This window comes from Pseudomonas sp. NFPP28 (assembly GCF_900115535.1).
Taxonomy (GTDB): Bacteria; Pseudomonadota; Gammaproteobacteria; order Pseudomonadales; family Pseudomonadaceae; genus Aquipseudomonas; species Aquipseudomonas extremorientalis.
In genome coordinates this window covers 1-56,901 of sequence record NZ_FOWT01000005.1, presented here as the reverse complement: position 1 = coordinate 56,901, position 56,901 = coordinate 1, and the positions used below count along the sequence as shown (strand labels likewise).

50 protein-coding genes and 2 pseudogenes are annotated in these 56,901 nt (G+C 61.6%); 35 read left to right on the top strand and 17 right to left on the bottom strand.

Annotation, left to right across the window (positions count from 1 at the left end; translation table 11 throughout):
- Positions 1-4: 4 nt before the first annotated feature.
- Entirely contained in the window at positions 5-403 is a 399-nt protein-coding gene (locus tag BM110_RS14285) for a helix-turn-helix domain-containing protein (RefSeq protein ID WP_093513638.1), read from the bottom strand.
- Positions 404-607: 204 nt separating this feature from the next.
- On the opposite strand from BM110_RS14285, the gene BM110_RS14280 reads away from it, so the two are divergent.
- Both BM110_RS14280 and BM110_RS14270 read left to right on the top strand, forming a co-directional pair.
- On the top strand, positions 608-1,516 hold the full coding sequence (locus BM110_RS14280) for a LysR family transcriptional regulator (RefSeq protein WP_071490112.1): 909 nt from the start codon (positions 608-610) through the stop codon (positions 1,514-1,516).
- Between the two features lie 696 nt (positions 1,517-2,212).
- Positions 2,213-2,650, top strand: coding sequence for a carboxymuconolactone decarboxylase family protein (locus tag BM110_RS14270; protein ID WP_093513634.1), 438 nt, complete (start codon positions 2,213-2,215; stop codon positions 2,648-2,650).
- Positions 2,651-2,654: 4 nt separating this feature from the next.
- On the opposite strand, the gene BM110_RS14265 is transcribed toward BM110_RS14270, so the two are convergent.
- A complete protein-coding gene (locus tag BM110_RS14265; RefSeq protein WP_092245630.1) occupies positions 2,655-3,425 on the bottom strand; it encodes an AraC family transcriptional regulator in 771 nt (256 codons plus the stop codon).
- Between the two features lie 99 nt (positions 3,426-3,524).
- On the opposite strand from BM110_RS14265, the gene BM110_RS14260 reads away from it, so the two are divergent.
- Complete coding sequence (locus BM110_RS14260) at positions 3,525-4,655, top strand: MFS transporter (RefSeq protein ID WP_092245627.1); 1,131 nt, start codon at positions 3,525-3,527, stop codon at positions 4,653-4,655.
- On the opposite strand, the gene BM110_RS14255 is transcribed toward BM110_RS14260, so the two are convergent.
- A complete protein-coding gene (locus BM110_RS14255) occupies positions 4,645-6,807 on the bottom strand; it encodes a TonB-dependent siderophore receptor (protein WP_093126898.1) in 2,163 nt (720 codons plus the stop codon). The genes BM110_RS14260 and BM110_RS14255 overlap by 11 nt on opposite strands.
- Before the next feature lie 184 nt (positions 6,808-6,991).
- On the opposite strand from BM110_RS14255, the gene BM110_RS14250 reads away from it, so the two are divergent.
- Complete coding sequence (locus tag BM110_RS14250; RefSeq protein WP_058425756.1) at positions 6,992-7,771, top strand: acetoin reductase; 780 nt, start codon at positions 6,992-6,994, stop codon at positions 7,769-7,771.
- A 68-nt stretch (positions 7,772-7,839) separates the two neighbouring features.
- Here BM110_RS14250 and BM110_RS14245 read toward each other — a convergent pair whose 3' ends face one another.
- The gene (locus tag BM110_RS14245) at positions 7,840-9,702 is read right to left on the bottom strand and encodes a sigma-54-dependent Fis family transcriptional regulator (RefSeq protein ID WP_093126907.1); all 1,863 of its coding nucleotides are present in this window, start codon (positions 9,700-9,702) and stop codon (positions 7,840-7,842) included.
- A gap of 298 nt (positions 9,703-10,000) precedes the next feature.
- Here BM110_RS14245 and BM110_RS14240 point away from each other — a divergent pair, with 298 nt between their 5' ends.
- The 3 genes from BM110_RS14240 to BM110_RS14230 are packed head-to-tail and all read left to right on the top strand — an operon-like array spanning position 10,001 to position 13,124.
- A complete protein-coding gene (locus BM110_RS14240; protein ID WP_078048017.1) occupies positions 10,001-10,981 on the top strand; it encodes a thiamine pyrophosphate-dependent dehydrogenase E1 component subunit alpha in 981 nt (326 codons plus the stop codon).
- A gap of 23 nt (positions 10,982-11,004) precedes the next feature.
- A complete protein-coding gene (locus BM110_RS14235; protein ID WP_071490080.1) occupies positions 11,005-12,024 on the top strand; it encodes an alpha-ketoacid dehydrogenase subunit beta in 1,020 nt (339 codons plus the stop codon).
- Positions 12,021-13,124 (top strand): acetoin dehydrogenase dihydrolipoyllysine-residue acetyltransferase subunit, encoded by a 1,104-nt coding sequence (locus tag BM110_RS14230; RefSeq protein ID WP_093513632.1) that lies wholly within the window; start codon positions 12,021-12,023, stop codon positions 13,122-13,124. The genes BM110_RS14235 and BM110_RS14230 overlap by 4 nt, the downstream gene beginning before the upstream one ends.
- Positions 13,125-13,240: 116 nt before the next feature.
- Here the strand turns inward: BM110_RS14230 and BM110_RS14225 are convergent, their stop codons facing one another.
- On the bottom strand, positions 13,241-14,128 hold the full coding sequence (locus BM110_RS14225) for a helix-turn-helix domain-containing protein (RefSeq protein ID WP_093513631.1): 888 nt from the start codon (positions 14,126-14,128) through the stop codon (positions 13,241-13,243).
- Positions 14,129-14,267: 139 nt separating this feature from the next.
- On the opposite strand from BM110_RS14225, the gene BM110_RS14220 reads away from it, so the two are divergent.
- From BM110_RS14220 to BM110_RS14210, 3 genes are read left to right on the top strand one after another with little or no spacing between them, the layout of a single operon-like run.
- Positions 14,268-15,626, top strand: a complete 1,359-nt coding sequence (locus BM110_RS14220) for a glutamine synthetase family protein (RefSeq protein ID WP_093513629.1) — start codon at positions 14,268-14,270, stop codon at positions 15,624-15,626.
- Between the two features lie 23 nt (positions 15,627-15,649).
- Complete coding sequence (locus tag BM110_RS14215; protein ID WP_092245605.1) at positions 15,650-16,738, top strand: polyamine ABC transporter substrate-binding protein; 1,089 nt, start codon at positions 15,650-15,652, stop codon at positions 16,736-16,738.
- The gene (locus tag BM110_RS14210; RefSeq protein WP_093513628.1) at positions 16,735-18,036 is read left to right on the top strand and encodes an NAD(P)/FAD-dependent oxidoreductase; all 1,302 of its coding nucleotides are present in this window, start codon (positions 16,735-16,737) and stop codon (positions 18,034-18,036) included. Before BM110_RS14215 ends, BM110_RS14210 begins: the two co-directional genes overlap by 4 nt.
- A 322-nt stretch (positions 18,037-18,358) precedes the next feature.
- Here BM110_RS14210 and BM110_RS14205 read toward each other — a convergent pair whose 3' ends face one another.
- The gene (locus BM110_RS14205) at positions 18,359-19,627 is read right to left on the bottom strand and encodes a hypothetical protein (protein ID WP_093513627.1); all 1,269 of its coding nucleotides are present in this window, start codon (positions 19,625-19,627) and stop codon (positions 18,359-18,361) included.
- A 125-nt stretch (positions 19,628-19,752) separates the two neighbouring features.
- A pseudogene (locus tag BM110_RS14200) lies at positions 19,753-20,592 on the bottom strand (LysR family transcriptional regulator); the annotation flags it as partial.
- On the opposite strand from BM110_RS14200, the pseudogene BM110_RS14195 reads away from it, so the two are divergent.
- The 3 genes and pseudogenes from BM110_RS14195 to BM110_RS14185 form a co-directional block, all read left to right on the top strand.
- Positions 20,589-21,326: pseudogene (locus BM110_RS14195) on the top strand (aldo/keto reductase); the annotation flags it as partial. The pseudogenes BM110_RS14200 and BM110_RS14195 overlap by 4 nt on opposite strands.
- A gap of 17 nt (positions 21,327-21,343) precedes the next feature.
- On the top strand, positions 21,344-22,141 hold the full coding sequence (locus tag BM110_RS14190; RefSeq protein ID WP_093126935.1) for an SDR family NAD(P)-dependent oxidoreductase: 798 nt from the start codon (positions 21,344-21,346) through the stop codon (positions 22,139-22,141).
- 29 nt (positions 22,142-22,170) lie between these two features.
- The gene (locus BM110_RS14185; RefSeq protein WP_092245592.1) at positions 22,171-22,587 is read left to right on the top strand and encodes an SRPBCC family protein; all 417 of its coding nucleotides are present in this window, start codon (positions 22,171-22,173) and stop codon (positions 22,585-22,587) included.
- Positions 22,588-22,641: 54 nt separating this feature from the next.
- Here BM110_RS14185 and BM110_RS14180 read toward each other — a convergent pair whose 3' ends face one another.
- The gene (locus tag BM110_RS14180) at positions 22,642-24,036 is read right to left on the bottom strand and encodes a sensor histidine kinase (RefSeq protein ID WP_071490070.1); all 1,395 of its coding nucleotides are present in this window, start codon (positions 24,034-24,036) and stop codon (positions 22,642-22,644) included.
- Entirely contained in the window at positions 24,014-24,697 is a 684-nt protein-coding gene (locus tag BM110_RS14175) for a response regulator transcription factor (RefSeq protein ID WP_071490069.1), read from the bottom strand. The genes BM110_RS14180 and BM110_RS14175 overlap by 23 nt, the downstream gene beginning before the upstream one ends.
- Before the next feature lie 323 nt (positions 24,698-25,020).
- Here BM110_RS14175 and BM110_RS14170 point away from each other — a divergent pair, with 323 nt between their 5' ends.
- From BM110_RS14170 to BM110_RS14150, 5 genes are all read left to right on the top strand, one after another.
- A complete protein-coding gene (locus tag BM110_RS14170; protein ID WP_071490068.1) occupies positions 25,021-25,926 on the top strand; it encodes a hypothetical protein in 906 nt (301 codons plus the stop codon).
- 251 nt (positions 25,927-26,177) lie between these two features.
- Complete coding sequence (locus BM110_RS14165; RefSeq protein WP_093126946.1) at positions 26,178-26,516, top strand: hypothetical protein; 339 nt, start codon at positions 26,178-26,180, stop codon at positions 26,514-26,516.
- A 96-nt stretch (positions 26,517-26,612) separates the two neighbouring features.
- Entirely contained in the window at positions 26,613-27,851 is a 1,239-nt protein-coding gene (locus BM110_RS14160; protein ID WP_093513626.1) for a TolC family protein, read from the top strand.
- Positions 27,844-29,073, top strand: a complete 1,230-nt coding sequence (locus BM110_RS14155) for an efflux RND transporter periplasmic adaptor subunit (protein ID WP_256575411.1) — start codon at positions 27,844-27,846, stop codon at positions 29,071-29,073. The genes BM110_RS14160 and BM110_RS14155 overlap by 8 nt, the downstream gene beginning before the upstream one ends.
- Positions 29,070-32,168, top strand: a complete 3,099-nt coding sequence (locus BM110_RS14150) for an efflux RND transporter permease subunit (RefSeq protein WP_093513625.1) — start codon at positions 29,070-29,072, stop codon at positions 32,166-32,168. Before BM110_RS14155 ends, BM110_RS14150 begins: the two co-directional genes overlap by 4 nt.
- Positions 32,169-32,283: 115 nt before the next feature.
- On the opposite strand, the gene BM110_RS14145 is transcribed toward BM110_RS14150, so the two are convergent.
- Positions 32,284-33,192 carry a MurR/RpiR family transcriptional regulator gene (locus BM110_RS14145; RefSeq protein WP_058425739.1) on the bottom strand — a complete coding sequence of 303 codons (909 nt, stop codon included), beginning with the start codon at positions 33,190-33,192 and terminating at the stop codon, positions 32,284-32,286.
- Between the two features lie 283 nt (positions 33,193-33,475).
- Between BM110_RS14145 and iolC the strand changes: the two genes are divergently transcribed.
- From iolC to BM110_RS14080, 14 genes are all read left to right on the top strand, one after another.
- Positions 33,476-35,413, top strand: coding sequence for a bifunctional 5-dehydro-2-deoxygluconokinase/5-dehydro-2-deoxyphosphogluconate aldolase (iolC, locus tag BM110_RS14140; RefSeq protein WP_093513624.1), 1,938 nt, complete (start codon positions 33,476-33,478; stop codon positions 35,411-35,413).
- 170 nt (positions 35,414-35,583) lie between these two features.
- Positions 35,584-36,477 (top strand): myo-inosose-2 dehydratase, encoded by an 894-nt coding sequence (gene iolE / locus BM110_RS14135; RefSeq protein WP_092245577.1) that lies wholly within the window; start codon positions 35,584-35,586, stop codon positions 36,475-36,477.
- On the top strand, positions 36,474-37,262 hold the full coding sequence (gene iolB, locus BM110_RS14130; RefSeq protein WP_092245574.1) for a 5-deoxy-glucuronate isomerase: 789 nt from the start codon (positions 36,474-36,476) through the stop codon (positions 37,260-37,262). The genes iolE and iolB overlap by 4 nt, the downstream gene beginning before the upstream one ends.
- Before the next feature lie 29 nt (positions 37,263-37,291).
- A complete protein-coding gene (locus BM110_RS14125) occupies positions 37,292-38,107 on the top strand; it encodes a TIM barrel protein (protein ID WP_093513623.1) in 816 nt (271 codons plus the stop codon).
- Positions 38,108-38,117: 10 nt separating this feature from the next.
- Positions 38,118-40,049: a 3D-(3,5/4)-trihydroxycyclohexane-1,2-dione acylhydrolase (decyclizing) gene (gene iolD, locus BM110_RS14120; RefSeq protein WP_092245568.1), complete on the top strand. Its 1,932-nt coding sequence runs from the start codon at positions 38,118-38,120 to the stop codon at positions 40,047-40,049.
- Between the two features lie 19 nt (positions 40,050-40,068).
- Positions 40,069-41,079, top strand: a complete 1,011-nt coding sequence (locus tag BM110_RS14115; protein WP_092245565.1) for a bifunctional inositol 2-dehydrogenase/D-chiro-inositol 1-dehydrogenase — start codon at positions 40,069-40,071, stop codon at positions 41,077-41,079.
- Positions 41,080-41,170: 91 nt separating this feature from the next.
- Positions 41,171-42,199: a Gfo/Idh/MocA family protein gene (locus BM110_RS14110; protein WP_093513622.1), complete on the top strand. Its 1,029-nt coding sequence runs from the start codon at positions 41,171-41,173 to the stop codon at positions 42,197-42,199.
- Between the two features lie 151 nt (positions 42,200-42,350).
- Entirely contained in the window at positions 42,351-42,527 is a 177-nt protein-coding gene (locus BM110_RS29590; RefSeq protein ID WP_163033238.1) for a hypothetical protein, read from the top strand.
- Positions 42,528-42,575: 48 nt separating this feature from the next.
- The gene (locus BM110_RS14105) at positions 42,576-43,505 is read left to right on the top strand and encodes a sugar ABC transporter substrate-binding protein (protein WP_071490055.1); all 930 of its coding nucleotides are present in this window, start codon (positions 42,576-42,578) and stop codon (positions 43,503-43,505) included.
- A 65-nt stretch (positions 43,506-43,570) separates the two neighbouring features.
- Positions 43,571-45,124, top strand: a complete 1,554-nt coding sequence (locus tag BM110_RS14100) for a sugar ABC transporter ATP-binding protein (RefSeq protein ID WP_092245559.1) — start codon at positions 43,571-43,573, stop codon at positions 45,122-45,124.
- Between the two features lie 26 nt (positions 45,125-45,150).
- Positions 45,151-46,173 (top strand): ABC transporter permease, encoded by a 1,023-nt coding sequence (locus BM110_RS14095; protein ID WP_016975559.1) that lies wholly within the window; start codon positions 45,151-45,153, stop codon positions 46,171-46,173.
- 331 nt (positions 46,174-46,504) lie between these two features.
- Positions 46,505-46,909 (top strand): TraR/DksA family transcriptional regulator, encoded by a 405-nt coding sequence (locus tag BM110_RS14090; RefSeq protein ID WP_003191666.1) that lies wholly within the window; start codon positions 46,505-46,507, stop codon positions 46,907-46,909.
- A 95-nt stretch (positions 46,910-47,004) separates the two neighbouring features.
- A complete protein-coding gene (locus BM110_RS14085; RefSeq protein WP_371914794.1) occupies positions 47,005-48,681 on the top strand; it encodes a methyl-accepting chemotaxis protein in 1,677 nt (558 codons plus the stop codon).
- Positions 48,682-48,801: 120 nt separating this feature from the next.
- Positions 48,802-49,005 (top strand): hypothetical protein, encoded by a 204-nt coding sequence (locus BM110_RS14080; protein WP_071490052.1) that lies wholly within the window; start codon positions 48,802-48,804, stop codon positions 49,003-49,005.
- 7 nt (positions 49,006-49,012) lie between these two features.
- Here the strand turns inward: BM110_RS14080 and BM110_RS14075 are convergent, their stop codons facing one another.
- From BM110_RS14075 to BM110_RS29845, 3 genes are all read right to left on the bottom strand, one after another.
- Complete coding sequence (locus tag BM110_RS14075; protein WP_092245554.1) at positions 49,013-49,249, bottom strand: DUF2789 domain-containing protein; 237 nt, start codon at positions 49,247-49,249, stop codon at positions 49,013-49,015.
- A gap of 67 nt (positions 49,250-49,316) precedes the next feature.
- Complete coding sequence (locus BM110_RS14070) at positions 49,317-49,547, bottom strand: hypothetical protein (RefSeq protein ID WP_093513620.1); 231 nt, start codon at positions 49,545-49,547, stop codon at positions 49,317-49,319.
- A gap of 110 nt (positions 49,548-49,657) precedes the next feature.
- A complete protein-coding gene (locus BM110_RS29845) occupies positions 49,658-50,083 on the bottom strand; it encodes a hypothetical protein (RefSeq protein ID WP_256575410.1) in 426 nt (141 codons plus the stop codon).
- A gap of 265 nt (positions 50,084-50,348) precedes the next feature.
- Here BM110_RS29845 and BM110_RS14060 point away from each other — a divergent pair, with 265 nt between their 5' ends.
- Positions 50,349-50,798 (top strand): hypothetical protein, encoded by a 450-nt coding sequence (locus BM110_RS14060; RefSeq protein WP_050554011.1) that lies wholly within the window; start codon positions 50,349-50,351, stop codon positions 50,796-50,798.
- Between the two features lie 134 nt (positions 50,799-50,932).
- Positions 50,933-51,949 (top strand): ABC transporter substrate-binding protein, encoded by a 1,017-nt coding sequence (locus BM110_RS14055; RefSeq protein WP_093513619.1) that lies wholly within the window; start codon positions 50,933-50,935, stop codon positions 51,947-51,949.
- Between the two features lie 137 nt (positions 51,950-52,086).
- On the opposite strand, the gene BM110_RS14050 is transcribed toward BM110_RS14055, so the two are convergent.
- Both BM110_RS14050 and BM110_RS14045 read right to left on the bottom strand, forming a co-directional pair.
- Positions 52,087-54,213: a TonB-dependent receptor gene (locus BM110_RS14050; protein ID WP_093513618.1), complete on the bottom strand. Its 2,127-nt coding sequence runs from the start codon at positions 54,211-54,213 to the stop codon at positions 52,087-52,089.
- Between the two features lie 95 nt (positions 54,214-54,308).
- On the bottom strand, positions 54,309-54,698 hold the full coding sequence (locus BM110_RS14045) for a DUF2946 domain-containing protein (RefSeq protein WP_058425722.1): 390 nt from the start codon (positions 54,696-54,698) through the stop codon (positions 54,309-54,311).
- Between the two features lie 93 nt (positions 54,699-54,791).
- Here BM110_RS14045 and BM110_RS14040 point away from each other — a divergent pair, with 93 nt between their 5' ends.
- Complete coding sequence (locus tag BM110_RS14040; RefSeq protein ID WP_058425721.1) at positions 54,792-55,229, top strand: DUF3995 domain-containing protein; 438 nt, start codon at positions 54,792-54,794, stop codon at positions 55,227-55,229.
- Positions 55,230-55,389: 160 nt separating this feature from the next.
- Here the strand turns inward: BM110_RS14040 and BM110_RS14035 are convergent, their stop codons facing one another.
- Complete coding sequence (locus BM110_RS14035) at positions 55,390-55,773, bottom strand: hypothetical protein (RefSeq protein ID WP_093127005.1); 384 nt, start codon at positions 55,771-55,773, stop codon at positions 55,390-55,392.
- 1 nt (position 55,774) lies between these two features.
- A partial coding sequence (locus BM110_RS14030) for an RHS repeat domain-containing protein (protein ID WP_139220334.1) occupies positions 55,775-56,901 on the bottom strand: 1,127 nt, incomplete at its 5' end.

The following is a 56,901-nucleotide window of genomic DNA, read 5'->3' as shown; positions in this document are numbered from 1 at the left end:
ACCACTAGGCCGCGATCACTTGCGGTTTAGGGCGAGAGTGGTGATTTCGCCAGGTCATCGGGTTGACGCCTTCGCTACGGGTGAACATATGACAAAAGTGCGCCTGGTCGCAGAAGCCGCATTCCAGGCTGATTTGCGTCAGGCTCAAGGATGACTGGGCGATCAGTTCCTTGGCCCGCTGGATGCGCTGTTGGCGGATCCATTCCTGCGGCGACAGCCCGGTGGTGCACTTGAAGGCACGGGAAAAATGGCTGCGCGACAGGGCGCAGGCCTGGGCGATGTCGGCAATGGCCAGGCTTTCGCCGAGGTTGGCCAGGATCAGTTGCTTGGCGATGCGCTCGCGTCGGGGGCACAGGCCCCCGGTGGCGGACAAGCGAGGGGAGTATTGATCGAGTCGGGCCATGACAGATATCCGCAGTCGATGGGAGCGTTCCCGGTGGATGGATGCAGTGTAGACGTGGCCAATCTTGTTGCCGGACCGTCCGGCTGACGAGTTAATCGTTGTTAATTTCGCCAGGTGCACACCAGGAAAAGACAGCACAGGCGTGCAATGTGGCCGGCGCCTGGCGTGGTTATCTGTGAGCTTGCCAACCGTGTGGATATCACCATGAATCGCAACGACCTGCGCCGCGTCGACATGAACCTGCTGGTGATTTTCGAGGCGTTGATGTTCGAGAAGAACCTGACCCGGGTCGCCGAAAAACTCTTCATGGGCCAACCGGCGGTGAGTGCGGCACTGGGACGCTTGCGCGATCTGTTCGACGACCCGTTGCTGCTGCGCAACGGGCGGGGCATGGAACCCACGCCACGCGCCGTGGCGATACTCAAGGAGTTGCAACCGGCCATGGACACCATTTCCGGCGCGGTCAGCCGTGCCAAGGATTTCGACCCTTCCACCAGTTGTGCAGTGTTTCGCATTGGCCTCTCGGACGACGCTGAATTTGGCCTGTTCCCACCGTTGCTCAGCCAACTGCGCGAAGAGGCACCGGGGATCATCGTGGTGGTGCGTCGGGCCAATTACCTGTTGATGTCGTCGCTGCTGGCCAGCGGCGAGATTTCGGTGGGGGTGAGCTACACCACGGAATTGCCGGCGAATGCCAAGCGCAAGAAACTGCGGGATATTCCGTGCAAGGTCTTGCGTGGGGATGACGGTGTTGAACCGTTGACCCTCGACGACTACTGCGAACGGCCCCATGCGATGGTGTCGTTTTCGGGGGATTTGAGCGGCAACATCGACCTGGACCTGGCGCGCATTGGTCGTACGCGCCGCGTGGTGCTGGCGGTGCCGCAGTTCAGCGGGTTGCGGGCGTTGCTTGCCGGTACGCAGATTATTGCGACGGTGCCGGATTATGCAGCGTGTGCGTTGACGGAGGGCACGTCGCTACGGGCGCAGGACCCGCCGTTTGCGATCGATGCGGCGGAGTTGTCGATGGTGTGGAGTGGGGTGCATGACAATGATCCGGCGGAGCGGTGGTTGAGGGGCAGGATTGGGGAGCATATGGCTCGGGTGGTTTGACTGAGTACATATCCGATGCTTCGGTAACGGCTACTTATGGTTCCGCTCTTACAGCGGCTCACTTTTGAAGAGCGCAAAAGTAAGCAAAACGCTCTTGCCCCAAGGTGTGCCCTCTCTCCGGCTTGAATCCGTGGGCCACGGATTCAAGCCTGCGTTCGGCCAGCGTGTTTGACGGGGCGATCCCAGATCAAAAGCAAGAGCGCGGCGGCCTTAGAGCCGACCGGATTGTATGGCCGGTACTCGGTCAAAGTGTGGGAGGGGGCTTGCCCCCGATGGCAGTGTGTCAGTCACTGATGAGTTGGCTGACACACCGCCATCGGGGGCAAGCCCCCTCCCACAGTTTGATCTTCATGTATCAGTTGAAGGGTGGTTTGCTCTGGCTCTGGCTCTGGCTTTTGATCTGCTTTTGATTTTGATCTTAGGCCCCCCAAATCACTGTCGGATTACGGGCACACCGAGCCTAGGCGAGGTGCCGAGTGTTGGGGCAAGAGCCTTTTGCTTACTTTGGGCTGGGCCGGCATTCCGGCTTTTCCAAAGTGAGCCGCTCTAAGGGCGGAGCCATAAGCGGCCGTTACCTAAATAACGGATATGTACTCACAAAAATTGGTCACCCATTCTTACCCAGAATTGGCTATTTCTCCCCCAAGGCCCGATGACTAACCTAGCCATCAATCCCCACTGCCCTGGAGCATCACCATGCAATCCCGTACCGATTTCTACACCGCTTCCCCAGACGCCATGAAAGCCATGCTCGCCCTGGAAGCCGCCGTGGGCAAACTCTCCATCGAGCTGCCACTGCTGGAACTGATACGCCTGCGCGTCTCGCAGATCAACGGCTGCGCCTTCTGCCTCGACATGCACACCGCCGACGCCCGCAAAGGCGGCGAGACCGAACGTCGCCTGTACACCGTGTCAGCCTGGCGCGAAACGCCGTTCTTCACCCCGCGTGAACGCGCTGCATTGGCTTGGGCTGAAAGCCTTACCCTGATCAGCCACACCCACGCGCCCGACGAAGACTTCAACGCACTGGCCGCCGAATTCAGCGCCCAGGAGCAGGTCGACCTGAGCGTGGCAATCACCACCATCAACAGCTGGAACCGCCTGGCCGTTGGCTTTCGCAAGATGCCCAAATGAGGTCTCAACCTGATTTGAAATAACCGCGCGGCGTGGTGCCGGTCATGCCCTTGAAGAAGGCGATCAACACGCTGTCGCTGGCAAACCCCAGCTCAAAGGCGCAGTAGCCGAGGCTGCGCCCAGTGGCGAGCAACTCGATGACACGCATCAAGCGCCACTGCTGGCGCCATTGCTGATACCCCAGGCCGGTTTCTCGCAGGAAGATCCGGCCGATGGTCTTGGTGCTGGCGCCGATCTGCTTTTCCAGGTCTTGCAGCGTCGGCGGCAATCGCTCCAGATTGGCCAGCAAAGGCGCCAGACGTTTGTCCCTTGGCAAGGGCAGGAGCAGCGGTTGCTCGGCCGCCTCCTGAATTTCTTCCAGGCACAACGCCAGCAAATGCGCGTAGCGGCCTGTCTGCCAATGGGTCTCGAAAGGGGCCATGGCCATCGGTTCCAACACCGCCCGCAACAACCCGCTCACTTCGATCACTCGCACCTGTGCCGGCAACCGGGCCGCAATGGCCGGGCTTACATACAGCGAACGGTAATCGACGGTCTTGCTCATCACCGCACGGTGATGCACGCCGCAAGGGATCCACGCCGCACGGGTCGGCGGCAGCAGGCACAGTTGATTGTCCAGGGTAATGCGGGTGCAGCCCTGCTGGGTAAACAGCAGTTGACCGCGCTGGTGCTGGTGCAGGCCGGAGTCGTGGTCGCCGAGCAGGGCGGCGATGCCAATGACGGGCGCCGGGTACTGGTCCGGGTCGAATGATGCGTCGGCAGCGAGCCAGGCCATGGGTTGTCCGATTTGATGGGTAATTTGTCGAAGTCTGGATAATACCCCAAGCCAGTCTGCTTAGAATCCTCACGCTCTTTTCTCGTGAAGGATCTGTTCATGTCATCTAAATACTTGCTGGTACTGGCCGTGGCACTGCTGATGTTCCCGCAGTTGGCTCAAACCCTCTATAGCCCGGCCCTGGGTGATATTGGCCAAGCCTTCGCGGTCGGGCCTGAACGGGCCGGGCAGGCCCTGTCGGTGTACTTCCTGGCGTTTGCATTCGGCGTGGTGATATGGGGCCGCTTGTGTGATCGCTGGGGCCGGCGCCCGGTGATATTGGCCGGGCTGGGGTTGTATGTCGCCGCCATGCTGCTGGCCTTGACTGTGAGTACGTTCAACGGCTTGTTGTTGGCCCAGGCCATCGCCGCCTTTGGCGCGGCAGTCGGTTCGGTGGCGACGCAGACGCTGTTGCGCGACCGATTCCAGGGCGCACAGTTGGCCCAGGTGTTTTCCATAATGGGCATTGCCTTGGCTGCCAGCCCGGCAATTGGCCTGTTCACTGGTGCGACGTTGGTGCAGTACTTCGGCTATCGCGGCGTGCTCACAGGCCTGTTGCTGATGGCAGGGCTAGTGTGGACCACCTGCCTGTGGGCATTACCCGAGACGCGTCCCGCCTCCTTGGCGAACTCGCCGTTGGGCGAGACCGTGGGCCTGATGCTCAGGGACGCCGGAGTGTGGCGTTCCGTCGGCCTGGTGGCGGCGTTCAATATTGCGCTGTTCAGCTACTACAGCGTGGGGCCGTTTATCTTCGCGCGGCTGGGATTGTCCGCTGCCGAATTCGGCTACAGCGGTGTGTTGCTGGCGCTTGGATCAGGACTCGGGGCGTGGCTGAACAACGGCTTACTCAAGCGTGGGCTCAATAGCGATCAGTTGGTGTTGGCCGCCGCCGTGCTGGCACTGCTGGGCGGCCTGTCAGTCCTGATGCTGCAACACAGTTGGCTATTCGTATGGTCGATGCTGCTGGTGGTGCTGGCATTCGGCATGGCGATTCCCAACGTGCTGGGGGCGGCGCTGGTGGCTTATCAAGACCGCCTGGGCACCGCCGCCGCGATATTTGGCTTGCTCTATTACCTGGTGATTGGCGCCGGGCTTACCCTGGTCGCCTGGGCACAGGACCTTGGCTGGAGCCTGTTGACCTGCGGCCTGACGGCATTGTGGCTAGCGGCGGCGCGGGTCTTCAGAAGTTGACCGAAGCACTCAGGCGCGCCGTCAATGGCGCGCCCTGGAACAGGTAGTCATCGCCCATGTACTCGCCCGCGTCGCGCCAGTAGCGCTTGTCGAACAGGTTGTCGACGCTCAGGCGGAACACCGTGTCATAGCCGCTCACCTGGGTGGTGTAGCGGCTGCCCACATTCACCACCGCGTAATCCCCCACTTGCACATTGCCGCTGCGGTTGGCGTACTTCTTGGCGCTGTATTGCACACCGCCCAGCACCGCCAGGCCGTTCACCCAGGGCAACGCATAATCGGCATACACACTGGCGCGCAGCTTGGGCACGTTGATCGCCTGGTGGCCTTCGTAGTCCGCTGTGCCGCTGCCGGTCACTCGCGCACGAATCGCCGCCACGCTGGTTGCGATCTGCAGGCGTTCGGTGGCCCAGCCGTTGGCTGACAATTCCAGCCCGGTGTTCTTTTGCTCGCCTTGCTGCACGTAGTCGAATTTGCCCGTGCCATCTGGCTTGGCGTACTGATAGGCCTGGCGGGTCTGGAACACGGCGGCGGCAAAGCTGATTCGGCGCCAGTCGTATTTCACCCCGGCTTCGATTTGGCGTGAGGTGGTGGGGGCGAGGGTTTCGTCGGCGTTGTTGGCGAACCACGGCGCGGTGCCGCCCAGGGACAGGCCTTTGCTGTAGCTGGTATAGAGCGAGATGTTCTCGACAGGTTTGTAGATCAACGAGGCCTGCGGCAAGAACACGTATTGCTGGGTGTGCCTGGCCTGGTTGCCGGTGACGCTGTCGAAGGCCTTCTCATCCAGGCGTACTTCGCGACCGCCCAGAATGGTTTGCCATTGCTCGTTGAAGCGGATGCGGTCGGTGACGAACAGGCCGTACTGGCGACTGTCGAGGTTGCGGTGGCTGTCGTTCAGTGGCTTTTCGGTCGGGGTAAACGTCGGGGCGTCCACGTCGATGCTGGTGGTGCCGATGTATTCATTGACGGATTTGCGCTTGTCGATCACCCGGCGGAACGCACTGGTGCCGAAGGTCAGTTCATGGCCCAGGCCGGCGGTGTCGAACAGCCCTGTCATGGCCGCCTGGATTTCATCGTCACGGCGGGTGTCGTCAGGGCTGCGGTAGTCGTAGACATCATAGTTGCCTTCGGGGCTGAAGTAGTTCGGCACGCTCGACGTGCAACTGGTCGAGCCATAGCAGCCCCACGCAAACGAACTGTAGTCATCGATCACCACCTTGCTGCGCGCCGCGCTCACGCTGCCTTTCCACTGATCATTGAAGCGGTATTCAAACTTGCCGTTGAGATTCAGCGAATCAATGCCCACCTGCCTGGACCCGCTCTGGTGCCCCAGCAGTTTCTTCGGTGAGGCCCCGTGTGGCACCTCGGTGCCGCCCAGCAATTGGTAGCCCGGCACCGAGCGTTGTTGCTTGTCCTGGTACTCGGCGTCCAGTTGCAATACGGCATCGGGGCTGATGTTCCAGTCAAAGGCCAGGGACACAAAATCGCGCTGGCCATTGGCGTGTTCCACGTAGGAGTTGAGGTCTTCGTGGGCGACGTTGGCGCGCAGGCCGAATTGTTGCTCGCTGCCGAACCAGCCACCGACGTCGGTGGCGACATAGCCGCTGCCGCGATCATCGGTGGAGACGGTCACCGAGCGCACGTCTTCCGGGCGCTTGGTCACGTAGTTGATCACGCCGCTGGGCTCGGAAATCCCGCTCTGCAGGCCGGCCAGGCCCTTGAGCACTTCGACCTGCTGCTTGTTCTCCAGGGCAACGTTCTGCTCGCCGGTGATGGTGCGTCCATTGATTTTGTAGCTGCTCGCCGCATTCAGCGAAAAGCCGCGCACCACGAAGTTCTCGTAGTAGCCGATGGGCGCATAGCTGTCGCCCACCGAGGCGTCGTTGCGCAGTACTTCACTGAGCAGGCGTGCTTGCTGGTCCTTGATCAGTGCGGCGTTGATCACCGTGATCGAGGCCGGGGTGTCGAGCAGTGGCGCTTCGTCGACGCCGCTCACCGAGGCGGTGTCGCTGCGGTAGCTGGATGCATCCTGGCCCTGGACCTTTACCGCCGGCAGTTCAAGGTCTGCCGCCAGGCTGTGACCGATGCCGCCGCTGAGCAGCAGACCGAGGGCGAAACGTGAGGTGACGACGGGACGAAAACGCAAAACCATGGGGGCAGGGCCTTAAAGCGCGGGCGGGGGGCGCATAAGCTAGGCATAAGTGCGCACTTTTACAAGAATGATTCGCACCTTGAGACATCCCGTCTCAGGCCGCATGCCAATCCATGTGCACCTCGACAGCCCGCAGCGCACCTGCGATAGACAAGGCTTCCCTCATCAATTGCAGGAGAACGCCATGAGTATTGCTGGAAAAGTCGCGCTGGTGACCGGCGCCGGGCAGGGCATTGGCCGGGCCATCGCCTTGCGCCTGGCACAGGACGGTGCCGATATCGCCCTGGTGGACATCAATGGCGCCAAGCTCGAAGCCGTGGCCGCCGAAGTCGTCGCGCTGGGCCGCAAGGCCTCTGTGTTCGTCGCTGACGTGTCCAAGCGCGAACAGGTGGTGGCGGCGGTGGAGCATGCGCACCTGACCCTGGGTGGCTTCCACATCATCGTCAACAATGCCGGTGTGGCGCAGATCGATTCGCTGTTGGACGTCAGCCCGGAACAGGTCGAGCGCACCCTGGGCATCAACGTGCAGGGCGTGTTGTGGGGCATCCAGGCCGCCGGCAAGAAATTCAAGGCGCTCAAGCAGAAGGGCAAGATCATCAACGCCTGCTCCATCGCCGGCCATGAAGGTTTTGCGCTGCTGGGGGTGTACTCGGCCACCAAGTTTGCCGTACGTGCCTTGACCCAGGCGGCGGCCAAGGAGTTGGCGAGCGCCGGGATTACCGTAAACGCCTACTGTCCGGGCGTGGTGGGCACCGATATGTGGGTCGAGATCGACAAGCGCATGGCCGAGATCACCGGCGCCGAAGTCGGTGCGACCTACAAGAAGTATGTGGATGGCATCGCCTTGGGCCGGGCGCAGACGCCGGAGGATGTGGCAGGGCTGGTCGCGTACCTGGCCGGGCCGGATGCGGACTACATGACCGGGCAATCGCCGCTGATCGACGGTGGCCTTGTCTACCGCTGACATCTCAGATGTACCCAGTCCAATGTGGGAGGGGGCTTGCCCCCTCCCACAGTGTTGACCCCGTTGTATCAGCGGGTTTTGTTCGGCATGTCGATGCCCAGTTGGTTGACGCGGCGGTACAGGGTCGCCCTTGAGATTCCCAGCGCCTGCGCGGTCGGTAACGGCTTCCAGCGATGGCGAATCAGCGCATCCAGCACCACCTGGCGCTCGGGGCTCACGCTCGCTTCAACCATCTCCCGCACCCGCTCCCCACGCACTTCCACCGGCAAATCCGCCACCTGCACCGTCCCGCCCTCACACACCGCACAGGCATACGCCAGCACATGTCGCAGTTGCCGCACATTGCCCGGCCACGCGTACCCCAACAGCAACTCCAATGCCGCCTGGCCGATACCCACCGTGATACCGCTGTTGCGCGCTTCCTGTTCCAGCAAACGGTTGATCAGCGCCAGTTTGTCGGTGCGCTCGCGCAGCGGCGGCAGGCAGAAGCGCGCGCAGCCGAGGCGAAAGTACAGGTCCTCGCGAAAGCGGCCCTCATTGACCAACACCGACAAATCGCGGTGACTGGCGCAAATCACCTGGATATCGACGGTGCGGGTTTTCGCCGCGCCCAACGGTGCCACTTCACCTTCGGCCATCACCCTCAGCAGGCGCGTCTGCAGGGCCAGAGGCATGTCGCCGATTTCATCGAGGAACAAGGTGCCGCCATCGGCCTGCACCAGCAGCCCGGGCATGCCTTTGCTGGCGGCGCCGGTAAAGGCGCCGGCCACATAGCCGAACAGCTCGCTCTCAATCAGGTTTTCCGGAATCGCCGCGCAGTTCACCGCCACGAACGGCTCACCGCGCCGGGCGCTGCGCTCGTGCAGTTGGCGGGCGAAGACTTCCTTGCCGGCGCCGGTTTCGCCTTGCACCAGTACCGGCAGGTTGCGGTCCTTGACCCGCACGGCCAGGCGCAGGTGTTCTTCGACACGGGCATCCACCAAGGGCACCAGCGGCGCACGCGCCTGTTTGCGTCGGGGCGCGTTGACCCGCACGTGTAGCGTACCCGGTTCTCCCAGCCAATGCAGTTGCTGGGTGGACTGGTCGGTGACGGTGCGCAAGGCGTTCAGGTCGAACACCTCGCCGATGTGCGCCGGCACCTGGCCAAAGCGCCGGCGCAAGGCCTGGCGCGCCTTGCTGTTCAAGGCCTGCAGGCGGCCGTCCTGGTCCCAGGCCAGCAGCAGGTCGGGCTGGCTGTCCACATAACCCGGTGTGCTGTGGGCTTGCAGCACCCAGTGCTGCTGGGCGCTGTGCATGAAGAAGGCGTTCTCGATGGCCTCGGCACTGTGCGCCACCAACTGGCGTATCAGGTGCTGGCTGCGGCGGTCATCCGGCGATTTGAGCGCCGAGGCGTCCATCACTCCCAGCAGGTTGCCCTGGGGATCGAAGATCGGCGCGGCGGAGCAGGTCAGGCCGATGAAGGCGGCGCGGAAGTGGTCGCGTTTGTGCACTGTCACCGCCGATTGACTGGTGAGCACGGTGGCCACGCCGCAGGTGCCTTCTTCGGCTTCCGACCAGCAGGTGCCGAGGTACAGGCCGGCCTTGCGGCAATCGCTGCGGATCGAGGCGTCCACGCGGTGGTCGATGGTCTGGCCCTGGGCATCGGTGAGCATCACGCAGTAGTCGGCCTGGCGCACACGGTGATGCAGTTGCCCGACGGCTTCGCCGGCAATGCGCATGAACAGTTCGGCGCGTTCGCGGCATTCCTTGAGCAAGGGTTCGCTGAGGATGCGTGGCCCCTGCAGGGAGCCGGGGTCCAGGTGGTGTTGCTCCATGGAGCGCCGCCACGAATCGAAGATCAGCGACGGCACCGGCGCCTGGGGCAGGCGGTCGGCATTGCGGACCACGCGACTGACGCAGTCGACGTGCTCCCTGGAGTTCGCGGCGAGCATAAGGCCTCCGGTTCTCGGTCTTTGTTGTTATGCCCGCCATTAAGCGCGCATGCGTCGGGCGCGACAAGCGCGGCCTGACCAACAGCCCGGGCTGAGACGCAGCGTCTCAAACCGGCTGAGACGCCGCCTTCGAGTCGCAATGCCGCGTCTCATTCTGCGATCCCGGCCCGGTTGCGACAACCGCTCTGGATCAAGGTTATGCCAGGTTTTTTACGGCCTTGGCACACGCTGTGCTGAAGGCCCTGCAGCTGACCATGATCAGCCTTCTGTGTGCCGAGACAACCTGGAGAACAACAAGATGTCCACTCACCTGTCCACCGATCAACTGCTGCATGCCTACACCGTGATGCGCACCATCCGTGATTTCGAAGAACGCCTGCACGTGGAATTCGCCACCGGCGAGATCCCCGGTTTCGTGCACCTCTACGCCGGCCAGGAAGCCAGTGCCGCCGGAGTCATGGCTCACCTCAACGATGAAGATTGCATCGCCTCCAACCATCGTGGCCACGGCCATTGCATCGCCAAGGGCGTGGATGTGTTCGGCATGATGGCCGAGATCTACGGCAAGAAAACCGGTGTGTGTGGCGGTAAAGGCGGCTCCATGCACATCGCCGACCAGGAGAAGGGCATGCTCGGCGCCAACGGCATTGTCGGCGCGGGTGCACCGTTGGCGGCCGGTGCGGCGCTGGCCTCCAGGCTCAAGGGCAGCCAGGGCGTGGCCGTGGCGTTCTTTGGCGACGGTGGCTCCAACGAAGGTGCGGTGTTCGAAGCGATGAACCTGGCCTCGATCATGAAACTGCCGTGCCTGTTCGTTGCGGAAAACAACGGCTATGCCGAGGCCACCGGATCCGGTTGGTCGGTGGCGTGCAAGGACATCGCCGAGCGTGCCGTGGGGTTTGGCATGCCGGGGGTGATCGTCGATGGCAATGATTTCTTCGCCGTGCACGCAGCGCTTGGTGTTGCCGTGGAACGTGCGCGCAAGGGCGACGGGCCAACCTTGGTCGAAGTGAAATTGAGCCGCTTCTACGGCCATTTCGAAGGCGATGCACAAACCTATCGTGGCCCCGATGAAGTGAAAAACCTGCGGGAACACGCCGACTGCCTGGCGCTGTTCCGCCAGCGTTGCAGCACTGAAGGCTGGCTGGACGCGGCGCAATTCGAGCGCATCGATGGCGAGGTCGCCCAGCTCATCGACGACGCCGTGCGCCTGGCCAAGTCGGATCCCAAGCCCCAGGCCGCCGACCTGCTCAGCGATGTCTACGTCGCCTACCACTCATAACAACAATTCGTGGAGAGAATTTCATGGCTCGCAAAATCAGCTACCAGCAGGCAATCAACGAAGCCCTGGCCCAGGAAATGCGCCGCGACCAGAGCGTGTTCATCATCGGCCAGGACGTGTCCGGCGGCACCGGTTCCCCTGGCGAGCAGGACGCCTGGGGCGGTGTGCTTGGCGTGACCAAGGGCCTGTACCCGGAGTTTCCCGACCGCGTGCTTGATGCGCCGCTGTCCGAAGTCGGCTACGTGGGCATGGCCGTCGGCGCCGCCACCCGTGGCATGCGCCCGGTGTGCGAACTGATGTTCGTCGACTTTATCGGCTGCTGCCTCGACCAGTTGCTCAACCAGGCCGCCAAGTTCCGCTACATGTTCGGCGGCAAGACCACCACGCCGCTGGTAGTGCGCGCCATGTACGGCGCCGGGCTGCGGGCGGCCGCCCAGCATTCGCAGATGCTCACCTCGATGTGGACCCACATTCCCGGCCTCAAGGTGGTGTGCCCGGCCACGCCCTATGACGCCAAGGGCATGTTGATCCAGGCGATCCGCGACAATGACCCGGTGATCTTCCTCGAGCACAAGATGCTCTACAGCCTGCAGGGCGAAGTGCCCGAAGAGCTGTACACCGTGCCTTTCGGTGAAGCCAATTTTGTCCGCGAGGGCAGGGATGTGACCCTGGTGACCTACGGGCGAATGGTGCACATCGCCCTGGAAGCCGCGACCAGCCTGGCGCGACAAGGCATCGATTGCGAGGTGCTGGACCTGCGCACCACCAGTCCGTTGGATGCAGACAGCATCCTCGAAAGCGTGGAAAAAACCGGGCGCCTGGTGGTGATCGACGAGTCCAACCCGCGCTGCTCGATTGCCACCGATATCAGTGCATTGGTCGCCCAGCAGGGTTTTTCTTTCCTGCGCGCGCCAATCGAAATGGTCACTGCGCCGCACACGCCGGTGCCGTTCTCCGATGCGCTGGAAGACCTGTACATCCCCAACGCCGCGAAGATCGAAGCCGCGGTGCTGAAGATCGCCGACAAGAGGAACGCCGCATGATCCATACCTTGACCATGCCCAAGTGGGGGCTGTCGATGACCGAGGGGCGCATCGATGTCTGGCTCAAGCAACCCGGCGACCGGGTGGAGAAGGGCGAAGAAGTGCTGGACGTGGAGACCGATAAGCTCTCCAGCAGTGTCGAGGCGCCGTTCAGTGGCGTCCTGCGCCGTGTGTTGGCACTGAGCGACGAAACCCTGCCGGTGGGTGCGTTGCTGGGGATTGTGGTGGAGGGCGAAGCCACCGAAGAGGAAGTCGATGCGGTGATCGACAGCTTCAATGCCGGGTTTGTCTCCAGCAGTGCCGAAACCGAAGCTTCGGGACCGAGTGCGCAGAAAGTCGAGATAGGCGGGCGTCTGTTGCGCTATCTCGAGCTGGGCGAGGGTGGCACGCCGTTGGTACTGATTCACGGATTCGGGGGGGATCTGAACAACTGGCTGTTCAACCAACCGGTATTGGCCGTCGAACGCCGGGTAATTGCCCTGGACCTGCCAGGGCATGGCGAGTCGGGCAAGCAACTGCGCAGCGGCGATGCCGAGGAGCTGAGCCTTGCGGTGCTGGCCTTGCTCGATCACCTCAGGCTCGACCGCGTACACCTGGCCGGGCATTCCATGGGCGGGCTGGTCGCACTGACCGTTGCCGACCAGGCGTCCGCGCGTGTTGCCTCATTGACTCTGATCGCCAGCGCCGGCCTCGGCCAGGAGATCAACGGCGATTACTTGCAAGGGTTTGCCGACGCCAGCAACCGCAATGCGCTCAAGCCGCCACTGACCCAACTGTTCAGCGACCCCACGCTGGTGACGCGGCAGATGCTGGAGGACATGCTCAAGTTCAAGCGCCTGGAAGGGGTGGACAAGGCGCTGCAGCAGCTCAATACCGCGTTGTTCGAGGGCGGACGACAGAAGCTGGACTTACGTCATCGCGTGGGCCGGCAGCCGAGCCTGGTGATCTGGGGCAGTGACGATGCGATCATCCCGGCCCGGCATACCGAGGGGTTGGATGCCCAGGTGGAGATTCTGCCGAGGCAGGGGCATATGGTGCAGTTGGAGGCGGCGGAGCGGGTCAACCAACTGATGGCCGCCTTCCTCAAATCCCAACCTTGAAATGCAATCAACTGTGGGAGGGGGCTTGCCCCCGATAGCGGTGGTTCAGTCAATCTTTGTGGCGACTGAAACACTGCAATCGGGGGCAAGTCCCCTCCCACCATTTGGATTGGATTTCAAACGGAACGCTTCAGGGTCTCGCTCGGCAGTTCTTTGAACAACGCCCGGTAGCTATTGGAAAACCGCCCCAAATGCCAGAACGACCAATTCATCGCCACCTCGGCCACGGTGGTCCCGGTTGAGTTGAGCAGCTCACGCCGCGCCCCATTCAACCTGCGCAAGCGTAACCACTGTGCCGGGCTCATCCCGGTGTAGGTCTTGAACCCTTGCTGCAATTGGCGCAATGGCACCCCGGCGATCTGCGCCAGTTCCAGCAGGTTGACCGTTTCGTCCGGCGCGTCTGTTGCCCATTCGCCGATGCGCGCCATCAGCCGGCGTTCTTCGTTGCGGCGCTGCAAGGAGCTGCGGTCCAGGCACACGCAGGCGTTGTCGAGGATGAACAGGCAATCGTCGAGCAATTGCTGGATAAGCGCGGCGGGGTCGCTGACCGTGGACAAGCGTGTCAGCGTGCCACTGAGCCAACGGGCGAACAACGCGTTCTGCTGGCCGGTCAGCGGCGCCATGAACAAACCTTCCAGCGTCGCCACCTCCAACCCATGGCGCTGCACGAACTGCGGGCCGAACACCACCGCTACTTCACGGTAGTTTTCCGGGGTGATCCAGGTGTTGCGGCTTTCGCCATTGAGCAGGTACAGCGCGTTGTCGCTGCCGTCGAAACAGAACGCCAGGGAGCCGGCGGGCGCATTGAAATGCTGTTCGACGCGGGTGTTCATGCTCTCTTCGTACACCTCCACGCCTTGCAGGTCGAGGTAGCGGATGCGCCCGGCAAAATGCCCCGGGGACATCTGTTGGTACTGCTGCACCCAGCCGGGTGTCGCACTGCATTGAGCGGCCACATCACCGGTGGTGAAGGCCTGTACGCGCAAAGCGGTTGCCTGTGTCATGGGAAGCCTGGGCGCACTCTATTGGTGCGTTGTGGTGCGTGCAAAGTGGATAGATGCCGGGGTGCGGCGGCCTCAAGATAGACCTCAATGCGCCAGGAGTACAAGCCGGTGCATGCACCCAACCCATGACGAGGTCCTTATGAACGCGCCCTTCGATCAGCTGTCCGCCTGGCTGAAAGAACACAAGATTACCGAAGTCGAATGCGTGATCAGTGATTTGACTGGCATCGCCCGCGGCAAGATTGCGCCCACCAATAAGTTCCTGCATGAGCGAGGCATGCGCCTGCCGGAAAGTGTGCTGCTGCAAACGGTAACCGGGGACTTTGTCGACGACGAGATCTACTACGACCTGCTCGACCCCGCCGACATCGACATGGTCTGTCGCCCGGTGGCCCACGCCACTTATGTGGTGCCATGGGCCATCGAGCCCACCGCGATCGTGATCCACGACACCTTCGACAAACAGGGCAACCCCATCGAGCTGTCGCCACGCAATGTGCTGAAGAAAGTCCTGCAGCTCTACACCGACAAAGGCTGGCAGCCGATTGTCGCGCCGGAAATGGAGTTCTACCTGACCCAGCGCTGCGAAGACCCGGACCTGCCGCTGAAAACCCCCATTGGCCGCTCCGGCCGCGCGGAGACAGGCCGCCAGTCGTTTTCCATCGACGCCGCCAACGAATTCGACCCGTTGTTCGAAGACGTCTACGACTGGTGCGAAGCCCAGGGCCTGGACCTCGATACGTTGATCCACGAGGACGGCCCGGCGCAGATGGAAATCAACTTCCGCCATGGCGACGCCCTCGACCTGGCCGACCAGATCACCGTGTTCAAGCGCACCCTGCGCGAGGCCGCGCTCAAGCACAACGTGGCTGCGACCTTCATGGCCAAACCGGTGGCCGACGAGCCGGGCAGCGCCATGCACCTGCACCAGAGTGTGGTCGACATTGCCACCGGCAAACCGGTGTTCGTCGACGCCGAAGGCAACATTAGCCCGTTGTTCCTGCATCACATCGGGGGCCTGCAGAAGTACATCCCCAAGCTGCTGCCGATGTTCGCGCCCAACGTGAACTCGTTCCGCCGCTTCCTGCCGGACACTTCGGCGCCGGTCAATGTCGAGTGGGGCGAAGAAAACCGCACCGTCGGCCTGCGCGTGCCTACTTCCAGCGCGGACGCCATGCGCGTGGAAAACCGCCTGCCCGGCGCCGATGCCAATCCGTATCTGGCGATTGCGGCTAGTCTGCTGTGTGGCTACCTGGGCATGGTCGAGCAGATCGAACCGAGCGCAGCGGTGGAAGGCCGCGCCTACGAGCGTCGTAACCTGCGCCTGCCGTTCACCCTCGAGGATGCGCTGGCACGCATGGAGGACTGCGACACGGTCAAGCAGTACCTGGGCGATAAATTCGTGCGCGGCTACGTCGCGGTCAAACGCGCCGAGCACGAGAATTTCAAGCGGGTGATCAGTTCCTGGGAGCGTGAGTTCCTGCTGTTGAGCGTCTAAAAAACCAATAAAGGGGTGTCGATATGCGTCTAGTGAAACAGCTTCTCCCGCTGGCCCTGATGGCCGCGTTCAGCGCTGGCGGCCAGGCGGCGCCGACAGTCAGTATTTATAACTGGACCGACTATATCGGCGAGACCACCCTGGCCGACTTCCAGGCCAAGACCGGGATCAAGCCGATCTACGATGTGTTCGACTCCAACGAAACCCTGGAAGGCAAGTTGCTCGCCGGCCGCACCGGTTATGACGTGGTGGTGCCGTCGAATCACTTCCTGGCGCGCCAGGTCAAGGCCGGCGCGTTCCTCACGTTGGATCGTGCGCAATTGCCCAACTTCAGGAACCTCGACCCCAAGCTGCTCGCGCTGCTGGAGAAAAACGATCCGGGTAACGCGCATTCGGTGCCGTACCTGTGGGGCACCAATGGCATCGGCTACAACGTCGACAAGGTCAAGCAGGTGCTGGGCATCGACCACATCGATTCATGGGCGGTGCTGTTCGAACCGGAGAACATCAAGAAGCTCAACCAGTGCGGCGTGGCCTTCCTCGATTCGGCAGATGAGCTGTTCCCGGCGATCCTCAACTACATGGGCAAGGACCCGCGCAGCGAGAACCCGCAGGACTACAAGCAGGCCGAGGCCAAGCTGCTGACGCTGCGGCCGTACATCACCTACTTCCATTCCTCCAAGTACATCTCGGACCTGGCCAACGGTGATATCTGCGTGGCGTTCGGGTATTCCGGCGACGTGTTCCAGGCCGCCAACCGCGCCAGGGAGGCCAAGAACGGCGTGAACATCGCCTATTCGATTCCCAAGGAAGGTTCCAACCTGTGGTTCGACCTGCTGGCGATTCCCGCCGATGCGAGCAACCCCAAGGAAGCTCATGCGTTTATCAATTACCTGCTCGATCCTGAGGTGATCGCCAAGGTCAGCGCCTCGGTGGGCTATGCCAACGCCAACCCGGCGGCCAAGGCGTTCATGGCCCCGGAACTGGTGAACAACCCCGAGGTGTACCCGCCGCAGGCGGTGCTCGACAAACTCTACATTTCGACCACGCCGACCCCGGCGACCATGCGCCTGATGACCCGCGCCTGGAGCAAAGTGAAGACCAACAAATGATGCAGTCAACCGACCACGCCCGGTCTTACTACCGGGCTACGGCCAACGCCATGCCCGAGCGCCCCGCACTGGGCGGCGACCTGACCGCCGATGTGTGCGTGATCGGCGGCGGCTTCACCGGCGTCAACACCGCCATCGAGCTGGCGCAACGCGGGCTCTCGGTGATCCTGCTGGAAGCCCGGCGCATCGGCTGGGGCGCCAGCGGGCGCAACGGCGGGCAACTGATTCGCGGCATCGGCCATGACGTGTCGGGGTTTGCCAAGTACGTGGGCGAGGAGGGCGTGCGTTACCTGGAGCGTGCCGGTATCGAGTCGGTGGCGCTGGTGGGTGAGCGCATTCGCGAACACGGCATTGACTGCGACCTGCGCTGGGGCTTTTGTGAATTGGCGAACACGCCCGCGCAGTTCGCCGCGTTCAAGGGCGAGCAGGCGCACCTGGCAGCGCTCGGGTATGCCCACGAAACCCGCCTGGTGGGTCCGCAGGATATGCAGCAAGTGGTGGGCTCGTCGGTGTATGCCGGCGGCCTGGTGGACATGGGCTCCGGGCACCTTCACCCGTTGAATCTGGTGCTGGGTGAAGCGCAGTTGGCCGAGTCTCTTGGAGTGCGGATCTTCGAGCACACTGAGGTGCTTGAACTGATCCACGGCGACACGGTGCAAGTGCGCTGCTCAGGCGGCACGGTACGCGCCGACCACCTGGTGCTGGCCTGCAATGCCCATCTGGAGGAACTGGAACCGCGCCTGAGCGGCAAGGTGCTCCCGGCGGGCAGCTACATCATCGCCACCGAGCCGTTGTCGGAAGATGTGGCCAACCAGTTGATCCCGCAGAACCTGGCGCTGTGCGACCAGAAAGTCGGCCTGGATTACTACCGATTGTCCGCTGACCGCCGCCTGTTATTCGGCGGCGCCTGTCATTACTCCGGCCGCGATCCGGTGGACATCGCCGCTTATATGCAGCCGAAAATGCTCAAGGTGTTCCCGCAACTGGCCCAGACCACCATTGAGTTTCAGTGGGGCGGCAAGATCGGTATTACCGCCAACCGCTTTCCGCAGGTGGGGCGGTTGAAGCAGTACCCTAATGTGTTTTATGCCCAGGGCTATTCCGGGCATGGGTTGAACGTGACGCACTGGTGTGCGAGGCTGCTGGCCGAAGGTATTCATGGCGGACACAGCACGGGCCTGGATATTTTCAGCCAAGTGCCGCATATGACCTTTCCGGGGGGGAAGGCATTGCGGTCACCGTTGTTGGCGTTGGGGATGATGTGGTTTCGGTTGCGGGAGCAGTTCTCCTGGAATTGAGGGGGCATTTTTCATTGGATTCGCCGGACTTATGGATGTTGTTTGTTAGTGTATAGCGAGTTCCCTGGCAATTTAGTAAAAGAACCCAGAAATCGCGGCAGTGCCGTCAGATTTTCAGCTATTACATCACTGTCTCTGATAGCGCCCTTATGGACGTACCTATTATTCAAAAAAAATCTATTTTTTTCCGGGCTATAGAGTGGTGCTGCAGTCACACCCGTAACCACGCTGACTCCAAAGCAGATCGATGCCGCAAGGCACAGCTCACGGGTATTGAGCCTGAATGTTGTCCATAGGACCTGAATAACGCTTTTTCTTGGCTTCATGGCAACTTGGCCCCCACCGCAGTGAAGTTGAAGGTGGCGCCGGTCGCCGACCCGACTACATAGGTGCCTGCGGGTGAAATAGCGTTCAAGTAGCTCGCCAGCCCGCCTGAAATGGGCGATATGGGGACTGTTCCCAGCAATGGAGTCCAATAGCAGCCGGTTGGGTATTCGCTGCTGTTCACGCAATTCAGGGCGACGGTGTCGTTATCGGCAAAGGCAGCCACTTGAACCACATCGCTACCAGGTAGCGGGGGAATGGACTGCACGCTGAAGGAATTTGTGGGGTCGTTCCAGTAAAGAGGTCTCTGAAATCCCGTAGGGTCATTGCCATAGGCCAATACATGCCCAAGGTTGTTGATTGCCACCGCGTGGTTTTGCGCGTTCAAGGGCATCGTCAACAGTAAAGGCGTGCTGCTTGCGGTACTCCAGAATGCGGTTTGTTGGGTGTCGGCGGCGGTTCCTGGAAACGTGCAGGTGCCAACGAATTGACCCTGGTCATTCATGTCGACCCCCTCGCAGTCAAGTGCACCCGCTGGTAGCGACGCCGGTGTTAACACGTACTGATTGCTGCCTGTACTCCAAGTGGCCTGGGTGAGAACAGGCTTGCCACTTGGTCCTGGGCAATTCAAGAGAATGCGCGGCCAACCATTGGTCAAGGTTTCCGTCAAGTCGACGCCATAACAGTTGTCGCCCCAGTCTGATACGCGTTGGGGAGTAGTGCTGCCTGCGCTATAAACCACCACAGTTGCGTCAATATCCGCACTCAGGCTCACCGCTAGGACGGCTCCATTGCGGTTCTGTGCAGTGGGTGCTGTTTGCGTATCGGCAGGGCGCACTTGAATCAGCAACAACCACCTGGCCGGTAGCGGAGCCAGGGTGATCGGCGTGATACCTGGTGTCGCTGCATTCCACAACACGGCGAAAAACAGATTATTGGCATTGGCACAATTGCCTACCACCCAACCACCATTGTTGGAAATAGCGCTCACCTCACAAGGTTTCCGTGAGGACAACGGCGCCAGGGCTTGCTGGGGACCTGCCAGTGTCGACGAGTACCATGGGATGGCATTGGCACTGGGGGTGGCCGAATTGCATTTTCCGACAGTTTGTTCACTGTCGTTTACCCAAACCGTCTCACATTGCGGCCCGGCCGGAAAAGCTGAAGGCACGTAGGTCGCCGCACTGGCACTCAATCCATACCCGCAAAGCAACACACCCACACTCAACACCATCGGTGCAATCAGTTGTCTCAACAAACGTTGCATAATCCGGCCCTCCCTGGCTGACAGAATGACCCTCTGGGGGTGAACCCCACAGTCCCTGATCACCAGTAAACGCCCGGTTCGATGGACGCACAACTGTCACTTCTGACAGGTACAGGACGAGTTGCTTAAGCCTCGGTCAACACCTTCCTGAACGTCTCCACCAACGGCCGCAAATTGACCCGATGCCACGCTGCCCACAGCGGCGTGGTGTAGCTCAGCCACGGCAACTCCCGCAACACCACACCGGGTGGTGCATTGCGACTCAGGCCTTTTTGTACCATCGCCACGCCCAGCCCTGAAGCCACCAAACCCAACGCGGTAAAGGGTTCACCGGCTTCCATTGGGATCTGCGGGGTGAAGCCGGCGCGGATGCAGGCGGCGACGAAGTCGTCGGCGGGGTTGGCGCCGGGTTTGCGCTGCACGCCGATCCACTCCTGGTCGGCCAGGTGTTCGGGCAACAGTTCACTCAGGTGTGCGAGGGGATGGTGCTCGGGCAACGCCAGCAGCATCGGCTCGTCCAACACTTGCAGTGCGATCAGGTCCGGATCATCCGCAGCCGGCGGTTCGCCAACCAGGGCGATATCCAGGCTGCGTTGGCGCAGGCCTTCGAGTTGTTCGAGGGACGGCAGGTTATACAGCTTGATGTGCACGTTCGGCCGGTCGTCGCGCAGTACCCGCAGCGCGTTGGGCAGCACACCGGCATGCATGGCGTTTTCGATATAGCCGATGCACAGGCCACCTTCTTCACCGCGGCCCAGGCGCTTGCCCAGTGATTCCAGGCGGTTGGCGTGGGTCAGCAGCGCCTTGGTTTCTGCCAGGAACGTCTGGCCGTCACGGGTCAGGCGGATGCGTTGCTGGCTGCGTTCGAACAGGGTCAGGCCCAGGCGTTCTTCGAGCTGGGCGATCTGCCGGCTCAGCGGCGATTGGGAGATGTGCAGTCGTTCGGCGGCGCGGCCGACGTGTTCGCGACCTCGGCGAAAAAAGCGGTGTGTTCGAACACGGTCGCCCGAACAAGATGCTCAACGACTACAGCGCCGATGCCACACTGCGTTCGATTGAAGACAGCCTGACTCGCTTGAAAACCGATCGGCTGGACATCGTGTGGATCCATGACATCGCCCAGGACTTCTACGGCGACCAGTGGCTGGAGTATTTCAACCAGGCCCGCACCGGTGCCTTCAAAGTGCTGACCCGTCTGCGCGAAGAGGGTGTGATCAAGGCCTGGGGCCTGGGCGTGAACCGCGTCGAGCCGTGCGAACTGACCCTGGACCTTACCGAAGCCCAGCCCGACGGCTTTTTGCTGGCCGGCCGCTACACGCTGCTGGACCACGACCGCGCCCTGCAACGCCTGATGGATGCGGCCCTGGCACAGAGCGTCGAGATCGTCGTCGGTGGCCCCTACAGCTCCGGCGTCCTCGCCGGTGGCGCGCACTTCGAGTATCAGCCAGCGAGCCCGGCGATTATCCACAACGTCGAGCAGATCAAGGCGATTGCCCAGGGGTTCGGCGTGAGCGTGAAAGCCGCCGCGCTGCAATTATCCCTGGCCCATCCGGCGGTGGCCGCAGTGATTCCAGGTGCCAGTCGTCCGGGGCGGATTGCCGAAGACGTCGCGGCGTTGTCTGAACAGATCCCGGCAGCCTTCTGGCAGGCCCTGCGCGAGGCCCGACTGGTTTCGGACCGTGCGCCCCTGCCGCTTTAAATTCAGGAGTTCAACCGATGAAAATTGATGTGAGCGGTAAAGTAGCGATTGTCAGCGGCAGTACCGCCGGCATAGGCCTGGGAATCAGCCAGGCGCTTGCAGCCTCTGGCGCCACGGTGGTGGTGATCGGACGTGAAGCCGGCAAGGTCGACGATGCACTGGCGAGCATCCGTCAGGCTGTCCCGGGCGCAGACCTGCGTGGGCTGGTGGCTGACCTTGGCACCGCAGAGGGCGCAGAGAAACTGTTTGCCGCCGAACCGTGTGCCGACATCCTGGTCAACAACCTGGGCATCTTCAACGATGTGGATTTTTTCGAGGCCCCGGACAGCGAATGGACACGTTTCTATGAGGTCAATGTGATCTCCGGCGTGCGCCTGGCGCGGCATTATGTGCCGGGCATGGTCGGGCAGGGCTGGGGTCGGGTGATCTTCGTGTCGTCGGAGTCTGGCGTGGCGACACCGGCGGACATGATCAATTACGGCGTGACCAAAAGCGCCAACCTGGCGGTGTCCCATGGCCTGGCCAAGCGCCTGGCGGGCACGGGAGTGACGGTGAACGCCGTGCTGCCCGGCCCGACCTTTACCGACGGCCTGGAGCAGATGCTCAAGGAAGCCACACAAAAATCCGGGCGCAGTGCGCGGGATGAGGCGGATGTGTTTGTGCGCAATGCGCGGCCGACGTCGATCATCCAGCGGGCGGCGAATGTGGATGAAGTCGCCAACCTGGTGGCGTACATTGCTTCACCGCTTTCTTCTGCGACCACAGGGGCTGCATTGCGCGTCGACGGTGGTGTGGTCGACAGCATGGCGATCTGAGTGGTTTTTCATTTTCTGGAGTATTTATCGTGGCAACAGCGTCTTCTGTGATTGAAATCCCGGTGTCGGCCGATCAGGTCTGGCAATTGGTCGGCGGCTTCGACGGCCTGCCGGACTGGTTGCCGTTTATTGTCAAAAGCGAGGCGGGCGATGGCGGCCGTGTGCGTCACCTGCAAACGGCGGATGGCGCAGTGGTCGTCGAGCGTTTGCAGCGCTTTGATAACGTCGGGCGTACCTACAGCTATACCATCGAGCAGTCGCCGTTTCCGGTGAGTGCGTACCTGGCGACGTTGCAGGTCGAGGCGCTGGGCGAGGCGTCAGCGAAAGTGACCTGGTCAGGTGTGTTCACGCCGGTGGCGGGGACTACGGATGCGGCGGTGGAGGAATTGTTTGCCGGTGTCTACAGCGGTGGCCTTGAGGCCCTGCGCGCCAACTTCCCGGCCTGATCCAGTCCAATGTGGGAAGGGCAAGTCCCCTCCCATATTGGGACACCAGTGGTCTCAGGCCTCGGGCATCAGTTGCTGGCGGCACTCCAGGACTAACCGGGCGCCGCCTTGTTCGCTCGTACCCACGTCCAACTTGAACCCATGCAAGTTGATGATCGCCGCCACAATCGACAGGCCCAAGCCGAACCCGCCTTGCTGGTCGCTTTCATCCACCCGATAGAAACGCTGGAATACCGCATCCCGCTCCGCCGCCGGTATGCCCGGCCCGGAGTCGTGCACTTCGATGCGCGTGCTGCCCGCATCATTGACCCCGCGCAGGATCACCGTGCCGCCCGGTGGGGAGAACTTGATCGAGTTGCTCAGCAGGTTGGCCAGGGCTTCGAACAACAGGGCGCGGTCGCCGGTGATCCACGGCAGGGACTCCGGGGTTTCGAGCTTCAGTTGCAGCTCGCCTTCCTCGGCCAGGGGCAGGTAGAAGTCGTGCAATTCGCGCAGTAGCGGCAACGGGTCCATGACCAGGAAACCTGAGCGACGCTGATGGTCTTCCAGCTCGGAGATACGCAACAGCCCGCGAAAACGCGCCATCAGGGTGTCGGTCTCGGCAATCGCGTCGTCCAGTTTCACCGCGTAGCCAGACTCTGCTTCGGCCTCCTGTTTGATGCGATACAGCTGCGCACGCAGGCGCGTCAGCGGGGTGCGCAGGTCATGGGCGATGTTGTCGCACACGCCCTTGACCTCGTTCATCAGCTTCTCGATACGGTCGAGCATGGCGTTGACGATGGCCGCGAGCATGTCCAGTTCGTCACGTCGGTTGGACAGTGGCAGGCGGTGAGTCAGGTCGCCGGCGACGATGGCTTCGGCACTGGCCTGGATCCCACGGATTCGCCGCAACGGGCGGCGGCGCAACAGGTGCCAGCCGGCGGCGCCCGGAATAATTGTCAGGGACAGTGCCCAGAGCAGGGCGTGCCAGATGATGCGGGTCACACCGAACAGTGAGCCGTTGGCCCGCACCAGCACCAGCCAGCGGCCGTCTTCGGTGTGGGTGGCCACGGCATCGCAGCTGTCCTTGGGCAACTTGGGGTCGTCGGACTCGACACAATTGACCAGGGCGTGGATCTTGCCGTCCAGGGGCAGGTCCGGCGGCACCGCGCGGATCGGCCCGCTCAAGGGGCGGAATTGCTCATCGAACAGGCCGTAGGCATCCACACCCTTCATGTCGAAGGTCATGCTGGTGGTCAGGGCTTCCACCAGTTCTTCGCCGTCGAAGCGCTGGAACAGGTGCTGGCGTTGCATCAGGGAGTGGCGCGACAGGTCGCCCAGGTAACCGGACACCTCGTAATACAGCACCCCCATGAGGATGCAGCTCCAGGCCACGAACAGCGAGCTGTACAGCGCCAGCAAACGGCTGCTGGAAGAGCGCCAGCCCTTAGAGGGGTTCAGCAATGACATAACCGGAGCCTCGCACCGTGCGGATCAGCGGCGGGAGGCCCGGTGGGTCGATCTTTTTGCGCAGACGGCCGATGTGCACGTCGATAAGGTTGGTACCCGGGTCGAAGTGATAGCCCCAGACTTCCTCGAAGATCATCATTCGCGACAGGATCTGCCCGGTGTTGCGCATCAGGAATTCCAGTAGCTTGTATTCGGTGGGCAGCAGGCTCAGGGGTTGATCGGCGCGGCTGGCTTCGCGGCTGATCAGGTTCAGTTCCAGATCGGCCACGCGCAGGGCGGTTTCGAATTCCTGGACCGTGCTTTTGCGCCGCAGCAGCACTTCGACGCGCGCCGCCATTTCATCCGAGGCGAACGGTTTGGTGAGGTAGTCATCACCGCCGGCACGCAGGCCACGCACACGTTCGTCCACATCGGAGAGGGCGCTGATCATCAGGATCGGCGTGGAGACGCCGATGGTGCGCAGGGTGGTGACGATGGCCAGGCCATCGAGTTCCGGCAGCATGCGGTCGAGGGTGATCAGGTCGTAATCGCCGCTCACGGCGCGGACCAGGCCTTCGCGGCCGTTGTCTACCCAATCTACATCCAGTCCATGGCTACTCAGCTCGGCGACAATCTCGCGGGCCGTTACGGCGTCATCCTCGATGGTCAAAATTCGGGTCATGGGATTACCTTTACACTGGAAGACCGCAATCGCCGGTAAGCCGGCTCCTACAGAAGTGGGGGCATTTTGCCAAGAAATGGCTGAATGCTTCCTAAATAAAACTTCATGTTGGCAAAACTGACACAGATTTCATCGCCGGGCCGGGGAGTGCATAACGCCCGCTTCAAACCGCCATTTCTTGCAAGTTGCATGGATCAGGTTAGTTCAATTTACTTAACTATCTGAAATGTAAGGGATTTATTTTTTGCGCCGACTGGCATGGTGCCTGCACTGTCTGTTTTGAGACTTGTAACACTATTTTTCTGCCTTGGAGCAAAACAACAATGATCACATCCTCATCCACGCTGCAAGAGTCGAGCGCGCTCTCCGGGGTTTCCTGGGGGGCGATTTTTGCCGGGGCCGCCGCCGCGGCTGCATTGTCGCTGATCCTGGTGCTGCTGGGCTTCGGCCTGGGCTTTTCGGCCGTGTCGCCGTGGGCTGACAGCGGTATCAGCGCAAAAGGGCTGGGCATTTCCACGATTGTCTGGCTGGCCTTTACCCAGATCGTCGCATCCGGCCTGGGTGGCTACATCGCCGGTCGGTTGCGTGTGAAGTGGGCCAATATGCACGGTGATGAGGTGTACTTCCGCGACACCGCCCATGGCTTCCTGGCCTGGGCTGTTGCCACGTTGATCACGGCGGTGCTGGTAGTCGGTTCGGTCGGCAGTGTGGTCAGCGGTGGTGTGAAAGCCGGCGCCAGCGTTGCAGCCGGTGCAGCCAGTGGTATCACCCAAGCCGCCGGCAGTGCCGCCAAAGGCGTCAACGGTGGCGATTTCGACTACTACGTCGACAGCCTGTTCCGTGATGATCGCCCGGTCGCCGTCAGCGATGACGCCGCCCACGGTGTGGTAGCGCGCATCTTCACCCGCACCCTCAGCAACGACGGTCAGCTTGCGCCAGAAGACCGTGCCTACCTGGCACAGCTGATCAGCCAGCGCACCAACCTCAGCCAGGCGGATGCCGAAGCGCGTATCGACAAAGTCTACGGCGATGCCCGTAAAGCGGTGGAAGACGCCAAGCTCAAAGCCAAGCAAGCCGCGGAAACCGCCGCCAAAGTCGCTGCGTACACCTCGCTGTGGACCTTTGTCGCGCTGTTGATCGGTGCGTTCTTCGCCAGCCTCGCCGCTACCTTCGGCGGTCGCCGCCGCGATGCCGTGGTGTATGTCGAAACCGAACACTTCGTTCGTTAATCAATTCAAGGAGAACAACATGCGCTCATTACTGCTCTGGTTCCTCGGCGTGCCTATCCCGGTGATCATCCTGATTGCGATCTTCATGCACTGATCCCGAGCCTGGCTCGATCCCTGGTGGGAGCGGGCTTGCTCGCGAACGGGGTGTGTCAACAACTGCTGCGTTGACTGACACGCCCCGTTCGTGAGCAATTCCGCTCCCACATTTGTTTAATGGTGGCTTAACCCGCGCTTGGCTAGACTCGCGCCCCATGAGCCGCCTTCTGCGTTTAGTCCTCGTCCTGTTGTTGAGCCTCACGCTTCCCCTGACCGGGATGGCGGGGGTGCCGTCAAGCACCGAGCCGTGCCCGATGAAGATGTCGGACATGCCGATGATGAGCGACATGTCGCCTGACTGCTGCCAGGACGGCGCGGATCATGGCAAGGCCTGTAAACCCGGTCAGGAATGCAAGACCGGTGGCGTGCTGCAATTCTCCCTGCCGCTGCTCAAGGCTCCCTTGAGCCCGGCCCATCCGCTGCTCGTCGGCACCGCTTCCGATTTTATCCCCGACCGCACGCCGTCCGGCGTCTGGCGCCCACCCCGGGCCTGATTCCTGTTGCACCTCAAGACGCATCCCCTGACCGGGATGGTTTTGCTCTGGGCCGCCTGACGCGGTGCACAGCGCAACGGAACAGGAATTTTCAACATGAATGCCTCCTACATGCGCGCCCTGGTGGTGGGCGTGCTGGCGTGGCCGGCGTTGGCGAACGCGCTGACCCTGGACGACGCCCTGCGCCTGGCGCAAAACAATGCACCGTCGCTGCTGGCCGAGTCGGCCAAGTTGCAGGCCGCCACCCAGGCGGCGATCCCGGCGGGCGAATTGCCTGACCCGAAGCTGGTGGTCGGCCTGCAGGACTTTCCCATTGGCGGGCCCAATCGCGGCACGTTGTATGGCGACGAGATGACGCAACAGATGATCGGCATCCAGCAACAGGTGCCTAGCCGCGACAAACGCAAGGCCCGGGTCGAGCTGGCCGATGCAACCGTCGAGCGGGCGGCCGCCGAAGGGCGCATCGAGCGCCTCAACGTGCGCCAGGCCACGGCCCAGGCGTGGATTCGTGCGTATGCGGTCGCGCGCAAGCAAGCCCTGTTCAAGGACTTCTACCAACAGAACCGCCTGTTGCAAGACACCGTGCGTGCGCAGTTGGCCGGCGGCCGTGGCCAGGCCGCCGACGCGGTCATCCCCCGGCAGGAAGCCGCGGAGCTGGCCGGGCGCGAAGATGAGTTGACCCAGCAACGTACCCAGGCCCGCGCCGCGCTCAAGCGCTGGATCGGCCCGGCCGCCAACGAAGCCCCCAGCGGGCAACTGCCCGACTGGACCTTCGACCCCCATAGCCTGAACCACAACCTGCATCAGCATCCGGCACTGCAAGCCTACGTGCCGCGCACCCGTGAAGCGCAGGCGCGGTTGCAGGAGGCCAAGGCGCAAAAGACCTCGGACTGGAGTTGGGAGGTCGATTACGGGCACCGCAGCCGTGAGTTCGGTGACATGGTCAACGTGCAGTTCACCTTTGACTTGCCGATCTTCCCCGGCCGTCGACAAAACCCCGGCATCGCCGCCAAGCAGGCCGAGTTGGACCAACTCGACGCCGAGAGCGAAGCCGCTACCCGTGAGCATATCCAGATGCTCGATGACGACCTGGCCGACTACCAGCGTCTGGACCGTGCGGTGCAGCGCAGTCAGGACAGCCTGGTGCCGCTGGCCGAGGAAAAAGTCAGCTTGAGCCTGGCCGGCTATCGCGCCGGCAAAGGCGACTTGATGACGCTGGTCAACGCGCGCCGTGAACTGGTCGAAGCCCGTTTCAAACAGATCGATGCCATCGAGCAACGCGCCCTGGTCGGTGCGCAGCTGTATTTCGCCTATGGGGAACCCGCCAATGAATAATTCAATCGTGGCCGCTGTATTGCTGCTGGGCCTGGGAGCGGGCTACGGGCTGGCGCAGTGGCAGCCCGGCGCCTCATCCATGCCCGCCAAGGCCGACAGGCGGGCGCTGTACTGGTACGACCCGATGTTCCCGCAACAACAGTTCGATAAGCCCGGCAAGTCGCCGTTCATGGACATGCAGTTGGTGCCGCGCTACGCCGACGGGGCCGCATCGGCGGCTACGCCGGCGGTGCAGATTGACCCAGGCCTGGCGCAGAACATCGGCGTGCGCCTGGCGAGCGTGAGCCGCGGCGTGCTGACGTCCCGCCTGGAGCTGTCGGGCATTCTGGCCTTCAACGAGCGTGATGTGGCGGTGGTGCAGGCGCGGGCGGCGGGGTTTGTCGAGCGGGTCTACGCACGGGCACCGGGGGATGTGCTCAAGGCTGGCGCGCCATTGGTGGACCTGCTGATACCCGAGTGGGCGGCCGCCCAGGAAGAGTTCCTGGCCCTGCGGCGCAGCGGCGAGCGCGGCTTGATCGACGCTGCCCGCCAACGCCTGCGTCTGAGCGGGATGCCGGCGGGGTTGATTGCGCAGATGGAGCGCAGCGGCCAGGTGCAGTCGGTCCTGACCGTGACCAGCCCGATCAGCGGCGCACTGCAAACCCTTGAGGTGCGCGAAGGCATGACGGTGACGCCGGGGCAGACCCTGGCGCGGTTCAACGGCCTGGATCAGGTGTGGTTGCAGGTCGCCGTGCCTGAAGCCCAAGGCGCAATGTTGAACGTGGGGCAACGGGTGCAGAGCCACTTTGTCGGTTTACCGGGCAAGACGCTCGACGGCACGGTCAGCGCGATCTTGCCTGCCACCGCCATGGACAGCCGCACTGTGCAAGTGCGGGTCGAGCTGCCCAACCCCGACGGCGCCCTGCGCCCTGGCATGACCGCCCAGGTCAGTCTGGCGCAGACCGGCGGGCAAGCGCTGTTGCAGGTGCCCAGCGAAGCGTTGATCCGCACCGGCAAGCGCGTGCTGGTGATGCTGGCCGAGGAGGGCGGGCACTATCGTCCGGTCGAGGTTGAAACCGGGGTAGAAAACCAGGACCACACGGTGATCCTCAGCGGCCTGCAGGAAGGTCAGCAGGTGGTCGCCTCCGGGCAGTTCCTGCTCGACTCCGAGGCCAGTCTCAAGGGCGTTACGGCCACCGCGGCCGAAGCAGCGATGAACATGCAGCCGGGAGCCCAGCCATGATCGCCCTGTTGATTCGCTGGTCGGTGGCCAATCGTTTTCTGGTGCTGCTCGCCACCTTGTTCATCACCGCGTGGGGTGTCTGGTCGGTGCAGAACACACCCGTCGACGCTTTGCCAGATCTCTCGGATGTGCAGGTGATCATCCGCACCCCGTACCCGGGCCAGGCGCCGCAGATCGTCGAGAACCAGGTCACGTACCCGATGACCACCACCATGCTCTCGGTGCCGGGGGCCAAGACCGTGCGCGGTTTTTCGTTCTTCGGCGACAGCTACGTGTACGTGTTGTTCGACGAAGGCACCGACCTGTACTGGGCGCGCTCGCGGGTGCTGGAATACCTCAGCCAGTTGCAGGCGCGGCTGCCCGCATCAGCCAAACCGTCATTGGGGCCGGACGCCACCGGCGTGGGCTGGATCTACCAGTACGCCTTGGTGGACCGCACCGGCCAGCACGACCTGGCGCAATTGCGCGCGTTGCAGGACTGGTTCCTCAAGTTCGAACTCAAGACCCTGCCAAACGTGGCGGAGGTCGCTACCATCGGCGGCCAGGTCAAGCAATACCAGGTGCAGCTCGATCCGCTGGCCCTGGCCAGTCGCGGCATCACCCAGGTACAGGTGAAAGCAGCGATTGACCAGGCCAACCAGGAAGCCGGCGGCTCGGTATTGAACCTGGGCGAGTCCGAGTATGTGGTGCGCGCCTCCGGCTACCTGAAGAATCTCTCCGACTTCCGTGCCATCCCGCTGCGCCTGAACACCAACAATGTGCCGGTCACCCTCGGCGACGTGGCGAACATCCAGCTGGGCCCGGACCTGCGCCGGGGCATCAGTGAGCTGGACGGTGAGGGCGAAGCGGTCGGCGGCGTGGTAATCCTGCGCAGCGGCAAGAATGCGCGGGAAGCCATCGCGGCGGTCAAGACCAAACTCGAGCAGTTGAAAAGCAGCCTGCCGCCCGGTGTGGAAATCGTCACCACCTACGACCGCAGCAAGCTGATCGACCGTGCCGTGGATAACCTCAGCCATAAACTGCTGGAAGAGTTCCTGGTAGTGGCGCTGGTGTGCGGGATTTTCCTGTGGCACCTGCGTTCGTCCCTGGTGGCGATCATCTCGTTGCCGGTGGGCGTATTGATCGCGTTTATCGTCATGCGTTTCCAGGGCATCAACGCCAACATCATGTCCCTGGGCGGCATTGCGATCGCCATTGGCGCGATGGTCGATGCGGCGGTGGTGATGATCGAAAACGCCCACAAGAAAATCGAAGCCTGGCACCACGCCCATCCCGGCCGGGAACTCAAGGGCGATGAGCACTGGAAGGTGATGACGGACGCAGCGGTCGAGGTGGGCCCGGCGCTGTTTTTCTGCCTGCTGATCATTACGCTGTCGTTTATTCCGGTGTTCACCTTGCAGGCCCAGGAAGGCCGTCTGTTCGGGCCGCTGGCCTACACCAAGACCTACGCCATGGCGGCCGCCGCCGGGTTGTCGGTGACCCTGGTCCCGGTGCTGATGGGCTACTGGATTCGCGGGCGCATACCCGACGAGCAACGCAACCCGCTCAATCGCAGCCTGATCAAGCTCTACCAGCCGGCGCTGGAGGCGGTGCTGCGTTGGCCGCGCATGACCTTGCTGGTGGCGCTGCTGATGGTGGCGAGCGCGCTGTGGCCGGTGTCGAAACTGGGCGGGGAATTCCTGCCGCCGCTGGATGAGGGCGACTTGCTGTACATGCCTTCGGCGCTGCCGGGCTTGTCGACACAGACGGCGGGCGAATTGCTGCAACGCACCGACCGCCTGATCAAGACCGTGCCCGAAGTCGCTCACGTATTTGGCAAGGCCGGTCGTGCCGAAACCGCCACCGACCCGGCGCCGCTGGAGATGTTCGAGACCACCATCGCGTTCAAGCCCAAGGATCAATGGCGCCCCGGCATGACCCCGGACAAACTGGTCAAGGAGCTGGACCGCGTGGTGCAGGTGCCGGGCCTGACCAATATCTGGATTCCGCCGATCCGCAACCGCATCGACATGCTGGCCACCGGGGTCAAGAGTCCGATTGGCGTAAAGGTCGCAGGCACCCGCCTGATGCAGATCGATGCGGTGACCCAGGCCGTGGAGAAAGTCGCCAAGACCGTGCCGGGCGTGAGTTCGGCGTTGGCCGAACGCCTGACCGGCGGGCGCTATATCGACGTCGACATCGATCGTGCCGCCGCCGCGCAATACGGGCTGAACATCAGCGATGTGCAGTCCATCGTGTCGGGCGCGGTGGGCGGTGAAACCATTGGCGAAACCGTGGAAGGCCTGGCGCGTTTCCCTATCAGCCTGCGTTACCCGAAAGAATGGCGCGACTCGGTGGAGGCGCTACGCAACCTGCCGGTGTACACGCCGCAGGGCAGCCAGATCACTTTGGGCACGGTCGCCAGGATCAAGGTCAGTGATGGTCCGCCGATGCTCAAGAGCGAAAACGCGCGGCCTTCCGGCTGGGTCTATATCGACGTGCGTGATCGTGACCTGGCCTCGGTGGTCAGGGACCTGCGTGCGGCGATCAACCAGCAGGTGCAACTGCAACCGGGCATGAGCCTCAGTTATTCGGGGCAGTTCGAGTTCCTCGAACGCGCCAATCAGCGCCTGAAGCTGGTGGTGCCGGCCACCTTGCTGATCATCTTTGTACTGCTGTACCTGACCTTTCGCCGGGTGGGGGAGGCGTTGCTGATCCTGGCGACCTTGCCGTTCGCGTTGACCGGCGGCGTGTGGCTGCTTTACTGGCTGGGCTTCAACCTGTCGGTGGCCACGGGCGTGGGCTTTATCGCGCTGGCGGGGGTGTCGGCGGAGTTCGGCGTGATCATGCTGCTGTACCTGAAGAACGCCTGGGCCGAGCGCAAGGATGGCAATCTATTGGCAGCCATCACCGAAGGCGCAGTCATGCGGGTTCGGCCCAAGGCGATGACGGTGGCGGTGATCATCGCCGGGCTACTGCCGATTTTGCTGGGCAGCGGCACCGGCAGTGAGGTGATGAGCCGGATTGCTGCGCCGATGATTGGCGGGATGCTCACCGCGCCGTTGCTCTCGCTGTTCGTCATTCCCGCAGCCTACTACCTGATGCGCCGCCGATAAACATGTGGGAGGGGGCTTGCCCCCGATAGCGCAGGATCAGGCACAAATCCAGTGACTGACACACCGCTATCGGGAGCAAGCTCCCTCCCACAGGGGAACTCCAATGCCGGCAGCTTCAGTCGTCAAACCCGACCTGCTCATGAATCTCATCCACCTTCAACTCCAACCGGTACGCCACCGCAATAAACAACGCCTGGCACAGGCACAAGGTGGCACTCAACGAGCGGAAGGCGAACGACGAGCCTTCATTCACCAACAGCACCGCGTTAGCCCGCTTGGCCAGGGGCGACAGGTTGCTGTCGGTGATGATCAGCGTCTTGGCCTGGTGGTGCTGGGCGATGCGCAGGCAGTGCTGGGTCTCTTTGCCGTAGGGCGTGAAACTGATGGCGATCACCAGGTCATTGGCGCGCACGCTGCGCATCTGCTCGCGATAGCTGCCGCCCAGGCCCGAGATCAGGTGGATGCGCTTGTTGGTGTGCTGCAGGTTGTAGACCAGGTAATCGGCCACCGCAAAAGAGCGGCGCACGCCGACTACGTAGATATTGTCGGCATTCACCACCAGGTCCACGGCTTTGTCGAACGCGGCATCGTCCAGCTCCAGCCCCAGACGCTCGATGCCGGACAAGGTCGCGTTGACGCATTCGCGCGCCAGGTCGCCGCCGCTGGCTTTCTGCGACTTGTTGGCGATCATGCTGCGGATGCGTTGCTGGTAGTTCTGCACCGGCGTGGTCTTGTGGGTGTAGGCCTCGCGGAACAGCGCCTGCATCTCGCTGAACCCACTGAACCCGAAACGCTGCGAGAAACGCACGATGGCCGACGGGTGCACTTCGCATTCACGGGCGATGTCGCTGATGCGGTCGACCATGATCCGGTCGCTCTGCTGGCTCATGTAGCTGGCGATGCGCTTGAGCTGGCGCGGCAGGCTCTCGTATTCGTCGGTGATCAGCTGCAACAGGCGCTCGGCATTGATCGGAGGGCTGGCGATAGAGTCTTCCAGGGTGGTCTCGGGATCGGTGCGGGACATGGGCAATCCTTCTGGCGTATTCGTCTGTTGCGCTGATGGGTGGCGCAAGTCTACAGGGTAGGCGCAAAAAAATACCCCGGCATCACGGCCGGCGTGGCCTGCTGAAACGATGCACTGTGGTGGGAGCGCCCCTGCAGGAGCTTAATGGAAAAAATATTCCAATGAAAAAATATATGGAATAAATATTGATTGGCGCCGCCGGACGTTCTAGTCTGCTCCCACCAAGAGCGTTTGCCGCCCCGCGGCGGCACAACGCAGGCTGATAAAAATAACAGGAGCCAGCATGGGCCAGACTCGTTTTGCCAGTGGGCGTCAATTGGATCTGATTTGCCTCGGGCGCCTGGGCGTCGACCTCTATGCACAGCAAGTCGGTGCGCGGCTTGAGGACGTGTCCAGCTTCGCCAAGTACCTCGGCGGGTCCTCCGCCAACATCGCCTTCGGCACCGCCAGGCTCGGGCTCAAGTCGGCGATGCTGAGCCGGGTCGGCGACGACCACATGGGCCGCTTCCTGGTGGAGTCCCTGGCCCGCGAAGGCTGCGATGTCAGCGGCATCAAGGTCGACCCGGAACGCCTCACCGCCCTGGTGTTGCTCGGCCTCAAGGACCGTGAAACCTTCCCCCTGGTGTTCTACCGCGAAAACTGCGCCGACATGGCCCTGCGTGCCGAAGACGTCAACGAAGCCTTTATCGCGTCCAGTAAAGCCCTGCTGATCACCGGCACGCATTTCTCCACCGACGGCGTGTACAAGGCCAGCATCCAGGCGCTGGATTACGCGGCCAGGCACAACGTCAAGCGTGTGCTGGATATCGACTACCGCCCGGTGCTGTGGGGCCTGGCGGGCAAGGCCGATGGCGAAACCCGTTTTGTTGCCGACCAGAATGTCAGCCAGCACGTGCAGAAGATCCTGCCGCGCTTCGACCTGATCGTCGGCACCGAAGAAGAATTCCTCATCGCGGGCGGCAGTGAAGACTTGCTCGCTGCCTTGCGCAAGGTGCGTGAACTGACCCCGGCGACGCTGGTGGTCAAGCTTGGCCCGCAAGGCTGCACGGTCATCCACGGCGCCATCCCCGCTCGCTTGGAAGACGGCGCCATCTACCCCGGCGTGCGCGTGGAAGTGCTTAACGTGCTGGGGGCCGGCGATGCGTTCATGTCGGGCTTCCTCAGCGGCTGGCTCAACGATGCCAGCGACGAGCGTTGCAGCCAATTGGCCAATGCCTGCGGTGGCCTGGTGGTTTCGCGCCACGCCTGCGCACCGGCGATGCCGACGCCGGCGGAGCTGGAATACCTGTTCAACAGCCCGGTGCCGATCACCCGTCCGGACCAGGACGTGACCCTGCAACGCCTGCACCGCGTGACGGTACCGCGCAAATGCTGGAAGCAGCTGTTCGTGTTTGCCTTCGACCACCGCTGGCAACTGGTGGACCTGGCACAAAAGGGCGGCCAGGACCTTGCGCGCATCAGCGAGGCCAAGCAACTGTTTATCCAGGCCATCGAACGTGTCGAGCAAAAGCTCGCCGAACAAGGCGTAGAGGCCGATGTCGGCCTGCTCGCCGACCAGCGCTTCGGCCAGGACGCACTCAACGCCGCCAGCGGTCGTGGCTGGTGGATCGCGCGCCCGGTGGAAGTGCAGAACTCGCGGCCGCTGGCGTTCGAGCATGGCCGTTCGGTGGGCAGCAACCTGATTGCCTGGCCCCAGGAACAGATCATCAAGTGCCTGGTGCAATTCCACCCGGACGACGAACCCTTGCTGCGCCTGGAACAGGAAGCGCAACTGAAAGCGGTGTACGAGGCGTCGATTGTCAGCGGTCATGAACTGCTGCTGGAAGTCATCCCACCCAAAGACCACCCGTCCACCTATCCCGACGTGCTCTATCGCAGCCTCAAGCGCCTGTACAACCTGGGGATCTACCCGGCGTGGTGGAAGATCGAGGCGCAATCGGCCGAGGACTGGCGCAAGCTCGACGCCCTGATCCAGGAGCGCGACCCGTACTGCCGAGGCGTGGTGCTGCTGGGCCTGAATGCCTCGGCCGAATGCCTCGCCGATGGCTTCCAGCAGGCCCGCCTGAGCACCACTTGCCGAGGCTTTGCCGTGGGCCGCACGATCTTCCAGGCGCCGAGCCGGGCGTGGATGGCGGGGGAGATCGACGATGAAACCCTGATCCAGCAGGTGCAGGCCACGTTCGAACAACTGATCAACGCCTGGCGCAGTGCCCGAGGCTAAACCCGGTTCTTGATTTGAAATGCAATCCAATGTGGGAGGGGGCTTGCCCCCGATTGCGGTTGTTCAGTGACAGCAGTGGTGTCTGACACTCAGCTATCGGGGGCAAGCCCCCTCCCACATACAGCAAAAAGCAGATCTCAGTGATACCTGAAAATAATAAAGGTGCAGCCATGCCCGCAATCCGAATTGGCATCAACCCGATCTCCTGGAGCAACGACGACCTGCCGGCCCTGGGCGGTGAAACGCCCCTGAGCACCGCCCTCAGCGAAGGCAAGGAAATCGGCTACGAAGGCTTCGAGCTCAACGGCAAATTCCCCAAGGACGCCAAGGGCGTCGGCGATGTGTTGCGCCCGTATGACCTGGCGCTGGTCTCCGGCTGGTACTCCAGCCGCCTGGCCCGGCGCTCGGTGGCGGAAGAAATCGAGGCCATCGCCTGCCATGTCGAGTTGCTCAAACAGAACGGCGCCTCGGTACTGGTCTACGGCGAAGTGGCCGATTCGATCCAGGGCTCGCGCATCCGCCTGATCGAACGTCCGCGTTTCCACAGCGAACAGGCCTGGCAGGACTATGCCGACAAACTCACCGAACTGGCGCAGTTCACCCTGTCCCAGGGTGTGCGCCTGGCGTATCACCACCATATGGGCGCGTACGTCGAGTCCCCGGAAGACATCGACCAACTGATGCAACGCACCGGCCCCGAAGTCGGCCTGCTGTTCGATTCGGGCCATTGCTACATGGGCGGCGGCGAGCCTCTCGCGGTGCTGCGCAAACATATCGACCGCGTCTGCCATGTGCATTTCAAGGACGTGCGCAAACCGGTGGTGCAACTGGCGCGCAACCAGATGTGGAGTTTTCCCGACTGCATCGTCAACGGCACTTTCACCGTGCCCGGCGATGGCGATATCGACTTCGCCGAACTGCTCGATGTGCTGCTGGCCGCCCACTATGAAGGTTGGCTGGTGGTGGAAGCCGAACAGGACCCGGCCGTGGCGCCCAGCTATATCTATGCGAAAAAAGGCTACGACACCTTGCGTGCGCTTCTGAATGAGAGGACCGGACAATGAGCTTGTTGGTCAAAAGCAGCAAACGCGGGCAGACCATGGTCGCCCTGGAGCCCGGGCGCCTGGAGTACGTAGGGTTCGCCGCCTACCGCCTGAGCCTGGGCGAAACCCTGCCGGTCAGCGCCGGAGACCAGGAGTTGTGCCTGGTATTGCTCAGCGGCCGCGTAAACATCGAGGGGGAGGGCTTCAACTGGCAGAACCTGGGGGATCGCCAATCGGTGTTTGAAGACAAATCGCCGTTCGCCGCTTACCTGCCGCCGGGCACCGATGCCCAGGTCACCGCCTTGAGCGATGTGCAGATTGCGGTCTGCGCCGCGCCCGGCGCCGAAGGCTACGAACCGCGGCTGATCCGCCCGCAAACCTGCAAGCGCAGCGTGCGCGGCAAAGGTGCCAACACCCGCTACGTGTGCGACATCCTGCCCGACAGCGAGCCAGCCCATTCGCTGCTGGTGGTGGAGGTGCGCACGCCGTCCGGGCATTCGTCGAGCTACCCGCCGCACAAACACGACACCGATGACTTGCCGCGCCAGAGCTTCCTCGAAGAGACCTACTACCACCAGATCAATCCGCCCCAGGGCTTTGTGTTCCAGCGCGTCTATACCGACGACCGCAGCATCGACCAGGCCATGGCCGTGGAAAACAGTGACCTGGTCGTCGTGCCCAAGGGCTATCACCCGGTCAGCGTGCCCTATGGCTACGAGTCCTATTACCTGAACGTGATGGCCGGCCCCAAGCGCGCCTGGCATTTCCACAACGACCCGCAGCACAGCTGGCTGCTGGACCTCTAATCAGCGGTTCCGGACGGAGAATAACAACAATGAAGTCGCCTCTACGTTTCGCCCTTAACCGCATGGTCGCGCCCAACCTGTCCCTGCCGGATTTCATCCAGTTGGCGGCGGCGCTCAAGTGCGATGCCATCGAGTTGCGCAATGACCTGGCGGACAAGCAGATCGAGTTCGGCACCCCGGCCAGCCGCGTGCGTGAGTTGTGCGCGGTGCAGGGCATCACGGTGCTGTCGATCAACGCGCTGTACCCCTTTGATGTGTGGAACGACGAGCGCCGTGCCCAGGCAATCCAGATGGCGACCTACGCCCGCGAGTGCGGCGCCCAGGGCCTGGTGATGTGCCCGCTCAACGAGCCGGGCGACACCCGCAACGAAGCCCAGCGTGCAGCCGGCTTGCGCACGGCCTTGAGCGAGCTGGCGCCGATCCTGCGCGAGTACGGCATCCTCGGGTTTATCGAGCCCCTGGGCTTTGAAGAGTGTGCGCTGCGGCGCAAGCGCGTGGCGGTGGACGCGATCATGTCCATCGGCGGCCTGGATGTGTTCCGGCTGGTGCACGACACCTTCCATCATCACCTGGCCAGCGAACATGAGTTCTTCCCGGAGTTGACCGGCCTGGTGCATATCTCCGGCGTCGAAGATGCCCAAGCGCCGCTGAGTTCGATTCGCGACGGCCACCGCGTGCTGGTGGGCGAGGGCGACATCCTCGGCAATGCGGCGCAGATCGACACCTTGCTCAGCACCGGCTACAGCGGCTACCTGTCGTTCGAGCCGTTTGCCGAGAGCGTGCACGGGCTGGCGGATATCCAGCAGGCCTTGGGCGCAAGCATCGCCCACCTGCAGAAACGATAAGGGGCGCGACATGACCACAACCCGACTGACCATGGCCCAGGCCCTGGTGAAGTTCCTGGACAACCAATACATCGAAGTCGATGGCGTGCAGAGCAAGTTCGTCGCCGGGGTGTTCACCATTTTCGGCCACGGCAACGTGCTGGGCCTGGGCCAGGCCCTGGAGCAGGACAGCGGCGACCTGGTGGTGCACCAGGGTCGCAACGAGCAAGGCATGGCCCATGCGGCGATCGGGTTCGCCAAGCAGCACCTGCGCCGCAAGATCTACGCGTGTACGGCGTCCGTCGGCCCAGGCGCTGCCAATATGCTGACCGCCGCCGCGACCGCCACGGCCAACCGTATCCCGTTGTTGCTGTTGCCCGGCGATGTGTACGCCAGCCGCCAGCCTGACCCGGTGCTGCAACAGATCGAGCAGTTCCACGACTTGAGCATCAGCACCAACGATGCCTTCCGCTCGGTCAGCAAATACTGGGACCGCATCAACCGCCCCGAGCAGTTGATGAGCGCCGCGATCCACGCCATGCGTGTGCTCACCGATCCGGCTGAAACCGGCGCGGTGACCCTGGCATTGCCCCAGGATGTGCAGGCCGAGGCCTGGGATTATCCGGATTATTTCCTGCACAAACGTGTGCACCGTATCGAGCGTCGCCCGGCCACCGGCGCGATGATCGGTGATGCATTGGCCGCCTTCCGGGGCAAGCGTAAGCCGCTGATCATCTGCGGTGGCGGTGTTAAGTACTCCGGCGCGAATGCCGCGCTGCAAGCCTTTGCCGAACGCTTTGATATTCCCTTCGCCGAGACCCAGGCGGGCAAGAGCGCCGTGGTCTCCAGCCATCCGCTGAACGTGGGTGGCATTGGCGAAACCGGCTGCCTGGCGGCCAACCTGCTGGCGCCCGAGGCCGACCTGATCATTGGTGTGGGCACGCGTTACACCGACTTCACCACCTCGTCCAAATCGCTGTTCAAGCACCCTGAGGTGACGTTCCTCAACCTCAATGTCAGCCCCTGCGATGCCTTGAAGCTCGACGGCGTGCAAGTGCTGGCCGATGCGCAGGTCGCCCTCGAAGCATTGGCCGATGCCCTCGGCGATTACCGCTCCGGCTGGGGTGGGCAGGTCGTCGCGGCCAAGGCGCAGTTGGACGCCGAAGTGGATCGTGTGCACCAGGTGGAATATGACGGCGACGGGTTTGTGCCCGAGGTCGACGACCGTCTCGACCGTGGCGTGCTGCGTGAATTCATCGAGCTGACCGGCTCGTGCCTGACCCAGAGCCGTGTACTGGGTGTGCTCAACCAGACCCTGGCCGACGACGCGATCATCGTCGCCGCCGCCGGCAGCCTGCCCGGCGACCTGCAACGCGCCTGGCGCAGCAAGGGCGTCAACACCTACCACGTCGAATACGGCTACTCGTGCATGGGCTACGAGATCAACGCGGCGCTCGGCGTGAAACTCGCCGAGCCGACTAAAGAGGTGTACGCGCTGGTCGGCGATGGCTCCTACATGATGCTGCACTCGGAGCTGGCCACCTCGATCCAGGAGCGGCGCAAGATCAACGTGGTGCTGCTCGACAACATGGCGTTCGGCTGCATCAACAACCTGCAGATCGGCAACGGCATGGACAGCTTCGGCACCGAATTCCGCTACCGCAACCCCGAGAGCGGCAAGCTCGACGGCGGCCTGGTGCCAGTGGACTTCGCCATGAGCGCGGCGGCCTATGGCTGCAAGACCTACAAGGTCAGCACCGTGGAGCAACTCGAAGCCGCGCTGGCGGATGCGCGTATACAAACGGTGTCGACGCTGATCGATATCAAGGTGCTGCCCAAGACCATGGTCCACGGCTACCTGTCGTGGTGGCGGGTGGGTGTGGCGCAAGTGTCCACCAGCGAACGCACGAATGCCGCTGCGAAAAAACTCAATGAACACCTGGCGAAGGCCCGGCAGTACTAATAACAAGAGGAGTGTTTGTATGTCTTTGAAGCTAGGTGTCATCGGTACAGGCGCTATCGGCCGGGACCATATCCGTCGTTGCAGCCAGACCTTGCTCAACAGCCAGGTGGTGGCGGTGACTGACATCAACCTGGAGCAGGCCGCCAAGGTCGTCGCCGATTTGAAGCTGGACGCCGAGGTGTACGCCGACGGCCATGCGCTGATCAACTCGCCGCAGGTCGAGGCCGTGCTGGTGACGTCCTGGGGACCGAGCCACGAAGAGTTTGTGCTCGCAGCGATTGCCGCCGGCAAACCGGTGTTCTGCGAGAAACCCCTGGCGGTCACCGCCGAGGGCTGTCGCAGGATCGTCGACGCCGAAGTCGCCTACGGCAAGCGCCTGGTGCAGGTCGGCTTCATGCGCCCGTATGACGAAGGCTATCGCGCACTCAAGGCCGTGATCGACAGCGGCCAGATCGGCGAGCCGCTGATGCTGCACTGCGCGCACCGTAACCCGACGGTGGGCGAAAACTACAAGACCGACATGGCGATCACCGACACCTTGATCCACGAACTGGATGTGCTCCGTTGGCTGCTCAATGACGACTACGTGTCGGTGCAGGTGGTGTTCCCGCGCAAATCCAGCAAGGCCCTGGCCCACCTGCGTGACCCGCAGATCGTGCTGTTGGAAACCGCCAAGGGCACGCGCATCGACGTGGAAGTGTTTGTGAATTGCCAGTACGGCTACGACATCCAGTGTGAAGTGGTGGGGGAGACCGGCATCGCCAAGCTGCCGGAGCCTTCCCAGGTGCAACTGCGCAGTGGCGCGAAGCTGTCCAACGCGATCCTGATGGACTGGAAGGATCGGTTTATCGGTGCGTATGACGTGGAATTGCAGGCGTTCATCGACAGTGTGCGCGCCGGGCAGGTCGGTGGGCCGTCGGCGTGGGATGGCTTTGCCGCAGCGGTGGCGGCGGATGCGTGTATTGAAGCGCAGGGCAGTGAGCAGATTGTGAAGGTGAGCTTGCCGGATCGCCCACGTTTCTACGGCTGAATCACTGAAGAAATGCTGTGAAAAATGTGGGAGGGGGCTTGCCCCCTCCCACATTTGAATCGGGTTTTCACTTCAAGCAAGGAGTGTAGGTATGCGAATCGGACTAGTCGGCTACGGCCATGGAGGGCGCTTCTTTCATGCGCCGCTGATTGCCACATTGGCCGGTGCCACATTTGTCGGCGTGGTCACCAGGTCTGCGGAACGCCGCCAGCAACTGGCAACCGACCACCCAGGCCTCAAGGCCTTCGACTCCATCGGCCAGATCGTCGAAGCCGGCGTCGACGCCCTGGTCATCTCCACCACCCTCAAGGGCCGCCCCGCGCTGGTACTCGAGGCCATCGAACACGGCGTAACCGTGGTCAGCGACAAACCCTTCGCCGCCAGCGCCGAACAGGCCCAGGCATTGATCACAGCCGCCGAACGCCAGGGCTCGCTGCTCAGCGTCTACCAGAACCGGCGCTGGGACTCGGACTACCTGACCCTGCGCAAACTCATCAATGCCGGCGCCCTGGGCACAATCACCCGCTTTGAATCCCGCGTGGAACGCTACAGCCCGCAAGCCGTGGGCAACGCCAGCGGTGGCGGCTGGCTGCGCGACTTGGGCAGCCACCTGGTCGATCAGGCCCTGCAACTGTTCGGCCCGGTGCATCGGGTGTTCGCCCAGTTGCACTACACCGCCGAACACCCCACGGTGGACCACGGTTTTTTTGTCTCCCTGACCCATGCCAACGGCGTCATCTCGCACTTGTGGGGCAATGCCTTGCAGAACTGCCAGGCCCCGCGTTTCAGAGTCAGTGGCACCGCCGGTTGCTACACCGTCGACGGCCTGGACGGTCAGGAAGAAGCGTTGATGGCCGGCAAGTCACCGAAAACCGAAGGCGAGCATTGGGGGGCAGAGGAACACCGACGCTGGGGCTGGTTCGAGCAAGGCGCGGAACGCGAGCGAGTGCCGTCGGAGAAAGGCTGCTGGACGCAGTTCTATCGCCAGTTGCAAATAGCCGTGCAAGGGCAGGGACCGCTGCCGGTGGATGCGCATGAGGCGCTGGAAACCACTCGCCTGTTGGACGCCGCGCGCCTGAGCGCGGAGCGCCGACAAGTGATCGAGACAGCTCTGCCGTAGGAGATTTCGATAAAAATAGAACAAAATTCTAAATAATGTTGATATGGAAATTATTTTCCAATAAAGTCTTTTCCAGGTTGCAGAAAGTACGTCCGGACTCGATCCTGGCGACTCAACAAAAACAAGATCAAAAACAACCAGGTACCGTCAGATGAAAATCTTCAACGCTGTACTGCGAGTTTTACGCCCTGCCCACACGCCACGCGGACTGCCCCGCGCTCGGCCGTTCTACTTCTCCTTCCTTAATGTGCTGTGCGTCGAAAACCAGGGCGCGCTGGTCTGCTGCATTCCCGGCGCGCCGGTCGTCCGGCTGCCTGCCGAGCTCTGATAAACGCAACGTCCAGAAAACCAACAAGAAAGTGGAGACAGACCGTTCATGAAGACCCCGATCCGTTTTACCGCGCTGGCCTTGTCCATGCTGCTCGCCAGCGGTGTTGCCGCAGCTGCCGATCTCAAGATAGGCGTGAGCATGTCCGCCTTCGATGACACCTTCCTCACCTACCTGCGCGAAGACATGGACAAGCAAGCCAAGTCCTACCCCAAGGGTGACGGCGTGCAGTTGCAGTTCGAAGATGCCCGTGCCGACGTGGTCAAGCAGTTGAGCCAGGTCGAGAACTTTATCAGCCAGAAAGTCGACGCGATCATCGTCAACCCGGTGGACACCGCGTCGACAGCCAACATCATCAAGGCCGCCACGGCGGCGAAAATCCCCCTGGTGTTCGTCAACCGCCGTCCTGACAGCCCGACCCTGGCGCCGGGCGTAGCGGCGGTGACCTCCGACGACGTCGAGGCCGGCAAGCTGCAGATGCAGTACATCGCCGAAAAGCTCGGCGGCAAGGGCAATATCGTGATCCTGCTGGGCGATCTGGCGAACAACTCCACCACTAACCGCACCAAGGGGGTCAAGGAAGTCCTGACCCAATACCCGGGCATCAAGATCGAACAGGAACAGACCGGGATCTGGTTGCGTGACAAGGGCATGACCCTGGTCAACGACTGGCTGACCCAGGGCCGTGAATTCAACGCGGTGTTGGCCAACAACGATGAAATGGCCATTGGCGCGTCCATGGCGCTGAAATCGGCGGGCAAGAAGGGCGTGTTGATCGCTGGTGTCGATGGCACGCCGGACGGCTTGAATGCGATCACCAAGGGGGACATGACCGTGTCGGCCTTCCAGGATGCCAAGGGCCAGGCGGACAAGTCGGTGGAGACCGCGCGCAAGATGGCCCGGAACGAGCCCATCGAGCAGAACGTGGTGATCCCGTTCCAGCTGATCACCCCGGACAACGTCAAAGACTTCAAGTAGTCCCTACATAACAACAATAAGCCGGCAGGGCGGTCGTGCCCGCCTTGCCGATGGAGTACCTCCCTATGCTCGCTCAAGCCGCTGTCTCGCAGCCTCCCGGTATCCAGCCGCTGCCGCTGGACGAACCCTACCTGCTGGAAATCGTCAACATCAGCAAAGGCTTTCCCGGCGTCGTGGCCCTGGCCGACGTGCAGTTGCGCGTTCGCCCTGGCACGGTGCTGGCGCTGATGGGCGAGAACGGTGCGGGCAAGTCGACGCTGATGAAAATCATCGCTGGCATCTACCAGCCCGATGCCGGCGAGATTCGCCTGCGCGGCAAGCCGATTGTGTTTGAAACCCCCCTGGCGGCCCAGAAGGCCGGGATCGCGATGATCCACCAGGAACTCAACCTGATGCCGCACATGAGCATCGCCGAGAACATCTGGATCGGCCGCGAGCAGCTCAACAGCCTGCACATGGTCAACCACCGCGAAATGCATCGCTGCACCGCCGAGTTGCTGGCGCGCCTGCGCATCAACCTGGACCCCGAGGAACACGTGGGCAACCTGAGCATCGCCGAACGGCAGATGGTCGAGATTGCCAAGGCGGTGTCCTATGACTCCGATATCCTGATCATGGATGAGCCGACCTCGGCCATTACCGAGAAGGAAGTGGCCCATCTGTTTTCGATCATTGCCGACCTCAAGGCCCAGGGCAAAGGCATCGTCTACATCACGCACAAAATGAACGAAGTGTTCGCCATCGCCGATGAAGTGGCGGTGTTCCGCGACGGCCAGTACATCGGCCTGCAGCGCGCCGACAGCATGAACAGCGACAGCCTGATCTCGATGATGGTCGGCCGTGAGCTGAGCCAATTGTTCCCGGTGCGCGAGACGCCCATCGGCGATCTGCTGCTGTCGGTACGCGACCTTAGCCTGGACGGCGTGTTCAAGGACGTGTCCTTCGATCTGCATGCCGGCGAGATCCTCGGCATCGCCGGGTTGATGGGCTCGGGCCGTACCAACGTGGCCGAAACCATTTTCGGCATCACCCCCAGCAGCGGCGGCCAGATCATCCTGGATGGCAAGGCGGTGCGCATTACCGACCCGCACATGGCCATCGAGAAAGGTTTTGCCCTGTTGACCGAGGACCGCAAGCTCAGTGGCCTGTTCCCGTGCCTGTCGGTGCTGGAAAACATGGAAATGGCGGTGCTGCCGCACTACACCGGCAACGGCTTTATCCAGCAGAAAGCCCTGCGGGCGCTGTGCGAAGACATGTGCAAGAAGCTGCGGGTGAAAACCCCGTCCCTTGAGCAGTGCATCGACACCTTGTCCGGCGGCAACCAGCAGAAGGCCTTGCTCGCGCGCTGGCTGATGACCAACCCGCGCCTGCTGATCCTCGATGAACCGACACGGGGCATCGACGTGGGCGCCAAGGCCGAGATCTACCGGCTGATCTCGTTCCTCGCCAGCGAAGGCATGGCGGTGATCATGATTTCTTCCGAGTTGCCCGAAGTGCTGGGCATGAGCGACCGGGTCATGGTGATGCACGAGGGCGAATTGATGGGCACCCTGAACCGCAGCGATGCGACCCAGGAAAAAGTCATGCAGTTGGCCTCCGGGATGACCGCAGTCCACTGACGTACAGAATAAAAAGGTGATGGGCTATGAACGCAATAACGGATAACAAACCTGCGACGGTGCCAACCAAAAGTCGTCGACGCATGCCCACCGAGCTGAGCATCTTCCTGGTGCTGATCGGCATTGGCCTGGTGTTTGAATTGTTCGGCTGGATCGTGCGCGACCAGAGCTTCCTGATGAACTCCCAGCGCCTGGTGCTGATGATCCTGCAAGTGTCGATCATCGGCCTGCTGGCAATTGGCGTGACACAGGTGATCATCACGACGGGGATCGATCTGTCTTCGGGCTCGGTGCTGGCACTTTCGGCGATGATTGCTGCCAGTTTGGCGCAGACGTCCGATTTTTCCCGGGCGGTGTTCCCCAGCCTGACCGACTTGCCGGTATGGATTCCAGTGGCCATGGGGCTGGGCGTAGGACTGTTGGCGGGGGCGATCAACGGCAGCATCATTGCTGTCACCGGCATTCCGCCGTTCATTGCCACCCTGGGCATGATGGTCTCGGCCCGTGGCCTGGCGCGTTACTACACCGAAGGCCAGCCGGTGAGCATGCTCTCGGACTCGTACACGGCCATTGGCCACGGCGCGATGCCGGTGATCATCTTCCTGGTGGTGGCGGTGATCTTCCACATAGCCCTGCGCTACACCAAGTACGGCAAGTACACCTACGCCATCGGCGGCAACATGCAGGCGGCGCGCACCTCTGGGATCAACGTCAAGCGCCACCTGATCATCGTGTACAGCATCGCCGGTCTGCTGGCAGGTCTGGCCGGGGTGGTGGCTTCGGCACGCGCTGCGACCGGGCAGGCGGGCATGGGCATGTCCTATGAACTGGATGCGATTGCCGCAGCGGTCATTGGCGGTACCAGCCTGGCGGGCGGGGTAGGGCGCATTACCGGCACGGTGATCGGCGCGCTGATCCTCGGGGTGATGGCCAGCGGGTTTACCTTTGTCGGGGTGGATGCGTATATCCAGGACATCATCAAGGGGCTGATCATTGTGGTGGCTGTGGTCATCGACCAATACCGCAACAAGCGCAAGCTCAAGCGCTGAGGCGCAGCGGCAAGCCTCAAGCTGCAAGCATGCTGATGTTTGCAGCTTGTCGCTTGCCGCTTGCGGCTTATAGCTGCTTCACGAACTTTCCTGCTATAAACGCACTCCGATAACCATTCGCCAAGCCCTTCCTGGTGCCTTTTGGGGTTATCCGGGAAAAAATGCCTGTCATTTCAGTTGCTGCGCCCTCAAGTCGGCCTTAGACTGCCGCCCCTCGTAAATTGAGTGCCGGGTGGCGCTTGAAATGGACGGCGCCTTTCCGAGACCTGCAGAGGCCTTCCGGAACGCTCCCTTATTCGCCTTAATGCACGTATTTTTTATAGAGAAATCAATGACAAAGGAAAAGTTGCTGGCCATGCCGGCGGATGACTACATGAATGCCGAACAGCACGCTTTTTTCGAGAAGTTGCTGCAAGACATGAAAGTGGAACACCACGAGCGCATTGAACAGAACCGTATCGCCATTGAAAGCCTGGACACCCCGGCCGACCCGGCCGACGCCGCTTCCGTTGAAGAAGAGCGTACCTGGCTGGTCAACGCCATCGACCGCGACCAGCGCATGCTGCCGCAGCTTGAGCGCGCGTTGGAGCGCATCAAGGAAGATTCCTTTGGCTGGTGTGACGACAGCGGCGAGCCTATCGGCCTCAAGCGCCTGCTGATCAGCCCCACCACCAAGTACTGCATCGAAGCGCAAGAGCGCCACGAGCAGATCGACAAGCACCAGCGCCAAGCCTGATGCGTTGAAGCTGGGGGGCCGCCACGCGGTTCCCCAGGGCAAGATCCGTTACACCCTGTCTATTGATCTGCTGCAAGCTACCCCACTAAAGGCCCATGGATAATGGCCCGATAGTGGCGTTTAATGCAGTGACAATAATGACAAGCAGTGGGGTAACGAAGATGGCTGGAGACGGACCTCTGATGGGCGCAGCCGTGTCACCGCAACCGGTGGCGCGCGGGCTGCCCGGCTGGCTCACGCCGTTGTTGCAGAGCACCGCCCTGGTGCTGGTACTGCTGGGCCTAGCGTTCGCCAGCTTGCCGCTCTACCTTTGCCTGCCACTGGTCCTATTGGTGATCTGGCTGCCTCGCCTGAAAAATCGCACATCAGTGATTGCAGCTTTCGACGCCGCCGATGCCATTGGCGAGTTGACTCGTGACCTGTCGTATACCACCAGCCACAACGCACTTTCCGCCGCCGGCGTGGCCTATTCGGTCAAGCAACTGGCGGCGCGCCTGCAGTCGCAGTTGAGCGCGGCCAGGCAGATCGTCAGCAGTGCCGAGGTGATGATCGGCACCGAAAAAGTCACCTCCCAGCTCAGCCGTGAGGCGTTGGGGGCTGCGAGCCAGGCCCATCAGCGCAGCACCGAAGGCCGTGAAGTGCTGGCTCAGTCGATCAGCCGCATGCACCAGCTCAGCCAGCGGGCCAATGCCAGCCGTGAGTTGATTGAGGCCTTGAGCCAGCGCAGCGAGGAAATCCAGCGGGTGACCCTGGTGATCCAGTCCATCGCCAGCCAGACCAACCTGCTGGCGCTGAACGCGGCGATTGAAGCGGCGCGGGCCGGTGAGCATGGTCGCGGGTTTGCCGTGGTGGCGGATGAAGTGCGTGGGTTGGCCGGGCGTACTGCCACGGCCACCGATGAAGTCGGTGTGATGGTGGCCGACATCCAGCAACGCACTGCTCAGGTGGTAGAGCAGATTCGCCAGCTCTCGGCGGACCTGCACACCGGTGTCGAGCAGGTAGAGCACGCTGGCGAGCAACTGCAAAATATCGCCAGCCTGGCGGCGGATGTGGAAGGCCAGGTCAATGAAATCGCCCAGGGTACCGACACCAACCGCACCCAGCTCGACAGCCTGTTCCATGCCGTTGAGCAGATGCGCAGCGACCTGGCCGTCAGCGATCAGCAAACCCGCCAGCTGGCTGATGCTGCCGTACAAATGGAAGGCCAGGCCGAAACCATCAGCGAGCGCCTGGCGGAAGTCGGGCTGGATGACTATCACCAGCGCATCTATGACCTGGCCCGCGAAGGTGCCAGTCGGATTGCCGCGCAATTCGAAGCCGATGTGCAACAGAACCGCATCAGCCTGGACGACCTGTTCGACCGCAGCTATACGCCGATCGCCAATACCAGCCCAATCAAGTACCACACCCGCTTCGACGGCTATACCGACCAGGTATTGCCAGCGATCCAGGAGGCGCTGTTGCCGCGTCATGAAGGGTTAGTGTTCGCCATTGCCTGCACGCCCCAGGGCTATGTGCCGACCCACAACAAGGCTTTTTCCCAGGCGCTGACCGGCGATGCGCAGGTGGACGCCGTGCAGAACCGCACCAAACGCAAGTTTGAAGACCGTACCGGAATCCGCTGCGGCAGCCATCAGCAGGCGGTGTTGTTGCAAACCTATACCCGCGACACGGGTGAGCTGATGCACGATCTGTCGGTGCCGATCATGGTCAAGGGCCGGCACTGGGGCGGTTTGCGCCTGGGTTACAAGCCCGAGGCCGCGAAAGGCTGACGTTAGGATTATTGCCGTTTATGCAAGGGAGCTATTCCGGGAATAGCTTTTTCAAGCGGACGTAAAACCGTAGCATGGGCAACATTGTTAGCCAGCTAACTAATGCTGCGGAGAAGCGCCATGCAAAACAAAGTCGATGTCGCCGTGATGATTGGCAGTGGTGTACCGCATGCCTTGCGGGCATTGGGTCAAAAGGCCTGTTGGGTGGTATTGCTCAACGGTGAGCAGCGCGGCACGGCGTTTGCCAGTCGCGATGAGGCAGAGGAGTGCAGGGCTGCCTGGCAGGCTCTGATGCGCCTGGAGCAGTCAGACAGCCTGCATTGAGGGCTGTTTATTGCGATTGATGCAGGCGCTGGTTCAGCTCATCCACCGCGATAGCCCATTCGGCGTCGTCACGCAGTTCTTCCTTGAGAAAGCTGGCTTGTTGTGCAGACCAGAATGGCGCATCGATCAGTTTCACGTCTTCAGGCAACGGATGGGCGACGATAAATGCATCGATGGCGTCCGGGGTTGAATCCAGGCCCAATTGTTCAAACAGGGTTTCAAGGGTGGGGATTGGCGCGTCCATTTCGTTCTCCATGCAGGGGGGCGTTATGCATGGGAGGGTTGTAGCGCGGCGGAGTTCTATCGAATGTTCAGGAATTAAGGGCCCCGGCATCCACAGCAGTCTTTAACGCCCTGGCGGCCTCTTTTGCAGCGGCGGCGGCTGCGTCGACGGTTTTGAACCAGCGGTCTTTTTCCACTTGGTGCGTGGTGACAGTGGTCAGCGGTGGCTTGGCCCGCATCACGATCACTGCTTGAAACTCACCGTCTACTTCCCTTGCGTCGCCATGGATGAAAAATTCGCCGATATCAAATTCCGTCACGTAGAGCCTTCCCTTGGAGATAACTGCACTGGAGAAACCTGGCCCGTGGGGCGCAAACTTCAGTGGACGGGCCAGTATGGCAGTTGTTGCGGGTCGGCGGCGCGGTAAAGTTACCGGGCGGACGAAACGATAGCTCCATGTTGGGCGTGCAACACGGCTTCGAGTTTTTTGGCCAGTTCGCAGGCCTTGACATGGTCGCTGCGGAAGCCTTTGATGCGGCCACTGAGCACTTCGCGCACGTGGAAGAAGTTCCGGCCGGCAGGTACAACTTGGTAAAGAACCGAATCCGGGTACCCCTCGAAGCTGTTCAAGCGGTAGTATTGGGCCTCGTCCTGACAGGATGAACGGGTTTGCGAAGACATAGCGCTGTAGGGTGATCGTTGCATGGCCTGCTCCTTTTCGATCTTGCGGGATGACTGGATTGCAGCGTTTTGAGTGGTCTTGATCCATGCTGCTGTTTTAGTATTGTCGTCAGCAGTCAGCGTCCGGTTCCATGACAACGTGTTTATTTGTGTATGCATGTAGGAAAACTGCATTTTTAATTGGGTTATTCTCTGAAGTTGGTCGACCCGTATTCTCGGGCCGTTGAACCTGTGATCTCCTGTGGCGCCTGATGACCTTGCACAAGGCCCATCGCGCATGTCTGTACTAGTCTTTCGGCTCGACAGCAGGATTTTCTTCAGTTTTTCAAAGAATGAGTTGTGTGATCGTGCCGTGATGGCCGTTTTTTGTGCTGCCCGCTCTGGCGGACAGCGCTCTTTTCCATGTGGGGGCGTTTCCTTGGCAGTCAGTAATCTGGATATGCACGCGTTGTTCGTGCTGGGTGATTTGCGCGCAAAGTTGGTCAAACAGTTCCAGTCCCGTTTTGTCTACATCACCGAGCAGACGCCGGAGGGCATTTACATCGCCGAAATCGATACCGAGGCGGCGATGGTGGTGGATGACAAACCACGCCTTGAGCTCAAGGTCGGCGACCATTTTCGTGCAGCGGTATTGCCCAGTCGTGAGGGCGGCAAGTTCGAATTGAAGTTCCGCGACATCAAGTTGACGGTGTATGGCCTGGGCGACTACGCCTTTGTGTCGTCGGCCGAAGGCCAGGGCATCGTGTTCAAGGAAGGCCACAGCGTGATGCTGGTGTTCGCCGCCAACGAGCAATTGCAGGAAGGCCTGACCAAAACCCTGAAGGCTGTGACCGGCAAGGCCGCCAAATGGCGCAAAGGCGAACTGGTCACCTTCAAGGCCAGTGAATAATCAGCAAAAAAACGCGAACACCCGTTATCTCCCGGAACCTCTACTACAGTTGAGTTGACTTAACTATTCAGAGGCTTCGCGCATACGCAGCAAAGCCGTCCGCCATTGGCTGCGATATCGCGAGGTGCGAAGGCATGAAAGGATTGAAAACGCTGTTGGCTGCGTCCCTGACGACCCTGGGGCTGTCAGTGGCCACGTTGCCGGTAAGCGCCGCCGAGGCGCCGGTACATTTTGCCGACCTGAACTGGGAAAGCGGCAGCCTGATCACCGAAGTGCTGCGGGTGATTGTCGAGAAGGGCTACGACCTGCCCACCGATACCTTGCCCGGCACCACCATCACACTGGAAACCGCCCTGGCAAAGAACGACATCCAGGTGATCGGCGAAGAGTGGGCCGGCCGCAGCCCGGTGTGGGTCAAGGCCGAGGCCGAAGGCAAAGTGGTGGGCCTGGGTGACACGGTCAAGGGTGCGACCGAAGGCTGGTGGGTGCCGGAATACGTAGTCAAGGGCGACCCCGCCAAAGGTATCAAGCCCCTGGCGCCGGACCTCAAGAGCGTGAAGGACCTGGCACGCTACAAGGATGTGTTCAAGGACCCCGAATCCCCCGGCAAGGGGCGCTTTCTCAACAGCCCCATCGGCTGGACCTCGGAAGTGGTCAACAAACAGAAGCTCAAGGCCTACGACCTGGACGACAGCTACGTGAACTTCCGCAGTGGCTCGGGCGCGGCACTGGACGCGGAGATCGCTTCATCGATCCGGCGCGGCAAGCCGGTGCTGTTCTATTACTGGTCGCCGACGCCGCTGATGGGGCGTTACAAGTTGATCCAGCTGGAAGAGCCGCCGTTTGATGCCGAGGCGTGGAAAACCCTGACGGATGCGGATAACCCTGATCCGAAGCCGACCCGGTCGTTGGCGTCGAAGTTGAGTATCGGGGTCTCGACGCCGTTCCAGAAAGAGCATCCGCAGATTGCGCAGTTTTTCGAGAAGGTCGAGTTTCCGATTGAGCCGTTGAACAAGGCATTAGCGAGCATGAGTGAGAACCACACGGCGCCACGTGAGGTGGCCCAGGCGTTTCTCAAGGAGCATCCCGAGGTGTGGAAGGCCTGGTTGACTGAGGATGTGGCGCAGAAGGTTGAGGTGAGCCTGAAATAACCACGGATCTTTAAGTTCAATGTGAAGCAAGTGTGGGAGGGGGTTGTTACCGATTGCAGCGAGTCAGTCACCGCATGGTTGACTGCTCCAACACTATCGGGAGCAAGCTCCCTCCCACATTTAGTTGCATTCCAGGATCAGAACCGGGTCTGCACCGCCAACTCAAAGGTTCGTGGTGAGCCCAAGTAATACGCCGGCGACACATGGGCAAACTCGGCATACACCTCATTCGTCAAGTTGCGCACCCGGCCCGTCACCGAGGTGTGCGAATCCACCTTATAGCGCAGGAACGTTCCGAACAGGGTGTAGGCCGGCACTGTCTGGGTGTTGGCGTTGTCTGCATACACCTGGGTTACATATCGCGCGTCCACACCCCCTTGCCAGTCCTCGGCAAAATCATAGGTCAGCCACAGATTCCCCACGCGCTTGGGCACGTTGGTTGGCGTGTTGCCCTTGCGCGACACCACGGCGCCACTGGCGATTTTCTCGTTGAAGTCATCGTACTCGGCATCCACCCAGGCGAAGTTGCCTTCCGCCAGCAGCCTTGGCGTGATGCGCAGCGAGCTGGCCAGTTCGATCCCCTTGGATGACTGCGCACCGACCGGAATGCTGTTGGTGGGGTCCTGCGGGTCGGTGACGGCAAAGTCCTTGCGCTCGATCTTGTATGCGGCAACGGTGGCCGAGCCGCGCCCGTCCAGGTAGTCGAATTTGCTGCCCACTTCCCACTGCTTGCCCGTCGAGACATCAAACACTTGCGTGGTGGTGTTCGGTTGCTCGGCGGCGGTGCTGTATTGCACATACACATTAGCCGTTGGGATGAACTGATAGGTCAGGCCCACACGGCCGGTCACCGGTTCCCAGTTGCGTTTGAAGTGGCGGGGGTTGGTGGCGGTTATCGCACGGTGGTTGGTCACATCCAGGTCGATAGCGTCATAACGCAGGCCAGTCAGCAGCGACAATGTGTCGGTAAGGCCCAGGCGATTTTCCACGAACAGTGCCTTGGTGGTGACTTCGTTGGTCTTGTCCTTGCCGAAGCGTTCCCGGGTCCGCGGGAGGTCAAAGAAGTGTCCGGGGTCGAAGTTGTTCGGGTCTACCGTGCTGTTGCCTGGCACATTCCACGGAGTGTTGGTGGTGCTGTTGACTTTGTACTCGAAGCCGCCGGACCAGGTAGTCGACAGGCCGAAGAGGCTATCGTCGTGGCGCAGTTCGAACTGGTTGCCGTTTTGTTCGCCCTGATGACGTACCTGATAGGCCGTCGAGCGGTTTACCGCCGTGTTGTTCGCGTTGTACTGATAGGTTTCCAGGTTGCGGTAATCGCGTTGGCTGTCCAAATGGTAAAGGGTGTTTTTCAGCGTGGTGCTGTCGTTGAGCCGGTAGTCGATGATCGAGCGCGCCCAGATCGTGCGTTGTTCGTAGCGCCCGTCGGCGACGTTGTAGTTGTTGAAGCGGTTGTGTCTGTCGATCTTCAACTCGCCTGCCTTGGGGTTGAGCACCGGTGTGCCCCAGTAGGGGCTGTCTTCGTGCTCATCCTGGTATTCCAGCGCCAGGGTGTGGGACAGGTCGGGCGTGAGGTCACTGAGCAGGGAAAACGCCAGGCTCCACGCGTCGCGCTGATCGCGGTCGATATAGCTGTGGTTGGTGTTGCGGCTCACATCCAGGCGTGCGTAATGCTGCACCTCGGCGCCAGGTTCGGTCAGGGCATGATTGACGCCGAAGGCCATGCCGGCGGTGTTGTAGCTGCCATAGGTGAGCTGGCCTTCGGCGGCCTGTTCCTCACGGGTGGCCAACTTGGTCACGTAGTTGAGCGAGCCGCCCACGGAGCCTGCGCCGTTGATCAGCGAGGAGGGGCCGCCCACCAGTTCCACCCGGTCATAGATCCACGCATCCACGGGGCGGGCCAGGCCGGTGGCGACGTTGATACCGTTGAACATCTGGGTGATCTGGCTGCTGGTAAAGCCGCGATAGGAAACAAACCCGCCAAACCCCGGCGGGGCGCTGGCGTTGACGCCGGGCAAGGTGTTGGCGGCATCGCGGAAGGTCTTGGCGCCATGGCGCTCGATGTCACTGCGGTTGGCGATGGCCACCGACGCCGGGGTTTCCCGCACGCTCAAGCCCAACCGCGACGCCACGCTGCTGGATTGATCCAGGGCCAGGCCGGGTTCGGCGGCTTGCTCGCCATCGATGGTGGTCGGGGCCAACTCAAGGGCCCAGGCGCAGACAGGCAGGCAGCCGAACAGGCCTGCCAACAGGGGTAGATGTTTCATGGTTGAATCCTGAAAAACTTGGCTTGAAAACAATGCACAGCCGCCCGTACTTCCTTGCGGAAACGGTACTCAGTGCAGATCGGAAAGCGAAGGCATCAGGCGAAGGCAGGCGGCGCGCGCGGATTGGCCGCAGGCCAGGTGAAGCGGGCAGGGATATCGGCAGCCAGGACGATGGCCGGCGGTGGAGCATGGGGCTGTGGCAACACCGCCACGTTCAGGCTGGAACTCAGCGCCGGGCCCATGCCGCCGGTGGAACACAGCGGGCAGCCAAACGCCTTGGACAGCGTCGGCAAATTCTCTTCAGTGGAATTGGACGGCTTGGGCGCCTGGGTACGTGGGTCCACCGTACAAAACTGACCGCCGATGCCATTGAGCTGCATCCCGACCATCTGCCCATGCCCGATACTGCAGGCGAACACATTGAACAGGACGCAGCAGTAGAGCATCCAGGCAATGAGCGAGCGGTCGGCACGGGCAAGTTTCATGGGGCGGCACTTTACCATCAGCCGCCGACGAAATGCCTGCAAAAAATCTCAGGGCGACTATCCTGTTTCGCACCTTTTCAGGGAGAGCCAGCCATGAGCTTCGTTGTCGCACGATGGATTGTCGGCGTTTTTACCTGCATCAGCATGGTCCACCTGTACTGGGCCGCCGGCGGCAAACTCGGCTTCCAGGCCGCCATTCCCCAACTGCCCGGCGAATTTGCCAACGGACCCAGACCTGCATTCAAGCCCTCGGCACTGGGCACGTTCCTGGTCGCGATGGGGTTGGTGGCCATTGCACTGCTGGTGTGCCTGCGCGCCGGGTTGTACTTCTCGGCGGTATCCCATGGGGCGTTGCAGTGGGGCATCAGCGCGATTGCCGTACTGATGTTTGCCCGTGCAATTGGAGATTCGGAGTTGGTGGGGTTCTTCAAGAAGGTCGGTGGGTCGAGGTTTGCGAGGTGGGATACGTATTTTTATTCGCCGTTGTGTCTGGTGTTGGGGGTGGGGTTGTTGGTGGTGGCGTGGGGGTGAGGGATTAATGGATGGGTTCTAATCAGCTAGAATAAAAAAAAGAGGCCTGTTCGGCTTTTGACCGCAAAGATGTTTAGGTCGATTACTTTTCTTATGGTTGATGAGTTTGCAGGCATCTCGATGTAAATATTGCCCATTCTTGGCTCTGAGGTAGAAGGTATTAAATGTTTGTTGGATACAACAGGACTCTGGTTGCTCTCACGTCAACATAGCCTGATTTTTGAGTGACGGGGCCGTCTAGCTCAATCAGGAGTACTGAGCCGCCAAGCTTTAGTGCTGCACAATCTTTGTCCGAGGCGTGAATCAGCTCAGCTGTTATTTGAGTGACGCCGTTTGTATGGGATATTTTCGGAACTTTACTGGAGGAGGGGGTAATGTTTTTCCCCCAAGAGAAAATTTCATCCAGGTCGAACTCGACATCCACCTCATCGCCTAAATTTGGCGCGATGCCCACCCATAAAGCTGTGCCGCTACCCGCAGGTGAGTGGAAACTCACAAGCAAAGTTTCCGCGTCAGGCATCGCCTCGATAATTTTTATCTTCATTTCACTTCTTCGGTAGTGGGACTCTAACAACGGTGTTGTCTACATTTATGGTGCTGGTTTTAAGCTCAAGTGTCCATGTCTCCTCATGGTAGTGATGCTTGCTTGGTTTGCTGCTCATTTCGTGAGAGCCATAACGAATACTTCTTTTTGCATCACCGGAAACAATCCTGTCGCGATCGGGTTTTCCAGTGCGTGGATTGATGTTCGTGTGAGGACCTGGCCCTAGAAACTCATCCCACTTCCGGACGGTTTCTTCCGGTTTAATTGGTTTATTTGCATAGGTTTCTTTGTGGTATCCCATTTTAGGTGGGGTATTTGAGGTCGAGGGGCTGAATGGTTCGCCCTCATTGGTATTTGCTTTAGTTTCTGGTTCTTTAACTTCGGTGGTTGGTTTGCACTTATCTCCACCTGGACAGGCACTCAGTCCTAAAGGATCCACCCATCCCGTAGGATTGGGCACGTACTGGTAGGCATTGATCCCACCCGCCAGCTTCACCGGATCCGGCGTCAGGTACCGACCAACATCCGGATTGTAGTAGCGATGGCGGTTGTAGTGCAGTCCGCTTTCCTGATCGAAATACTGACCCTGGAAACGCAGCGGGTTGTCGACTTTTCCGATGTCGAGGCGGGTGATTTCCCCGTAGGCGCGGTAATGCGCGGACCAGACGATTTCGCCATCCGGGGCGGTGAGTTCCTGCGGGGTGCCCAGATGGTCAAGTTGGTAGTGATAGGCCTTGGTTTCCTTGGGGCCGAAGCCTTCCAGCAAGGCTAGCGGACGAAAGCTGTCCGGTTCGTACAGGTAGCTGCGGTGGCGGTCCTGGTGGTGTTCGGCAATCAGTTTGTCGCCTTGCCAGAAGAACTCGGTGGTGATGCCGTCGACGGTTTTACTGATACGCCGCCCAAACGGGTCGTAGCGGTAGCTGGCGATCTGGCCGTCAGGTCGGGTGATGCTGATCAGACGGTGCTGGCAGTCGTAGCGGTATTCGGTGACGAGTGCGTGACCTTTGCCGCGTCGTTCGCGAATCAGGTTGCCGAAGGCGTCGTAGTCGTAGTGGTGGTCGCCCTGGATCATCAGGCGATTGCCGGCGACGATGTCGGGGCCGGGGCGGTTTTGCATGAGCAGGTTGC

Coding starts and splice junctions, on each gene's coding strand:
- BM110_RS14170 (WP_071490068.1), top strand. CDS start 25,021: ATGATCACATCCTCATCCACGCTGCAAGAGTCGAGCGCGCTCTCCGGG.
- BM110_RS14085 (WP_371914794.1), top strand. CDS start 47,005: ATGGATAATGGCCCGATAGTGGCGTTTAATGCAGTGACAATAATGACA.
- BM110_RS14040 (WP_058425721.1), top strand. CDS start 54,792: ATGAGCTTCGTTGTCGCACGATGGATTGTCGGCGTTTTTACCTGCATC.
- BM110_RS14035 (WP_093127005.1), bottom strand. CDS start 55,773: ATGAAGATAAAAATTATCGAGGCGATGCCTGACGCGGAAACTTTGCTT.
- BM110_RS14285 (WP_093513638.1), bottom strand. CDS start 403: ATGGCCCGACTCGATCAATACTCCCCTCGCTTGTCCGCCACCGGGGGC.
- BM110_RS14145 (WP_058425739.1), bottom strand. CDS start 33,192: ATGTCCCGCACCGATCCCGAGACCACCCTGGAAGACTCTATCGCCAGC.
- BM110_RS14080 (WP_071490052.1), top strand. CDS start 48,802: ATGCAAAACAAAGTCGATGTCGCCGTGATGATTGGCAGTGGTGTACCG.
- BM110_RS14230 (WP_093513632.1), top strand. CDS start 12,021: ATGATCCATACCTTGACCATGCCCAAGTGGGGGCTGTCGATGACCGAG.
- BM110_RS14255 (WP_093126898.1), bottom strand. CDS start 6,807: ATGGTTTTGCGTTTTCGTCCCGTCGTCACCTCACGTTTCGCCCTCGGT.
- iolD (WP_092245568.1), top strand. CDS start 38,118: ATGACCACAACCCGACTGACCATGGCCCAGGCCCTGGTGAAGTTCCTG.
- BM110_RS14260 (WP_092245627.1), top strand. CDS start 3,525: ATGTCATCTAAATACTTGCTGGTACTGGCCGTGGCACTGCTGATGTTC.
- iolC (WP_093513624.1), top strand. CDS start 33,476: ATGGGCCAGACTCGTTTTGCCAGTGGGCGTCAATTGGATCTGATTTGC.
- BM110_RS14100 (WP_092245559.1), top strand. CDS start 43,571: ATGCTCGCTCAAGCCGCTGTCTCGCAGCCTCCCGGTATCCAGCCGCTG.
- BM110_RS14115 (WP_092245565.1), top strand. CDS start 40,069: ATGTCTTTGAAGCTAGGTGTCATCGGTACAGGCGCTATCGGCCGGGAC.
- BM110_RS14215 (WP_092245605.1), top strand. CDS start 15,650: ATGCGTCTAGTGAAACAGCTTCTCCCGCTGGCCCTGATGGCCGCGTTC.
- BM110_RS14090 (WP_003191666.1), top strand. CDS start 46,505: ATGACAAAGGAAAAGTTGCTGGCCATGCCGGCGGATGACTACATGAAT.
- BM110_RS14105 (WP_071490055.1), top strand. CDS start 42,576: ATGAAGACCCCGATCCGTTTTACCGCGCTGGCCTTGTCCATGCTGCTC.
- BM110_RS14235 (WP_071490080.1), top strand. CDS start 11,005: ATGGCTCGCAAAATCAGCTACCAGCAGGCAATCAACGAAGCCCTGGCC.
- BM110_RS14050 (WP_093513618.1), bottom strand. CDS start 54,213: ATGAAACATCTACCCCTGTTGGCAGGCCTGTTCGGCTGCCTGCCTGTC.
- BM110_RS14225 (WP_093513631.1), bottom strand. CDS start 14,128: ATGACACAGGCAACCGCTTTGCGCGTACAGGCCTTCACCACCGGTGAT.
- BM110_RS14045 (WP_058425722.1), bottom strand. CDS start 54,698: ATGAAACTTGCCCGTGCCGACCGCTCGCTCATTGCCTGGATGCTCTAC.
- BM110_RS14155 (WP_256575411.1), top strand. CDS start 27,844: ATGAATAATTCAATCGTGGCCGCTGTATTGCTGCTGGGCCTGGGAGCG.
- BM110_RS14060 (WP_050554011.1), top strand. CDS start 50,349: ATGCACGCGTTGTTCGTGCTGGGTGATTTGCGCGCAAAGTTGGTCAAA.
- BM110_RS14160 (WP_093513626.1), top strand. CDS start 26,613: ATGAATGCCTCCTACATGCGCGCCCTGGTGGTGGGCGTGCTGGCGTGG.
- BM110_RS14220 (WP_093513629.1), top strand. CDS start 14,268: ATGAACGCGCCCTTCGATCAGCTGTCCGCCTGGCTGAAAGAACACAAG.
- BM110_RS14190 (WP_093126935.1), top strand. CDS start 21,344: ATGAAAATTGATGTGAGCGGTAAAGTAGCGATTGTCAGCGGCAGTACC.
- BM110_RS29845 (WP_256575410.1), bottom strand. CDS start 50,083: ATGCAGTTTTCCTACATGCATACACAAATAAACACGTTGTCATGGAAC.
- BM110_RS14095 (WP_016975559.1), top strand. CDS start 45,151: ATGAACGCAATAACGGATAACAAACCTGCGACGGTGCCAACCAAAAGT.
- BM110_RS14110 (WP_093513622.1), top strand. CDS start 41,171: ATGCGAATCGGACTAGTCGGCTACGGCCATGGAGGGCGCTTCTTTCAT.
- BM110_RS14265 (WP_092245630.1), bottom strand. CDS start 3,425: ATGGCCTGGCTCGCTGCCGACGCATCATTCGACCCGGACCAGTACCCG.
- BM110_RS14125 (WP_093513623.1), top strand. CDS start 37,292: ATGAAGTCGCCTCTACGTTTCGCCCTTAACCGCATGGTCGCGCCCAAC.
- BM110_RS14075 (WP_092245554.1), bottom strand. CDS start 49,249: ATGGACGCGCCAATCCCCACCCTTGAAACCCTGTTTGAACAATTGGGC.
- iolB (WP_092245574.1), top strand. CDS start 36,474: ATGAGCTTGTTGGTCAAAAGCAGCAAACGCGGGCAGACCATGGTCGCC.
- BM110_RS14270 (WP_093513634.1), top strand. CDS start 2,213: ATGCAATCCCGTACCGATTTCTACACCGCTTCCCCAGACGCCATGAAA.
- BM110_RS14205 (WP_093513627.1), bottom strand. CDS start 19,627: ATGCAACGTTTGTTGAGACAACTGATTGCACCGATGGTGTTGAGTGTG.
- BM110_RS14245 (WP_093126907.1), bottom strand. CDS start 9,702: ATGCTCGCCGCGAACTCCAGGGAGCACGTCGACTGCGTCAGTCGCGTG.
- BM110_RS14250 (WP_058425756.1), top strand. CDS start 6,992: ATGAGTATTGCTGGAAAAGTCGCGCTGGTGACCGGCGCCGGGCAGGGC.
- BM110_RS29590 (WP_163033238.1), top strand. CDS start 42,351: ATGAAAATCTTCAACGCTGTACTGCGAGTTTTACGCCCTGCCCACACG.
- BM110_RS14175 (WP_071490069.1), bottom strand. CDS start 24,697: ATGACCCGAATTTTGACCATCGAGGATGACGCCGTAACGGCCCGCGAG.
- BM110_RS14055 (WP_093513619.1), top strand. CDS start 50,933: ATGAAAGGATTGAAAACGCTGTTGGCTGCGTCCCTGACGACCCTGGGG.
- iolE (WP_092245577.1), top strand. CDS start 35,584: ATGCCCGCAATCCGAATTGGCATCAACCCGATCTCCTGGAGCAACGAC.
- BM110_RS14240 (WP_078048017.1), top strand. CDS start 10,001: ATGTCCACTCACCTGTCCACCGATCAACTGCTGCATGCCTACACCGTG.
- BM110_RS14280 (WP_071490112.1), top strand. CDS start 608: ATGAATCGCAACGACCTGCGCCGCGTCGACATGAACCTGCTGGTGATT.
- BM110_RS14180 (WP_071490070.1), bottom strand. CDS start 24,036: ATGTCATTGCTGAACCCCTCTAAGGGCTGGCGCTCTTCCAGCAGCCGT.
- BM110_RS14165 (WP_093126946.1), top strand. CDS start 26,178: ATGAGCCGCCTTCTGCGTTTAGTCCTCGTCCTGTTGTTGAGCCTCACG.
- BM110_RS14210 (WP_093513628.1), top strand. CDS start 16,735: ATGATGCAGTCAACCGACCACGCCCGGTCTTACTACCGGGCTACGGCC.
- BM110_RS14150 (WP_093513625.1), top strand. CDS start 29,070: ATGATCGCCCTGTTGATTCGCTGGTCGGTGGCCAATCGTTTTCTGGTG.